This window comes from Blastococcus carthaginiensis, from assembly GCF_030731085.1.
GTDB classification, from domain to species: domain Bacteria; phylum Actinomycetota; class Actinomycetes; order Mycobacteriales; family Geodermatophilaceae; genus Blastococcus; species Blastococcus carthaginiensis.
In genome coordinates this window covers 1-54539 of sequence record NZ_JASNFN010000006.1, presented here as the reverse complement: position 1 = coordinate 54539, position 54539 = coordinate 1, and the positions used below count along the sequence as shown (strand labels likewise).

The following is a 54539-nucleotide window of genomic DNA, read 5'->3' as shown; positions in this document are numbered from 1 at the left end:
GCGCCCGGGACGGCGAGGTCGGCGCCGAGGACGCGGTTCTCGCCGTCGGCCGCCGCGGTGAAGTCGGCGAACAGCCGCCAGCTGCCCGGCGCCAGTGCCAGGGGTGCGCGCCAGACGCCGTCCTCACCGAGCTCCGGGTGCACGTGCTGGTAGCCGGTGAGGTCGCGGCGCACCGCGACCAGGTGCAGGTCGACGTCGTGGTCGGTCTCGTACGCCCTGACCGGGGAGCCGTCGGGCCCCAGGACGCGGAAGGCCACCTCGGTGGAGGGGCCGGCCGGGGCGGTGCCGTCGGCGAGGGCGAGCGTGTAGCCGTCCTCGCTCACCTGGAGGCCGCCCGGCGCCTCCGCGGGCGCCGGGGCGGCGGCGTGGCCGCCGTCCCCGTGCCCGGCTCCGGCGGCGTGCCCGGCCCCGGCGGGGGCCTCGACCGGGCCGATCGGGCCGACCGCGGAGCCCACGCCGACCGCGGCCCCGAAGACGGCGACCAGGCCGACGGCGAATGCGGCGATCTTCGCGGGGGTGTTCATGGCGCCGGCCGCATCAGCGGCCGCTCACCTCGTATCCGGCCTCCTCGACGGCAGCGCGGACGGCGGCGTCGTCGACCGGGCTCTCGCTGCTCACGGTGAGCCCGCCGGTGGCGAGGTCGACCTCGACATCGGTCACGCCGGGCACCTGCGAGACCTCCTCGGTCACCGCGTTCACGCAGTGGCCGCAGGTCATGCCGGTGACGGTGTAGCTGGCGGTGGTGCTCATGGGAGTTCCTCTCGGGATCGGGTGCTCAGGAACGGACGAGACGGGCGATCGCGTCGGTGGCCTCGCGGACCTTCTCCTCGGCCTCGCGGCCACCGGCCCGGGCGGCGTCGACCACGCAGTGGCTCAGGTGCTCCTCGAGCAGCCCGAGCGAGACCGCCTGCAGCGCCTTCGTCATCGCCGAGACCTGGGTGAGGATGTCGATGCAGTACTTCTCGTCCTCCACCATGCGCTGCAGCCCGCGGGCCTGCCCCTCGATCCGCCGCAGCCGCTTGAGGTAGTCCTCCTTGCGGTGGATGTAGCCGTGCGCGTGGTCGTGGCCGGTGCAGGCACCGTCGGTGGTCTCCACGTCGTCCCTCCCTGCCGGCGTCGCGCCCTGCGCCGCCGAGACGAACCATACCCCCCTAGGGTTCCTTGTCAATCCCGGCCGGGCCGCTCCCGCAGCCGGGCGAGGTCGGCGCGGGCCGCGGCGAGCTCGTCCTGCAGGCCGACGATGACCTCCGCCGAGGCGACCGGGTGGCCGTCGTCGAGCAGCACCCGCATGCGGGCGGCCAGCGCCAGCTGCCGGCGGGAGTAGCGCCGGTGGCCGCCGGGGGAGCGGTGCGGGGAGAGGATCCCGGAGCTGTCCAGGCTGCGCAGGAACGCGGCCTGGACGCCGAGCAGGTCGGCGGCCTGGCTCATCGTGAGCGCCGGGTACTCCGGGTCGTCCAGGCGGCGCAGCGGGCCCTGCCCCTCGGTGGTCATCTCGGCGCGCTCCTGTCGTGGTGGATGGGGCCGGAACGGTGCAAGGGCCGGGCCCTGGACGGGCCCGGCCCCTGCGGTGCTGTGACCGGTTCGGCCGCGGTCAGTGCTCGACCGCCTCGGCCTCCTGCTGGGACCCGCCCTCGATGGTGCGGGCCTCGACCGCGGCGGGTGCGTCGGCGGGGGTCACGGTGATCCGGCGCGCCTTCGCCTTCTCCGCCACCGGGATGCTGATGGTCAGCACCCCGTCGTGGTAGCCGGCCTCGAGCCGGTCGGTGTCGAGGCTGCGCCCCAGCACCAGCTGGCGTGTGTAGCTGCCGAACGGCCGCTCGGCGACCGTCCACTCCGCGTTCTCCAGCTGGGGGACCGAGCGCTCGGCGCTCACGGTCGGGGTGTTGCCCTCGACCGAGAGGTCGATCGACCCGGGGTCCACACCGGGCAGGTCGAAGTGGGCGACGAAGTTGTCGCCGACGCGGTAGGCGTCCATCGGCATGCCCGAGAGCGGGCGGGCGGTGGCGGCGCCGCCGCGACCGGTCAGCTGGTCCAGCGCGCGGAAGGCGGCGGACGTGGCGGCGAACGGGGTCGTAAGCGGTCAGCATCATGGCTGGAGCCTCCTGTGACGGTCGTGCTGGTGTTCGCTGCCCGGGGATGAACCTCTAGTGGCGACTGGAGATTACCTCGGTCATGCACCCGTGTAGACGTACGCCGACCGCAGGTGTTCCCGGCCGGCCCCGAGAGGTCGGGTGCGTGAACACCTCGCCGACGGGGCACGACCGCACCGTGGAGGAGACCAACGCCGCGCCGCGCCCCCCCGACCACGATGCGCCGTCCGCCGAGCCCTCCGTGTCGCACACGGTCGAGGGGGACACGGTGCGGGTGGTCGTCGGGGGAGAGCTGACCGAGTCCGCCCGCCGCCCCCTGGTGCGCACCCTCACCGACCTGCTGCTCGCCGAGCACGCCCTGCAGCGGGTGGAGCTGGACCTGCGCGACGTCGGGTTCATGAACTCCGCCGGGCTGGCAGTGCTGGTGCAGCTGCAGAAGCTCGGCGTGCCCCGGGGCATCGAGACCGTGCTCGTCGACCCGCCGCTCTCGGTGTCCCGCCCGCTGCAGCTCACCGGGCTGTGGCACCGCTTCACCGTGGTGGCCGGCGACGGCCGGGTGGTCGCCGAGCCGTCGGGCGGCGGTGGCCCGGCTCCCCGGGATCCCCGACACACCTGAACCGGCACCGGAGCGCTCCCGGGCGGCGCGGCTCCTAGCCTGACCGGGTGCCAGCCAGCGATCCGCACGCCCACGCCCACGGTCCCGACCCCGACGCGCCCCCGCCGAGCCCCGAGGCGCTGACCCGCCGACGACGGGCGGTGTGGCTGATGCTGCTGCTCCTCGTCCCCGTGGGGCTGGCCACCGTGATCGGGCTGTTCGTCCTGTGGCCCAGCGGTGAGCCCACCCGGGCCCAGGCGGCGGCCACGCAGGCGCTGCCCCCGGGCACTACCTACCCCGACGGCCGCGTCGCCTCGCTCGACCCGTACGACTGCGGGGTCGAGGGCCGCCCGGCGACCTGCGCGACCGCCGTCGTCGAGGTGCTCGACGGCGACGGCGCGGGCGAGTTCGTCGAGCTCGACCTCGACGCCGTGGTGGTGGCCAACGGGGTCGAGGAGGGCGACACCCTCGTCCTGACCCGGGACGCCGGGGCCGAGGGCGGCGTCACCTACGGGTTCTTCGACTTCGCGCGGGACCTCCCGATGGTGACCCTGGCGATCGTCTTCGCCGTCGCCGTGGGCCTGGTCGCACGGCTGCGCGGGCTGGCCTCCCTGCTCGGGCTGGCGTTCGCCTTCTTCGTGCTCCTGCAGTTCGTGCTGCCCGGGCTGCTCGAGGAGGGCTCACCGGTGCTGGTCACCCTCGTCGGCTCGGCGGCGATCATGTTCGTCGTCCTCTACCTCGCGCACGGGTTCTCCGCGCGGACGACGACGGCGCTGGTCGGCACCCTGTTCGGGCTGGCGCTGGTCGCCGTCATGGGGGCGCTCGCCGTGCAGACCGCGCGGCTGACCGGGCTGACCAGCGAGGAGACCGTGCAGCTCCAGACCTTCGATCCGACGCTCGCCTTCTCCGGCCTCGTCCTGGCCGGCATGGTCGTCGCCGGGCTGGGCGTGCTCAACGACGTCACCATCACCCAGGCCTCGGCGATCTGGCAGCTGCACGAGGTGGACCCGTCGATGACCTGGCGGGAGCTCTACACCCGCGGTATGACCGTCGGCCGGGACCACATCGCCTCGACGGTGTACACGATCGTCTTCGCCTACTCCGGTGCCGCGCTGCCGCTGCTGCTGCTGTTCGAGCTCTACGCCCAGCCGTGGAACGTCGTGCTCACCTCGTCCGCGCTGGCCGAGGAGGTCATCCGCACGCTGGTCGGCGCGATCGCGCTCGTGCTCGCCGTCCCGGTGACGACGGCGGCCGGCGCCTTCTTCGCCAAGGCCGCGGACACCCAGGCCGGCGCGGCCACCGAGCGCGGGCTGACCGCGGTGCGCGCCAGGTTCGCCCGATGAGCCAGGCTGTGCGCGTGACCGACCTGCTCGCCGCCGCCCGGGCGGCCTCCGGCTTCATGCCCGACGACGAGGGCCGGGCCCTCTACGAGGCCGCCCGCGACGTCCCCGTCCCGGGCCCGCTGCTGGAGGTGGGCAGCTGGATGGGCAAGTCGGCGCTCTACCTGGCCGCCGCCGCGCGGGAGACCGGTCGCCGGGTGGTCACCGTCGACCACCACCGCGGCTCCGAGGAGCACCAGCCCGGCTGGGAGTACCACGACCCGTCGCTGGTCGACCCCGCCGTCGGGCGGATCGACACGCTGCCGCGGTTCCGGCGCACCATCGCCGAGGCGGGCGCCGAGGACGTCGTCGTCGCCGTCGTCGCCCGGTCGGAGACCCTGGCCCCGCTGTGGAGCACGCCCCTGGCGCTGCTGTTCCTCGACGGCAGCCACACCGAGGAGTCCGCGCGGCGCGACCAGGACGCCTGGGTGGCCAAGCTGGCCGTGGGCGGGACGCTGGCGATCCACGACGTCTTTCCCGACCCGGCCGACGGCGGGCAGGCGCCCTACGGCGTGTACCGGCGGGTGCTGGCGAGCGGGGAGTTCGAGGAGCTGCCGGACACCGGGTCGCTGCGGCTGCTGCGCCGCACCACCTGAGGGGCCGCCCCGCCGAGCCGTCGTCCCGTCGGTACCGAGGTGGAGGATGGGCCGGTGCTCCCACCCGACGCCCTCTCCCGAGCCCGGCTGGAGGCGCTGGCGCAGATCGAGGCGCTGACCCGCGAGTTCGACGTGATCGTCGCGGCGTCACAGGCGTCCAACGCCGACGACGAGCACGACCCGGAGGGCGCCACCATCGCGTTCGAGCGCCAGCAGGTGGCCGCGCTGCTGGAGCAGGCGCGCCGCCGGCTGGCCGACGTCGACGCCGCGGTGATCGCCGTGGAGAACGGCACCTACGGCCGCTGTGAGAGCTGCGGCCGGCCGATCGCGTCGGAGCGGCTCGCCGCCCGCCCCACCGCCCGCACCTGCATCGACTGCGCCCGCTGACGCGCCGGGTCACCCCTGGCCGGGCGCTCCCGACTGCGTCCAGTCGTCGAGCTCGACCTCGTCGTCGGGGAGCTCGCGCCGCAGGTCGCGCAGCAATCGCGGGCCCTCCGCGGCGAAGCGGGCGCGGGCGTCGGGGTCGCGCCAGCCGTCGTCCCAGTGGAAGTGCTCCTGGAAGAGCTGGTTCCAGGTGGTCAAGCGGGCCGTGAGCGCCTCGGAGAGACCGAGGGTGGCGGGGTGCGTGGGACCGACAGTCCACAGCGGCCACGCGGCCCCGTAGTCCGTCATCAACCGCACGTGCCGCCGCGCCTGCCGGTTCTCCACGGCCCGCACGGTAGGCGGACGGCACCCCGCCCGCGCGCGGTCAGCTCACGTACCGCCGGGCGGTGGAGTTCCGCTGGGCCTCCTCCAGCGCGGCGAACCGCGCCTCGGCGTGCGGCGGCAGCACCCGCCGCTCGCGCAGCACCCACGGCAGGCCGCGGACGGCGCGCGCGACGCCCAGCGCGGTGACCCGGTCGCGCGGCACGGTGCGCAGCAGGTGCAGCGTGCGCCGCACCGCCGGTCGCAACGGGCGCCGGAGCCAGGTGGTCCACAGGGTGTTGCGGATGCCGTCGGCCCGCCGTTTGTGCGGGTCGCGCGCGGTGCTGGCCCGGTGGTGGAGGGTCAGCTGGTCGAGGTAGCAGAGCTCCCAGCCGCGGGCGGCGAGGTCCCCGGCCATGAGCTCCTCCTCGCCGCCGAGCCAGAGCCGCTCGGAGAAGCCGCCGACCTCGTCGAAGGCGTCCCGACGCAGTACGGAGGCGCCGGCCAGGAAGCTGCCCAGCGCCGGGCCGGGCAGCCAGTCGGCGCCGACGACGGGGGAGTCGCGCAGCTCGGCGACGATCGGGTCCTCGGTGCCCCCGGGCTCCACCAGGATCCGGGCGGTCACGATCGCCAGCCGCGGGTGGGCGTCGAGGACGTCGGCGGCGGCGCGCAGCGAGCCCGGCTCCCACCAGGTGTCGTCGTCGCAGAAGGCGACGTAGGGGGTGTCGAGCCGGGCCACGCCCAGGTTGCGGCCGACCGCGCCGAGGTTCTCGGGGCTGGCGATCAGCTCGACCTGGGGGAAGCGCTCGCGCACGGCGTCGGCGGTGCCGTCGGTTGAGCCGTTGTCCACGACGACGACGTGCGGCTGCTCGGGCAGGGCCACGAGGCGCTGCAGGGCGACCAGCAGCTCGTCGCGCCGCTGGTGGGTGATGACGACGACGGCGACGCGGGGGTCGGGCCCGACCGACCGGTTTCCGGTGGAGGACGCGGAGGAGGTGCCGGTCGTGCTCACGGCGCATCCCCGGCCAGCATGCGCAGACCCGCCCGCACCGACGGCGGCACCGGCTCGCGCCGGCGCAGCGCGGCCGGGGCGTCGGGCAGCGCCGTCACGAGCCCCTCGACGCCCGGGCGGCCGGCGCGGACGGCCCGCCCCGCCGTCCGGACGACGTCCCGCGCCGGGAGCCGCATGGCCGCGGTGAGCAACCGGCTCCGCCAGAGGCCGGCCTGCCGGCGTCCGGGTGCGTCGCGGCGGGGGGAGGGGTGGTGGTGCACGGTCACCTCGTCGACGTAGGCCAGGCCCCACCCGGCGGCGGCCAGGTCCAGCGCCAGCCGTTCCTCCTCGCCGGGGAACCGGATCACCTCGTCGAAGCCGCCGACGGCCTCGAACGCCTCGGTGCGCACGAGTGCGGCGCAGGCGACGAAGCCCAGCAGCGAGGGTCCGGGCAGGTCGGCGGCGGTGCCCAGCGGGCTCCCGGCCATCTCCTCGCACACCGGGTCGAGCCGCTCCTCCGAGCCGACCAGGATGCGGGCGTTGAGCAGAGCCAGCCGGGGGTGGGCCCGCATGACCACCACCGCGCGGGCCAGGTCGCCCGGTGCCCACCACGAGTCGTCGTCGGCGAAGGCGACGAACGGGGTGCGGGCGTGGGCGGCCCCCAGCGTCCGGCCGTGCGCGCCCTCGTTGCGGTCCAGCGGCAGCAGGGTCACCTCGGGGTGGGCGTGCCGCACGGCCTCCACGGTGCCGTCGGTGGAGGCGTTGTCGACGAGCACCACCGGCGCCTCGTGGCGGGGCAGCGTGGCGAGCAGGTCGTCGCGGCGGTTGCGGCTGGCGACGACCACGGTGACGTCGGGGCAGGGCGGCCCGGATCGTCCGGTGGTGGGGGGAGGGGCGCTCACGGGTGCAGCCTGCCCGCACCTCCGGCCAGCCAGTCAACCGGGGCAGTGGCATCGGCCATGCCCGCGGCCGGAAGGGCCCACGGGTCGGCGAACAGCCCGCTCGCGGGGGAGGCGCCGCACAACGCATCGGCGGCCAGCAGCACGGCCGCCGCCGTCCAGGTGGTGCGTTCGACCGGCCACCGCGCGTCGTCGGGGTAGACGAAGCCCGTCCAGTAGGAGCCGTCCCCGTCCCGCAGGTGCTGCATGGCCGCGACCTGCTCCAGGGCGGCGTCCCGCCGGCCCGCGACGACGAGCGCGAGCGCCAGCTCGCAGGTCTCCGCCCCGGTGACCCACGGCCGGTCGGCGACGCAGCGGATGCCCAGCCCGGGGACGACGAAGCGGTCCCAGCCGGCGGCCAGGCGGTCGCGGGCCGCCACGCCGGTGACCGCGCCGCCGAGCACCGGGTAGTACCAGTCCATCGAGTAGCGGGACCGGTCGGCGAACGCCTCGGGCCGCCCGCGCAGCGCCGTCCCGAGGTCGGCGACGGCCAGCTCCCAGTCCGGCTGCGCCTCGCCGGCCAGCTCGGCCAGCGCCAGGCCGCAGCGCAGCGCCTGGAACAGGCTGGCGTTGCCGGTGAGCAGCGCGAGGTCGTCGGGGGTGCCGTCGGGCCGCAGCGCCCAGGAGACCGCGCCGCCGGGCAGCTGCATGCGGGTGACCAGGTCCAGCCCGGCGCGCACCGCGGGCCACAGGCCGGTGACCAGCTCCTCGTCCCCGGAGACCAGCCAGGAGTGCCAGAGGCCGACGGCCAGGTACCCGGCGTGGTTGCTCTCCGCGCCGGGCGCGGTCTCGGCCCCGCCGCGGTACTCGGCCGCCCAGCTGCCGTCGGCCCGCTGCCGCCCGGCGAGCCAGCGGTAGGCGGCCGCAGCGCGGGCGTGCTCACCGCCGAGGTCCAGCGCCATCGCAGCCTCGACCGAGTCCCACGGGTCGAGCTGGCCTCCGGCGGACCACGGGAGGGCGCCGTCTCGGTGCTGCTCGCCGGCGATCCAGGCGACGGTCTGCCGCACCTGGTCGGCGTCGAGCACCCCGGGCAGCTCCGGCAGCAGGACGGCGCCCCGCTCAGCGGGCCGCAGCGGACCGCTCCCGGTCGAGCCCGGCCGCGGCGACGGCGACCTCGGCGGGCTTGTCGGCGTAGACCACGAAGCTCTTGCCGATGAGCGGGTCGAGCACCCGCTCGACGGTGCGGGTCAGCCAGGGGCGCTCCGTGAGGTCCCAGACCAGCAGCCGGTGGTAGGCGCGCACCGCGGCGGAGTCCTCGTCGACCCCGACGGCGCACTTGAGCCACCAGTACGGGGCGTGCAGGGCGTGCGCGTGGTGGCTCGCCCCGGGCACCAGGCCGGCCGTGGACAGCCGGGCGCGCAGCACGTCCGCGCGGTAGATGCGGATGTGCCCGCCCTCGTTGGCGTGGTAGGCGTCCGACAGCGCCCAGCAGATCCGCTCGGGGCCGAAGCGCGGGACGGTCACCGCGACGCGACCGCCCGGCTTGAGCACGCGGGCGATCTCGGTCATCGCGGTCGCGTCGTCGGGGATGTGCTCGAGCACCTCGGAGGCCATCACCCGGTCGACGCTCGCGTCGGGGAACGGCAGGTGCAGCAGGTCGCCGCGCACCACCTCGTACCGGGCACCGGCCGGGGCCTCGCCGGCCTCGGCGATTGCGCCGAGCCAGCGCTTCGTCGTCGCGACCTCGTGCTGCCCCCAGTCGACGGCGACGACGCGCGCGCCCCGCCGGTAGGCCTCGAACGCGTGCCGCCCCTCGCCGCAGCCCAGGTCGAGGACGGTCATCCCCGGCCGCAGGTCGAGCCGGTCGTAGTCGACGGTCAGCACGGGTGTCCCCTCCGGTCCAGCGTCTCGGCGTACCAGCCGGCGGTGCGCTCGGCCGTGGCCCGCCAGGTGTAGGTGTCCAGGACCCGCCGGCGGCCGGCGCGCCCCAGCTGCTCGGCGAGCGAGGGGGAGTCGAGGACCAGCTGCAGGGCGGCGGTGAGCTCGCCGACGTCGCCGGCCCGCACCCGCAGCCCCGCCTTGGTGCCGACGACCTCGGGCAGGGCGCCGGCATCGGTGGTGACCAGCGGGGTCGCGCACGCCATGGCTTCGACGGCGGGCAGCGAGAACCCCTCGTAGAGGGAGGGGATCGCGACCAGCGAGGCCCGCCGGAAGAGCCGGATCAGCTCGTCCTCGGGCACGGGGCCGGTGAAGCGGACGGCGTCGCGCAGGCCGAGCCGGTCCAGCGCCGCCTCGGCGGGGCCGCCGGGCCGGGTGCTGCCGACGACGGTGAGCCGCACGAGCCGTTCGGTGCGCAGCTTGGCCAGCGCCTCCAGCAGGTGCACCAGGCCCTTGAGCGGGACGTCGGCGCTGGTGACCGCGAGGATCGAGTCGGTCTCGCGCGGCTGCCCGGCCGGTGGTGGGGAGAACCTCTCGGGGTCGATGCCCACCGGGATGACGGTCATCCGGTCCGGCGCCAGGCCCATGTGCGCGGCGATGTCGCGGCGGGAGTTCTCCGAGACGGTGGTGACGGCGTCGAGCTGCTGGACGACCCGCTCCTGCATCCGGGTGAAGGCGTACCACCGGCGCAGGGTCAGCGTGCGGCGCAGGGTGGGGGCCGCGGCCAGCTCCAGGTCGCGGTCGATGGCGATCGGGTGATGCACGGTGGCGACGGTGGGCACGCCGGCCCGCACCAGCCGCAGCAGGCCGTAGCCCAGCGACTGGTTGTCGTGCACGACGTCGAACTCCGCGCGGCGGGGCAGCAGGTGGCGGGCGGCGCGCAGGGTGAACGTGAGCGGCTCGGGGAAGCCGGCGGTGCACATCGTGGCCCACTCGGCGACGTCGACCCAGTCGCGGATCTCCGACGGGCGCGGGGTGCGGAAGGGGTCGGGCTCCCGGTAGAGATCCAGGCTCGGCACGCGGGTGAGCGGCACGCCGTCGTCGAGCTCGGGGTAGGGCTGGCCGCTGAGCACCTCGACGCGGTGCCCGAGCTCGCGCAGCTCCCGGGACAGGGCCCGCACGTAGATGCCCTGGCCCCCGCTGTGCGGCTTGCTGCGGTAGGACAGCAGTGCGATGCGCAACGACCGTCCCATGGAACGGACTGTAACGACCGCGCACCGCCGCTCGGCTACCAGCCGGTAGGTCCACCACCCGGCCGGACGACCGCGCGGCTGGCAGACTTCCCCCGATGATCCGTCACGTCGTGCTCTTCACCTGGTCCCCCGACGCCGACGCCGAGCGGCGGGCGCAGACCGTCGAGGCGCTGCGCGGGCTGCGGCGCTCCGTCGGCGGGATGACGTCGCTGGTCGTCGCCGACGACGCCGACCTGGTCGACGGCAACGCCGACACCGTGCTGATCGCCGAGTTCCCCGACGTCGAGGCGTTCCACCGCTACGCGCAGGACCCCGTGCACCTGGCGGTCATCGCCGAGCACGTGCGGCCCATCCTGGCCGCGCGCAGCGCCATCCAGCACCGGGTGTGAGGGCCTTGCCGGGTCCGCGGCGGCTAGCGTCGGGGGCATGACCTCCGCACGCCGTCTCCTCGTGGCCGGGTCGGCCGCGGCCCTGCTGCTCACCGGCTGCGGCGACGGGGACGCCTCGGACCGCACCGCCGCGGCAGCCTCGTCGGCCGCGGCGGCGTCCTCCGCACAGGCGTCGAAGGCGCCCGACCTCGCCTCGGGGCTGCTGCCCGCCACCGCCTTCGGCCCGGACGCGACCGTGCTGGCCCTCTCCCCGGACCAGCTGCGCGCCGGTTCGGGCATCGTCGCCGGCGGGCCGGACATGCAGATCACCCCGGAGAGCTGCCGGGCCGCCGTCGACGGCACCCAGCCCGCTCTGGACGCGTTCGAGGACGTCGCCGCGCAGAGCGCCACGACGGGGTCGACGACGACGGTGCAGATGCTGGTGCGGGGCGGCCCCATCGAGGACGCCGTCGCGCAGCTGGCCGACGCCGCCGAGCGGTGCCCCGAGGCGCGCCTGACCGCCCCGCAGATCGGGGAGGCGACGATCACCTTCGAGGAGCTCCCGGTGGCCGACCTGGGCGACGGTGCCGCCCTCCTGCGGTACACGACCACGATCGCCGCGCCCGACGGGTCGCAGGTGACGGTGCCGACGCTGGTCGCGGCGGTGGAGGACGACGACCGGCTGCTCCTCCTGCTGTCGGTCGACACGAGCCTCGGCGGGGCCGCGCCGGCCGACCCGGCGGCCTTCGCGGAGCTGCTCGAGCAGGCCTACGAGACCCAGGCGGACGCGCTGGACTGACCCGGCCCGCCGGCCCGCCGCTACGGCCCGGCGTCCGGCGCGGTGCCGGTACCCCGGTCCGGAGAGGTGGCGGGCGCAGGGTGGTGCCTCGTGGACGGCCGCACAGGTCCCCGTGGGCAGCGGCGTCCACAGCGCCGGCCGCCGTCCACAGACCTGTTCGAGCGGCCCCACGGCGGCCGCGGCGCGAGCAGGGTCGCCGCATGGACCTCCCCACCGCGCAGCATCCCGCCGACCAGCTGGAGATCCGGCTCTCCGACCCGGGGGAGGTGGCCGCCGCGCTGCCGCAGCTGCTGGGGTTCCACCCCGCCGAGTCGGTGGTCCTGATCGGCCTCGGCGGGCCGTCCGGCGGGCGGGTCGGGCTGACCGTCCGGGGCGACCTGCCCCCGGACGGTGACGCTGCGCGGACGGCGCGGCTGCTGGTGCGCAGCCTGCACAGCGACCGGCCCGCCGCGGCGCTGGCCGTGGTGGTGTCCGACGAGGCCGACGACCCCGCTCCGGACGGCTCGGTGGCCGATCTGCTGCCGCACCGGGCGCTGGTGCACGAGCTGGTGCTGGCCCTGGCCGCGGCCGGCATCGCCCCGCGGGACGTGCTGCTCGTCCGGCGCGGGCGCTGGTGGTCCTACGACTGCCCGCACGCCTGCTGCGCACCGGGGGCGGGGACGCCGCTACCCGGTGGGGTGAGCGCGCTGGCGGCCGCCGCCGTCTGCACGGGGCAGGTGGTCGCGGCCGACCGGGCCGAGCTCGCCGAGCGGCTCGACGCCCCAACCGGGTCGGGGCCGGGCATGCAGGCCGCCTGCCTCCGCGCCGCCGCCGGCCGTGCGGCCCGGCTCCAGGAGGTGGGCCGGCCGGCGCTGGTGGAGGAGTCGTGGGCCGCGGTGCGGCGGGCGGTCGCCCGGTACCGGCCGGGCGCGGCCGGCCAGGGCCCGCTGGACGACGACGAGCTCGCCGCGCTGGGCTGGGCGCTGCGCGACGTGCGGGTGCGCGACCGCGCCCTGCAGCTCGCGCTCGGCCCCGACGCCGCAGCGGCGGAGGTGCTCTGGACAGAATGCACGCGGCGGGTGCCGGCGCCGCTCGACGCGGCGCCGGCCACCCTGCTCGCGGTCAGCGCGTGGCTGCGCGGCGACGGGGCGATGGCCGGCATCGCCCTGGACCGCGCCCTGGACGGCGACCCGGAGCACACCCTCGCGCTCCTGCTGAGGCGGGCCCTGGACGCCTGCCTGCCGCCCGCGGGCCTGCGGGACCTGATCGGGCGCGCGGCCGAGCCCGATCCGCAGGCGTGACCGCCGGGTGGAGCTCAGAGCAGCTCCGGCCGCCGCCACTCCTGGCCCAGCACGTGCTCGGCCAGGAAGGCCAGCACGGTCTCGTACCAGACGCGGCTGTTCCCCGGCGTCAGCACCCAGTGGTTCTCGTCGGGGAAGTAGAGGAACTTCGACGGCACGCCGCGCTTCTGCAGGCCGTACCAGAGCGCCAGGGCCTCACCGATCGGCACCCGGTAGTCCTTGTCGCCGTGGATGACCAGCGCCGGGGTGCGGATCTGGTCCACGTAGCGGTGCGGGGAGTTCTGCTCGTACCGGCGGGGCTCGGTGAAGGGGTCGCCCCACTCCTTCTCCCAGTAGTACGCGGCGTCGGTGGTGCCGGTGAACTGCTCCAGGTTCCACAGGCTGGCGTGGGTGACGATCGCCCGGAACCGGTCGGTCTGCGTGGCCACCCAGTTGGCCATGTAGCCGCCGAACGAGCCGCCCATCGCCGCTGTCCGCGCCTCGTCGATCTCCGGCCGCTGCTCGGCCGCGTCCACCGCCGCCATCAGGTCGGTGTAGGGGGCGTCGCCCCACTCGCCCCAGCCGCGGCGCACGAACTCCTGGCCGAAGCCCTGCGACAGCGCCGGGTTGGGCAGCAGCACCGCGTAGCCCTGGGCCGCCAGCACCCACGGGCACCAGCGCCACGACCACGAGTTCCAGCTCATCAGCGGCCCGCCGTGGATCCAGAGCACCAGCGGGGCGGGCGACTCCGCCGACGCGCCCTCCGGGAGGACCAGCCACGACTGCACCCGTGCGCCGTCGGCGGCGGTGGCGTCGAGCTCGTGCAGCGTCCCGGGCAGCCGGTCGACGGCCACGGGGGTGGGCAGGGGAGCGGGGTCCTGCATCGGGGTCGCCGGGTCCAGGCGGACCGGCAGGGACGGGGAGTCGACCGCCGACCGCAGGGCGTAGAGGGCGCTGCCATCGCGGGCGACCTGCAGGTCGCTGTAGGCGCCGTCGGCGGTGAGCCGCAGCGGCTCCCCGCCGTCGAGCGGCACGCGGAAGAGCGCGTGGCGGCCGTCGTCGTCGGCGAGGAAGTAGACGGCGGTGCCGTCGGCGGAGAACTGCGGGGCGCTGGGCCAGCGGTCGAAGCCGGGGGTCAGGTCGCGGGCGGTGCCGTCGGCGACGTCGACCACGAGCAGGGTGTAGTCCGGCGGGTCGGCGTAGGAGGACATCGCCTCCCGCACGCACACCAGCCGGCTGCCGTCGGGGGAGAAGGCGGCCCCGTGGACGTCGGCCAGCGGGTCGTCGACGAGCACCCGGGTCTCCCCGGACCCGGTGTCGACCAGCACCAGCCGGGTGCGCCGCCCGGCGGGGCCGTCGGGCACCTCCTCGGCCCGGACGAGCAGCGTCCCGTCGGGGGAGAGGTCGACGTCGTCGCCGGAGCCGTTCGGCGGTGCCGCGTCCGGGGTCAGGTCGCGCAGCTCCAGCGGCTGCTCCGCGCCGGGCTGCTCGTCGGCCGGCAGCTGCCCGGCCCAGAACAGGTGCGGCACCGCCGGCCCGAGGTCGTGGTCCCAGTACCGCACCGGGTAGGCCTCGTGCAGGATCGCCGACACCCCGGCCTCGGCCCGTGCCTTGCGCCGCTCCTCGTCCGCGTCCGGTGCCGACCCTCCGGCGATCGTGGCGGAGACGACCACGACGTCACCGCTGCCCGCGGCGACGGCGAAACCGGCGATGCCGCCCGGCCGGGCCAGCACTGGTCGCGCCTCGCCGCCGTCGGCGGGCAGGCGCCACAGCGCCGGCCTGGGTTCGGACGCCGGCTCCGCGCCGGGGTCGGGCCGGGCCGAGGTGAACAGCAGCGAGCCGTCCGGCGCCCAGGCCGGCGCCGACTCGCCGGGCGCGCTGCGGGTGAGCCGCCGGGCGGGCCGCACCCCCTGCGGGTCGATCTCCCACAGCGCCGTCTGCCACTTCTTGCCCTCGCGGTCGAGCGTCTGCAGCGGCACCGCGAGCCGAGTCCCGTCCGGCGAGAGGGCCAGGCCGCCGATCCGCGGGAGCGCGACGAAGTCGGCGAGGCGGTGGAAGGGCGTGGGAACCGGGTCGTCGGGGGCAGGAGCGGACGTGCTCACCGGGGCCTCTTCTCAGGCGGCAGCGGGGGACCGCCTCACCGTAGTGAGCCGGTGCCCGCCCCGCCGGGCGTCAGCGGACGTCCCAGGCCCGCAGGAACTCGTCGGGACCCGCCGGGTCACCACGACGTCGTCAGAGGAGCGGTGCGGCCTCGAGCGGGGTCAGCTCCTCGTCGGTGGCGCTGACGAACATGTGCTGGGCCACGCCCATCGGCAGCACGTACCCGTCGAGGCCCACCGAGCCCTCGACCAGCTGCGCGGTCATCGTCACGCCCGGGCGCACCCCGTGGTCGGCCAGCGAGCGCAGCAGCTCGGCGTTCTCCTGCAGCTGCTCGCTGATCCGGCGGATCACCACCGGGCGGCCCTCCGCCGTGGCGGTGGCGGACAGCAGCGTCAGCGAGTCCAGGACCGCGGAGGTCTCGCCCCCCAGCTGCTCGTCGCCGCGCAGGGCCTCCAGCCCGGGGATCGGGTTGCCGAAGGGCGACACCGTGGGGTTGCCGAGCAGCGACAGCAGGCGGCGCTCGACCGCCTCGCTCATCACGTGCTCCCACCGGCAGGCCTCCTCGTGGACGTCGGCGTAGTCCAGGCCGATGACGTCGACGAGCAGGCACTCGGCGAGCCGGTGCTTGCGCATGACCGCGGTGGCGAGCTGGCGCCCCTCCTCGGACAGCTGCAGGTGCCGGTCGCCCTCGACGGTGAGCAGCCCGTCGCGCTCCATACGGGCGACCGTCTGGCTGACCGTCGGGCCGCTCTGGTGCAGCCGCTCGGCGATGCGGGCCCGGAGCGGGACGATGCCCTCTTCCTCCAGCTCGAAGATCGTCCGGAGGTACATCTCGGTGGTGTCGATGAGGTCGTTCACAGGTCTCCTCCGTGTCGGGGGCCAGTCTACGGGGCCGGAGGCCCGGCACCGGGCCACCGGCGGGGTGGCTTCGCCGGCGCCCCGGGCACCCCGGCCCCGGGTCGCGCCCGCCCCGCGCCGCCGCGCCCGGCCGGGCGCGCCGGGAGGGGAGGTGCCCGTGAGCGACTCGGTCGCGATCGTCTGGGACGACGCGCTGCTCGGCTACACGATGGGCGGCGACCACCCGCTGCACCCGGTGCGGCTCGACCTGACGATGCGCCTCGCCGACGGCCTCGGCCTGCTGGCCTCCGACCGGCTCCAGGTGCTGAAGCCCGAGCCGGCCGGTGAGGACCTGCTCACCCTGGTGCACGACCCGGTCTACCTGGAGGCGGTGCGCCAGGCGCCGGCCGACCCGGGCGTCGGGTACGGCCTGGGCACCGCGGACAACCCGATCTTCCCGGAGATGTACGAGGCCGCCGCCCTGATCACCGGCGGCAGCGTGCTCGCCGCCCAGCAGGTGCACAGCGGTGCGGCGCAGCACGCCGTCAACATCTCCGGCGGCCTGCACCACGCGATGCGCGGATCGGCCTCGGGCTTCTGCGTCTTCAACGACGCCGCCGTCGCCATCGCCTGGCTGCTCGGCCAGGGGTACGAGCGGATCGCCTACGTCGACCTCGACGTCCACCACGGTGACGGCGTCCAGACGGCCTTCTACGACGACCCCCGGGTGCTCACGGTCAGCATCCACCAGACGCCGCTCACGCTGTTCCCGGGCACGGGCTTCCCGGAGGAGACCGGCGATCCCGACAAGGCGCTCGGCAGCGCGGTCAACCTCGCCCTGCCCAACGGCACCGACGACTCCTCCTGGCTGCGGGCGTTCACCGCCGTCGTCCCGAGCGTGCTCACGGCCTTCCAGCCGCAGATCATCGTGACCCAGTGCGGCTGCGACGCCCACCACGAGGACCCGCTGGCCGACCTCGCGCTCACCGTCGACGGGCAGCGCGCCAGTTACAAGGCCATGCACGAGCTGGCCCACGAGATCTGCGACGGGCGCTGGATCGCGCTGGGTGGCGGCGGGTACGGCCTGGTGCGCTGCGTGCCCCGGGCGTGGACCCACCTGATCGCCGAGGCCGGCGGCGTGAAGCTGGACCCCGCCACCGAGATCCCCGAGTCGTGGCGGGAGGACGTGCTGCGCCGCGGCCTGCGCGCCCGGCCCCCGACGCACATGACCGAGGGCGGGTACACCGGCTTCTCCCGCTGGGACGCCTTCACCGAGTCCCGCGTCGACCGGGCGATCATGCGCACCCGCCGCGCCAGCTTCCCGTACTTCGGCCTCGACCCGGACGACCCCCGTGACTGACGAAGGATCCCTCTCCCCACCACTGCTCGCAGGCTCGCAGCGGGCCCCTGGAGAGGGGCCGCCCGAGGAGCAGGAGAACCCCACCCCGCCGCCGGGCTGGGAGGCCGACATCGTCGCCGCCGACGGCGGCACGGTGCACCTGCGCCCGATCTGCCCCGAGGACGCCGAGGGCCTCAACGGCCTGATGGAGCGCAGCAGCGACCAGACCCGCTACTACCGGTTCTTCGGGCCGATGAAGCGGCTCTCCGAGCGCGACCTGCACCGGTTCACCCACGTCGACCACGACTCCCGCGTCGCCTTCGTGGTGCTGCTGGGCGACCAGGTCATCGCCGTCGGCCGCTACGACCGCTACCCCGGCACCGACGACGCCGAGGTGGCCTTCCTCGTCGAGGACGCCCACCAGGGGCGGGGGCTGGGCTCGGTGCTGCTCGAGCACCTCGCCGCGGCGGCCCGCGAGCGGGGCATCAAGCGCTTCGTCGCCGAGGTGCTCGCGCAGAACAGCAAGATGGTGCGCGTCTTCCGCGACGCCGGCTACAAGGCCGAGCGCAGCTACGAGGACGGCGTCGTCCACCTGACCTTCCCCATCGAGCAGACCGAGGACGCCCTCGCCGTCGCCTACGAGCGGGAGCAGCGCAGCGAGTCGCGGTCCATCGCCCGGCTGCTGACGCCGTCGTCGGTCGCCGTGGTCGGGGCCAGCAACGACGACGGCAAGATCGGCAACGCGGTGCTCCGGCACCTGCTGGACTACGGCTTCGCCGGGCCGGTCTACCCGGTGAACCCCGGCGCGCGGCACGTCCGGGGCGTGCCCGCCTACGCCGACATCGAGTCGATCCCCGACGACCTGGACCTGGCGATCCTGGCGGTGCCCGCCGGTGAGGTCGCCGGCGTGGTGGAGGCCTGCCGCCGCAAGCGGGTGCGTGGGCTGGTGGTCATCTCCGGTGGTTTCGGCGAGACCGGACCCGAAGGCCGTGAGCGCGAACGGCAGCTGGTCGCCGCGGCCCGGGCCTCCGGCATGCGCGTCGTCGGCCCCAACTGCCTGGGCGTGGTGAACACCGACCCGGAGGTGCGGCTCAACGCCAGCCTCGCGCCGATGGTCCCCGGACGCGGCCGGGTGGGCTTCTTCGCCCAGTCCGGGTCGCTGGGCGTCGCCCTCCTCGAGAGCGCGCGGAGCCGCAACCTCGGGCTGTCGTCCTTCGTGTCGGCCGGCAACCGCGCCGACGTGAGCGGCAACGACCTCCTGCAGTACTGGGCCACCGATCCCGGCACCGAGGTCGTGCTGCTGCACCTGGAGAGCTTCGGCAACCCGCGCAAGTTCGCCCGCCTGGCGCGCACCGTCGGGCGCACCAAGCCGGTGGTGGCGGTGAAGAGCGGCCGGCACGTGCAGGTCACCCGCGGGCTCGCCGGCACGTCGGTGGCGGTGCCGGAGCAGTCGGTGGCGGCGCTGTTCGCCTCGGCCGGCGTGATCCGCGTGGAGACCGTCGCGCAGATGTTCGACGTCGGCACCCTGCTGGCGCACCAGCCGCTGCCGGCGGGGAGGCGCGTGGCCGTCGTGGGCAACTCCACGGCGATCGGGTGGCTCGTCGCGGACGCCGTCCTGGAAGAGGCCCTGGAGCTCGCGCGCGAGGAACCCGTGGACATCGGGGCAGCGGGCACGCCGGAGGACTTCAGCGCCGCGTTGCAGGCAGCGGTGGACGACGACGGCGTCGACGCCGTCGTCGCCGTCTTCCTCCCGCCGCTCATGGCCGGCTCGGCGGAGTTCGGGCCGGCGCTGCGCGCGGTGGCGCGCACATCGGGCAAGCCGATCGTGGCGAGCTTCCTCTCGACCGAGGGGGTCCCGGAGGAACTCGCCGTGCTCGACGAGAACGGGGTGCCCGGCCGCGGCTCGGTGCCGTCCTACTCCACGCCGGAGCGGGCGGTGATCGCGCTGGCCAAGGCCGTCCAGTACGCGGAGTGGCGGCGGCGGCCGGTCGGCGACGTGCCGGAGCTGCCCGACGTCGACGAGGCCGCCGCCGAGCGCATCGTGCGGGCCGCGCTCGCGGGGGCGCCGGCCGGCCGGGAGCTCACCGACGACGAGCTGATCGGACTGCTGGCCGCCTACGGCATCCCGCTGCTGGGCACCCGCAGGGTCACCGACGCGGAGGCGGCGGTCGCGGCCGCGGAGGCGGTCGGGTACCCGGTCGTGCTCAAGTCCACCGCGCCGTGGTTGCGGCACCGGTCCGACCTCGGTGGCGTGCGCCTGGACCTGCCCGATGCCGAGGCGGTGCGCAGCGCCTTCACCGCCATCCCCTCCGGCGATCCGGTGATCGTGCAGGAGATGGCCGCACCCGGCGTGGCCACCGTCGTCGAGATCGTTGACGACCCGTCGTTCGGCGCGCTGGTGAGCTTCGGGCTCGGCGGCGTGGCCACCGACCTGCTGGGCGACCGCGCCTACCGCACCCTGCCGCTGACCGACCTGGACGCCGCGGAGCTGGTGCGCTCGCCGCGGGCCTTCCCGCTGCTGGACGGCTACCGCGGCTCCGAGCCGGTCGACCTCGCCGCGCTGGAGGACCTGCTGCTGCGGGTGGCCCGGCTGGCCGACGACCTGCCGGAGGTCCTGCGGCTGACGCTGGAGCCGGTGATCGTGGGCCCCGCCAACGCCTGGCACGGCGGCCGCTCGCTGGTCGTCGCCGGCGGCACCGGGCTGGTCGGCCCGCCCACCGCCCGCGTCGACCCCGGCCCGCGGAGGATGCGCTCGCCGGTGTGAACCGTCCCGGCCGCGACGATCAGGTGCCCTGATCCCAGAGCGTCCTCCCTCGCCGCACACCGTGAGGGAGGACGCTCGACGATCAGGTGAGCTGATCATCGATGCGCAGCCGACCCGGTGATGACGCAGCGAGGGCCGGCCACCCGCAGGTGACCGGCCCTCGCTGTGCCCGTGCCTACGCCAGGTAGTCGCGCAGGGCGTCGGCGCGCTGCGGGTCGCGCAGCTTGGCCATCGTCTCGCGCTCGATCTGCCGCACGCGCTCGCGGGAGAGGCCGAACTGCTTGCCGATCTGCTCGAGCGTCCGGGGCTGGCCGCCGTCCAGGCCGAAGCGCAGCACGACGACGTCCCGCTCGCGGTCCTCCAGCGTGGAGAGGACGTTGCGCACGTCGCCCTTCATCATCTGGAAGGCGACGGCGTCCTCGGCGACGGCGGCGTCGGCGTCCTCGATGAAGTCACCGAGCCGCGACTCCTCGTCGGCGCCGACGGTCTGGTCGAGGCTGACCAGGTCGCGGCTGTACTCCAGCAGCTCGGTGATCCGCTCCTCGGGCAGGTCGAGCTCGAGGCCCAGCTCCTCGGCGGTGGGCTCGCGCTCGAGCTCCTGGTGCATGCGCCGGCGGGTGCGGACCACCTTGTTGACCTGCTCGGCGAGGTGGACGGGCAGCCGGATGGTGCGCCCGGAGTCGGCCATCGCCCGGGTGATCGCCTGCCGGATCCACCAGGTGGCGTAGGTCGAGAACTTGAAGCCCTTGGTGTAGTCGAACTTCTCCACGGCGCGGATCAGGCCGACGTTGCCCTCCTGGATGAGGTCCAGGAACGTCATGCCGTGGCCGGTGTAGCGCTTGGCCACCGAGACGACGAGCCGCAGGTTGGCCTCCAGCAGGTGGGCCTTGGCGGCCTTGCCGTCGGTGGCGAGGATCTTGTAGTCGCGCTTGCGGGCGGGCGTGAGGCCCTCCTGCTCGCCGAGCAGCCGCTCGGCGTAGAGACCGGCCTCGATCCGCTTGGCCAGCTCCACCTCCTGCTCCGCGGTGAGCAGAGCGGTCTTGCCGATGGTGTTGAGGTAGACGCGCACGAGGTCGGTGGAGACCAGGCCGCTGGTGTCGGGCTCCCGCCGGGGGGCGCGCACGTCCAGGGTGTCGGTGGGGGAGGACTGCAGCAGCGTCACGATGGGTCTTCGTCCTTGCCTTGGTTTCGGATGCACCCGCCGGCGTCGATGGGCGGCGGTGCGATCCAGGCGTGGAGCGGGGGCCACGGTTCCGGGGTCACCGGCCGGTCCCGCTCTTCTCTGTCCGGTGTGGTACGCCCTGCACAACGGCCACTGAGGGGTCCGGTGTTCCGCGATCCGGTCGTTCACAGCAAACCGACAGGGAGTGTCTTCGGTCACCCGCGGATACCCGCCGCCGTGGAGTCCCAGACATGTCATTCGCATGACGACGGCGGCGGTTCAGACCTCCAGCAGCAGGGTCATCGGCCCCTCGTTGACCGACGACACCCGCATGCTCGCGCCGAAGACGCCGGTGGCCACCGTGGCACCCCGACGTCGCAGCTCCGCGACCACCGCCTCCACCAGCGGCTCGGCGAGCTCGCCCGGGGCGGCGTCCTGCCACGACGGCCGTCGGCCCTTGCGCGTGTCGGCGTAGAGGGTGAACTGGCTGACGACGAGCACCGGGAGACCGAGGTCGGACGCCGAGACGGCCCCGTCGGGCCCGGTGAAGATGCGCAGCTCGTGGATCTTGCGCGCCATCGCCCGCGCGCAGTCGGCGTCGTCGTCCCGGCCCACTCCGACCAGTGACAGCAGTCCCGGACCGATCTCGCCGACGACGGCACCCTCGACCGTTACAGCCGCTGCAACCACCCGGCTCACCACCGCTCTCACCGGGGCATCCTCCCCGACGGCGCCGGCGGCGGCGCGGGCCGCCCGGCTCACAGGCACCTGCCCGCTCGACGCCCAGCCGCACCACAGCCGGCGGGCCGAGGCTGCTGCCGGGTCGGTCACGACGGACCGATCCGGACCGAGGAGGGGAACGTGCGGAAGAAACTGATCATCGCCACGACCGCCGGGGCGCTCGCGCTGGGCGGAGGGCTGGCGGTCGCCGTCCCGGCGCTGGCCGACGAGGAGGCCTCGACCACCCGCCAGGACCGGATCCGGGACGCCCTGTCGGGGCTGGTGGACGATGGCTCTCTCACGGGGGAGCAGGCCGACGAGGTCGCCGCGACCCTGGCCGAGAGCGGGCTCGGCGGAGGCCGTGGTCACGGCCCTGCGGCCCGACCGCACCTCGCCGCGGCCGCGACGGCGCTCGACCTGACGGAGGACGAGCTGCGGGAGGCGCTGGCCACCGAAGGCACCTCACTGGCCGACGTCGCCGAGCAGCAGGGCGTGGCCGTCGAGGTGCTCGGCGATGCGCTCGTGGCGGCGCAGGAGGAGCGCATCGCCCAGGCCGTCGAGGACGGTGACCTCACGCAGGAGGAGGCCGACGAGCGCCTCGCCGACCTGGAGGAGCGGGTGAGCGCGCGGGTGGCCGACGAGGACGCGGGCGCCGGCGGGCGCGGAGGACGGCACCGGGACTGATCCGCGCGCAGGACGGCGGTGTCGCGCCCGCGCGCGGCACCGCCGTCCTCGTGCCCCGCCCGCAGCCCTGTGGATGCGCAGGGCGGTGAGCCTGCTCAGGCGGAGGGCTCCGGCAGCACGCGTCCCGGCGGCCGAGCCGTCGTCACGGGCGGTGCGTGCCGAGCGGTGGCACCGGTTCCAGGCAACCCCACACCACCTTGCGGCCCGCGTGCACGCCCCAGCCGTGCGCCGGGCACAGGGCCGCCACCAGGTTCAGGCCCATGCCGCCGGCAGAGGGGTCCCGGCCGATGGGTGGGGAGGGCGGACGATCGGCCGCGGCGTCGCTGACCTGGAGCAGCCAGCCCCCGGCGGTGCCGGTGACGGTCACCTGCACCGGTGGGGACCCGTGCCGCAGCCCGTTCGAGACGAGCTCTTCGAAGACCAGCAGGAGCCGGTCGAGATCGTCGTCGCAGGGACCGCTCACCGCCGCCGAGCCGACCACCGCGGTGCGCAGCTGCGCCCGTCCGGCGCTGATCTCGGCGGCCGTGGCTGGCTCCCCGTGGTACAGGGACGGCATCCCTGCGTCGGGCGCCGGCGGTGGCCGGTACGCCCAGAACTGCTGTGTCATGTACCTCTCCCGGGATGCCGGACGACCGGCATGCGAGAGGTCCTCGTCCCCGGGAGAGCGGCAGTGCGCACCCGTCGAGCAACCGGACCCGTGCTGTCTGACTCCGTCCGCCGCCCGGTACCCAGCCGCCGGTGCGGTAAGCAGGTGGCCCCGCGCGAAGGTGCCCCCGGCGTCGACAGGCGTGGCGTCGGCCGCCAGCCCAGGCGCCGACCCGCGTCGAACGGTGCGTCCAGCAGCGGCGTACCCCCAGCGGTGCCCCCACCGGGTACCGCGGCCGAGGTCACCGCCCCCGGTGTCGACGGAGACCGGAGGCCGAGCCGTGGCCCGCGACCAGAACGCGACCCCCGTCGACGCCGCCGAGGCCCTGGAACGCCTGGGCCGGCTCTCCCTGCACGACCTGTCGATGGACGGCCTGCTCCAGACGGTCGCCGACCTCACCAGGACGGTGATGCCCGGGAACCCCGAGGCGTCGGTCCTCCTGCTGGTCCGGGACCGGCCCGCCACGGTGGTGCACACCGGCGAGCTCGTCCTGGACCTCGACGAGACCCAGTACGACCGCGGCCGGCGGGCTCAGCTCCCGCCGGTGGCGCGCAGGACCAGGACGGCGAGGTCGTCGGCCGGGTGGCCGGACTGGAACTCCAGGGCCGAGGCCTCCACCCGCCCCGCGATGTCCGCGGCGCCGGCCCCCCGGGACGCAGCGAGCAGCGAGCGCAGCCGTTCCTCACCGAAGAACTCGAGGTCGCCCGTACGGGCCCGGTACCGCGCCTCGGTGACCCCGTCGCTGTAGAGGACCAGGACGTCACCGGCTGCCAGGCTCGCTCCGGCGACCGGCAGGTCGACCTCGGGGAAGCTGCCCAGCAGCGTCCCGGGGGTGCCCACCTCCTCCACGGCCCCGGTGCCGCTGCGGAGCACCAGGGGCAGCGGGTGGCCGGCCGAGGCCGTGCGCAGGTCGATCCGGTCCCCGGTCCGCCGGGCGAGGACGCAGGCGGCGGTGCACGTCCCGTTCGGGGTGCCCTGCCGCAGCAGGACGGCGTTGGCCGTGCGCAGGACCTCCGCCGGATCGGACGTGCGCACGGCGGCGGCCCGGATGCCGTAGCGGACGGCGGCGGTGAGCGAGGCGGCGACCGGCCCGGTGCCCTGGACGTCACCGATGACCAGCAGCCAGGAGGAGTCGTCGAGCTCGACGAGGTCGTAGAAGTCCCCGCCGACGGTGGAGGCCGTCCCGCCGGGCCGGTACGCGGCTGCCAGCTCCGCCCCTGCCGGTTGCGGCAGGACGGGCGGCAGGAGGCTGGTCTGCAGGTCCTCGGCCAGCCGACGGTGGCGTTCCTCGGAGGCGGCCAGCGCCTCGGCGAGCCGGCGCTCGGTGGTCACGTCGGCCACGACCACGCACAGCCCGATGACCTGGCCGTCGTGCCGGACGGGGAAGAAGCTGGTGCTCCAGTGGTGGACCTGCCCCGGCCGGCTGCCGACGGCGCCGGTCATGAGGACGTCCCGCCGCGGGCGGCCGGACCGCATCACCTCCCGGTACAGGACCTCCGCCTCGCCGCCGACCCCGGGATGCAGCTCGGCGGGCGTCCGGCCGAGCAGCTCGGCGGCCGGCAGACCGTTCATCTCCTCGAGCACCGGGTTGACCCGGACGTGCCGGACCTCCTCGTCGAACAGCCCGATGCCGAGCGGCGCGCTGTCGATGACGGCGTCCAGCTGGGCGGCGATCACCTGGAGCCGGCTGGGTTCTCGTCCGGGAGCTTCAGGCACAGGGAGGACTGTAGGCAGCCGGTTCCGCTCCTGCGCGGTCCGCGCCGAGCGGGCTGCACGGGCACGCCGACCGGGACGTCCGGAACCGGACCCTCGCGGTGGGGGGCGCGGCAGCGGGTGGGCGCCCCAGCCGCCGCGAGGCGGCTCTGCGATGACCGGCCGTCACAGGACCGACATGTTCCCGTCCGGTCCGGATCGCATGCCGTTCCCGGCGCCGGGTAGCGCCGAGGAGGACCGGTCCTTGGACGACGGACACCTACTGGACGGAGTGACGCGGTGAAGGCGCTGACATGGCAGGGGACGGGCAAGGTCTCGGTGGAGACGGTGCCTGACCCGGTGATCCAGGAGCCGACCGATGCGGTCGTGCGGATGACGTCGACGGCGATCTGCGGCTCGGATCTGCACCTCTACGACGTCCTCGGGATGTACCTGGACAAGGGGGACGTCATCGGCCACGAGCCGATGGGGATCGTCGAGGAGGTCGGCTCCGAGGTCACCCACGTCAAGCCCGGTGACCGGGTGGTCATCCCGTTCAACATCTCCTGCGGGCACTGCTGGATGTGCACCCACGGCTTCATGGCGCAGTGCGAGACGACGCAGGTGCGCGAACAGGACAAGGGCGCGGCCCTGTTCGGCTACACGAAGCTGTACGGCCAGGTGCCAGGCGGGCAGGCCGAGTACCTGCGCGTGCCGCAGGCGCAGTTCGGGCCCATCAAGGTGCCGCAGGAGCACGCCGACGAGCGGTGGCTGTTCCTGTCCGACATCCTGCCGACGGCCTGGCAGTCGGTGAAGTACGCCGACGTCGGTGAGGGTGACAGCTGCGCGGTGATCGGACTCGGCCCGGTCGGCCAGTTCGCCACGCGGGTCGCCAAGCACCTCGGCGCCGAGCAGGTGATCGGCGTGGACAACGTGCCCGAGCGGCTGGAGATGGCCCGGCGGCACGGCATCACCGTGCTCGACAGCAACGAGATCGACGACGTCCCGGCGGCGATCCGCGAACTGACCCGCGGGCGCGGCGTCGACGGCGTCGTCGATGCGGTCGGGATGGAGGCCCACGGCACCCCGTTCCAAGAGGTCGCCCAGCGGGCCGCCGGCCTGCTGCCGGACGGGCTGGCCCGCAAGGCCGTCGAGACCTTCGGCGTGGACCGGATGGCGGCGATGCGGACGGCCTTCGACTCCGTCCGCCGCGCCGGCACGGTGTCGCTCATCGGCGTGTACGGCGGCGAGGCCGACCCGATGCCGATGATGCAGTTGTTCGACAGGGGCGTCACCATGCGCATGGGGCAGGCGCACGTGAAGCGCTGGATCGACGACATCATGCCGGCGCTGCAGGACGACGCCGATCCGCTGGGGACCGAGGACCTCACCACCCACAAGATGGCGCTCGACGAGGCCCCGCACGGTTACGAGATCTTCAAGAACAAGGAAGACGGCTGCATCAAGGTCGTCCTCAAGCCGTGAGTCGGGGCGTCGATCTCGACGGTGCCGCGGTCGTCGTCACCGGGGCGTCCAGCGGCATCGGCCGGGCCGCCGCGCAGCGGTTCGCCGGGCGGGGTGCGAACGTCGTCCTGGCTGCGCGCGGCGGCCCGTCGCTGGACGCGGCGGCGGCGGAGTGCCGGGCGGCCGGGGCGCGGGCCGTGGCCGTGCCCACCGACGTCGCCGACAGCGAGGCGGTGGAGGCGCTGGCCCGTCGGGCGGTCACGGCGTTCGGCCGCATCGACGTGTGGGTCAACGCGGCGGCCGTCATGGCCTACGGCGCGATCGGGGAGGTCCCCGTCGACGTGCAGCGCCGCATCATCGAGGTCAACCTCCTCGGCACGATGCAGGGCGCACGGGCCGCGCTCCCGGTGCTGAAGCGGCAGGGCCGCGGCGTGATCATCAACATCGCTTCGCTGTACGCGAAGATGACCTCGCCCTACGTCAGCGCCTACGCGACGAGCAAGTTCGGGATCGTGGGCTTCTCCGAGGTGCTGCGCCAGGAGCTGAAGCAGGACCGAGGCATCCACGTGTGCACGATCCTGCCCGGCTCGATCGACACGCCGATCTTCCGGCATGCCGCGAACTACACGGGGCGGACGATCAAGCCGGTGCCACCGGTCTCCTCGCCGACGCGGGTCGCCCGGGCCGTCGTCCGGTGCGCCGAGCACCCGCGGCGGGAGGTGACGGTCGGGCAGCTGCACCACCTCGGGTCGTGGGGGCACGCGCTGCTGCCGCGCACCTACAGCGAACTGGCACCGCTGGCCATGCGGTTCGTGGCCCTCGGCAAGCAGCCGGCACCGGCCGACGACGGGAACGTGTTCACACCGCAGCCCGATCTCGACGCCGTGCGCGGCGGCTGGCCGAACAGGGCCGCCCGCGCAGCCGTGGGCGTCGGTGCCGTCGTCGCGGCGGCCGGCGCCCTGGGCGCGCTGCGCCGGGCCGTCGAGCGCGCACCGTGATGCTGCATGTCCTCGGGAGGCCGTGGTCCCGGCGGTGAGGGGTTCAGCTCCCGAGAGGCGGGAGTGACCTCCTCCTGACCGGTCCTGCGACCCGAGTGGTGCGACAGGACAGGCGGATCGGCCCCGACGTCACCACGGCACCAGGCCGTCCACCGACTTTGTCGGCCAGGTGACGTTCGCCGGTACGGGCGACCGGGAGAGGGCAGGGCAGACGCGGCGCTGACGCGCGCCCGGAACCGCAACCTCCGTCCGTCCTTGCCATCGCCGGGACGGACTCGACGACGAGCGAGGACGAGATGAACGAATCCGCAACGCACCGACCTGGCACGCTCGCCCCTGAGCCGGTGGGGCGCCGGCTGCTCCGCGGGGCCATCGGCGGCATCGTCGCCGGCATCCCCTTCGCGGTGATCACGATGTGGTTCGCCGCCACGACCGGTGGCGGCTGGCTGGCGCCGCTCAAGCTCATCTCCACGATCGTGCTGGGCGCCGACGCCCTCCAGGCCGGCACCGCTCAGCCGTGGGTCGGCGTCGCCGTCCACATGGTGCTCTCCGCCCTCCTGGGCATCGCCTTCGCGCTCATCGCCCCGGCGCTGCGCACCAACGGCACCGCCGCGTTGGTCGGGACCGTCTACGGCGCACTCATCTACGTGGTCAACTTCGTGATCATCGCGAACACGATCCTGCCGCAGTTCCAGATGCCCAACCAGCCGTTCGAGCTGGTCATGCACATCGTCTTCGGAACCCTGCTGAGCTTCTTCTTCTACAGCTCGGGCGTGCGCCGCGACGAGCCCTTCCTCGCCACCGGCCGACGGTGAGGTTCGCCGCATCCGGAGGGAGGCGGCGAGCAAGGCACCGGCCTCCGACGGAAGTCCTGCCCTACGCGCTGCGGGCCGTCGGGGGCCGGTCGTCCGACGAGGACCGGGTGACCCGGACCGAGACAGCCGATCGGCCTCGCGCTGGCCCGGCGGCAGCGCCGGCGCACGTAACGATCAGACTCGACCCGGGCCGGCCTGTGGCACCGGCCGGGACACATCCGGTCGGGTCGAGAGACGCCGCATGCAGCAACTCCGCTGTTGTGCTGGCGTGCGATTCGTTGACCCATCTTTCGGCGGGGCGCCATCGCCGCCATACCTACACCTGCTGCCCGTCGACGGACGCGCAGCCACCCGCACGTTCCACGATGCAGTGGACGGTCGCCTCGCAGCCCGCAGCGGCCGGTTGTCCGCGTGGAGCGGTGGGCGGGTCGGGACTGCTGCGACGATCGGTCAGCCGGTCAGGCCGCCGAGCCGCAGGAGCAGGTCCCGCACGTCCGTGGCAGCCACGCGGTCGCGGGTGACGGATGGGCCGGAGCGGACCAGGACGGGGCCGTCCCGAGGATCGTCGGGCAGCCGTCCGTGCGAGCCGCGGACCGGTGACGGGTCCAGCGGCACCACGTTCGTGGTGTAGCGGAAGCCGGGCTTCTTCGGGCCAGGGCGAGGCCGGCGCGGGCCTTGGATCGGACGCCACCAACCAATCCCGCGGCCGCCGACCGTCCCGCATGCGAGAGGAACTTGCGGTTGTGTTACAGCTCACAGCGACCGGCTTTCGGCTTGCGACCGGGTGGGCAGTCGCGGACCCGGCTGTCAGACGTGCAGCCGTGTGGACGTGGGCCGTCGTCTCTCCGCGACCGTCCACCGAACAGGGGACGGTGCCGATCATGAAGAGGACAGCGAAGAGCAGGTTGGGCGCCGCCGCGGCGCTCGGGCTGCTCGGAACGGCCAGCGGCCTGGGCGCGACGGGGGCGGCAGCCGCGCCTGCATCACCGGCCGGCGAATTCGACCTCCCCGAGGGCTACCAGATCGAGCAGGTCGTCGGCGGGCTGCAGCTGCCCAGCTCGATCACCTGGGACGACGAAGGGCGCATGTACGTGGGCGAGGCCGGCAGCGGTCTCTTCCCCGAGCAGCTCGCGCCCATCCGGATCCTCGAGGTCGCGAACGGGCAGGCGACGCCGGTCATCGAGCTCGACGAGGCGATCGAGCCTGCGCTGGTCGGCCTGAAGTGGCACGACGGCGCCTTCTACTTCACCCACCGCGCCGATGACCTCACCGGGGCGGTGTCGCGGGCCACGCCCGACGGTGAGGTGGAGCTGTTGTTCCAGGGGATCCTGGACAGCCAGGCCGAGCACCAGATCAACGACATCGACGTGGGGCCCGACGGCCGAATGTACGTGTCGGTGGGGCCGGCCGGCAACGCCGGGGTGATGGGTCCCTCTGTCGCCCCCTGGGTCATGCGCAGCCCGGGCGTGCACACCACGCCGTGCGAGGACATCGTGCTGACCGGGCACAACTTCCAGACCCCGAACTTCCTGACCGAGGACCCGGACGACATGGTGCTCACCGGGGCCTACGTGCCGTTCGGCACCGCGACCGAGCCCGGGCAGGTGATCGAGGGCGTGGAGAAGTGCGGCGGGTCGATCCTGACCTTCGATCCGGACAACGCCGAGGAGACCATCGAGACCCACGCGTGGGGCTTCCGCAACCTGCTCGGCCTCACCTGGAACGAGGACGGCGAAATGTTCGCCGCCGAGAACGGCTACGACATCCGCGGGTCCCGCCCGGTGCAGGGCGAGATCGATGCGTCGCTGCGGGTCGAGCCCGGCCGCTGGTACGGGATACCGGAGTACTCCGCCAGCCGTGAACCGCTGACGGATCCCAAGTTCGAGCCACCGGACCAGTTCCAGGTGCCGGTGTTCCTCGGCACCGACGAGGAGCTGGGGAAGATCCTCGGATCGGTCATCGATGTGGAGGCCAGCGGCCTTACCCCGCCCGACCCCGAGTGGGTTCTCGGACGGCACGAGTTCAACTCGTCCCCGTCGATGATCGACATCGCACCCGAGGGCTTCGGGGAGTTCGCCGGACAGATGTTCGTCGCCGAGTGGGGAGACCTGGCTCCGCCGACCAACCCGCTGCGCGAGGGGAACATCGGGCGCCAAGTTGTGGCGGTCGACACCGAGACCGGCGAGATCACCCCGTTCGTGAAGGGTGATCCCATCGCACGCCCGTTCGACGTGCAGTTCGGCCCGGACGGCGCGATGTACATCGTCGACTACGGCATCGTGAACATCGACATGGAGATGAAGCCGCCGTACGCCTACCAGCCGGGCACCGGTGGCATCTGGAAGGTGACCCGGATGCCGGTCGGCGGCGTCGACGCCGGCGGCGGCAGCACCGCCGGTGTCGAGTCGATGGGTTTGTTCCTCCTCGGCGGCACGGCTCTGGCCGGTGCCGCCGTCGCGGGCACCATGGCCATCCGCCGCCGCAGCGCTCAGGAGGCCTGAGCTCGGGCACTCGGACGGCGGCCCCTCGCGGTCCCCGTGGCCGTTGGCGCAGCCTCGCGTCAACGGCCACGGGGAGTGCTCACCGCCGGTGCCTCACCTGGGCCGCGAGCCCGGAGGCGGGCTACGTCACGGGGACCACCATCGTCGACGGGGCGTGTCCCTCTACCCGAGGTTCGCCTGATCCCGCCGTTCAGTGCCGGCGCGTGACCCCGAGCAGGTCTGCCACGAAACCGAGGCTCGCCGGCACGGGGCAACCGGTCGCGTCGAGGATGTGGTTCATCATCTCGAAGTTCGCGCACACGCCGACTGCGGCGGCGGTCTTCCGCGGGCCGGCGGCACGGATCAGTGCGTCGCGGCTCTCCTCGAGCCGCTGGCCGGTCACCATGGCGGTCGCGAGATCGCGAAGTTCTGCCCCCCAGGGAAGACCGGGGTCGATGCCGGTGTCGGTGACCGCGCGGAGATCCACGGACGTCCCGGTCGTCTTCTGCACACTCGCACGGAGCATGTTGGCGTGGGCGATCAGCTAGTAGAAGCAGTCGTTGAGCAGCGAGACGCGCGCGGCCAGCAGCTCCATCTGCGCACGGGACAGCACGTCCTGGTACGCCAGATCCGCCATCCGCTCGGTGCTCAGGTAGAGCTGGGCGTGGAGCTGGTCCCGAGCCTCCTCCTCGGCGGGTACCGCGGACAGGGCGTACCGGGCGCCGTCCTCGGGATGGGTGGGCACGAAGGCGTTCCGCCACCGGACCTGACCGTTGCGCTCCCCTGTGGGCTCTCCCGGCTCAGGGTCGGGGAGGGCCTCCTCCGCGGATCCGACCCCGCGGACATAGGCGTCCACTGCCGCCAGCCGGCTGACGACGCCCACGACCTCGACGTACTCCTCGATCGCCATGCCCTGGCCACGCAGGTCGGAGACCCATTCCCGGGTGACGAGGTCTGCGGCGGCCGACACGGACTGCGCCACCTCGGTCAGCAGGGCGGGAAGTCCCGCGTCCGCATCGCTGAACGTGCGTGCGGCCCGCGCCTCCCGGGCGACGGCCACGCGTTCCGGTCCTGACAGCCATGTGCCAGGCGCCGCCAGTCGCGCCCATTCGCGGCGCAGCTCAGCGCGGACCCCGTCCGGTAGCGGCAGCACGGCGTCGGTCAACTCGAAGGCCACGTGCGACACGCTTGCGCATCGGTTCCGTCCGCGCCGACCGAGTCGACGCCCAGTGCCGGGCCGCTCCGGCAGCTCAGGAGACGCCGCGTTCGCTCTCAGCAGGCGCAGCCAGACCTCGCTGAGCGTGGGGAAGGCGGGCACGGCGTGCCACAGGGTGTCGATCGGCACCTGGCCGACGATCGTGATGGTCGCTGCGTGCTGCAGCTCCCCGACGCCCGGGCCGACGAAGGTCGCGCTGACCAGCAGCCGGCGGTCGGCGTCGATGACCAGCTGCGCGGTGCCGTCGACGTCCTTGCCGGCCAGGGCGCCCGCGGCTGTGGCGCCGATGTCGTAGCGGGCGGTCCGCACGTCGATTCCCGCCTCGCGGGCCGGCCCCTCGGTCGTGCCGACGGCGGCCACCTGGGGATCGGTGAAGGTCACGCGGGGCACGGCCACGTGGTCGGCCCAGGCCTGCCGGGCGCGTCCGGCGATGTTGTCGCCGACGAGCCGGGCCTGGTACTTGTCCTGGTGAGTCAGCAGCGCCCGGCCGTTCACGTCCCCGGCGGCGTACAGCCAGCCGCCGTCCACGCCTGGACTCATCTCGAGCGACACGTTCATCCCGCTGGATGTCGTGGTGACCCACACCGCCGAGGACAGGGTCTACGTCGACGTCCCCACGCTGGTCATCGGCAAGCTTCCCTGGAACCAGAGGCCGTCGGCCGCGGCGACCCGGTCCAGGTGCGGCCTACCGGCTCGCCGCGTCGAGAAGCTCTACCGCAGCCACGCGCCCTCGCAGTCCGCCACCGTCCAGCCGTAGCTCGTGCAGGGTCGCTAGGTCACCGGGTCCCCTCGCGCACCTGGACGTCGAGCCGCGCGTCATCGAAGCAGAGCAGCCCGCCGACGGCTTCGGCATCGTGCATGGGCTCGGGGTAGCTCCAGACGACGTCATCGTCGAATCGGTCGCCGTCCCGCAGTGTCCGGTACTGCGCGACGCCCTTGTACGGGCACCTCGTCGCGGTGTAGCTCGGGGCCAGCAGGTCGGTGCGAACGTCCTCGGCCGGCAGGTACCACCGGGGCGGCAGGCTGCTCTCCAGCAGCATGCGCGGCTGCGTCGAGTCGGCGACGACGGTGTCCCCCCAGCGCACGACCACGTGACGGGAGCTGCGTAGCACGTCGATCCGGTGATAGGGGTCGCGCGGATGGACGAAGACCTCCTCGTCCTCCTCGAACCAGGCGTCCATCGCGTCCCAGTCGAACGCGACGAGACCGGCCACGCCCGCTAGCGACGACGGCGGCTGCTCGTAGGAGTAGGCGCCGTCCTCCGCCGTCCGCTCGCCCACCGACACCGTCCAGTGCGAGGCCTCGCCGAGGCCGGGGGCGTTCACCTTCGTGTCGCTGGTCGTGAACAGGTCGGCCCGGACGTCCTCGCGGGGGAAGAGGTAGATCGGTGTCTGGCCCGACAGGTGGAGCAGGCGCACGCCGGTGCTGTTGGCGACGGTCTCCTCGCCCAGGCGCACGCGGACCCGGCGCGGGGAGGGCTCGAGGTAGAGGACGTGCTCGGGCGGCGCCGGGTCGAAGTTGAAGGTTCCGGACGGCGTGGAGCCGAAGGGTGCGCTGCCGATCGTCAAGGCCATGTGGTCCCGCTACCCGCCGACGGACGTCGTCACCCGGGCAGGCGGGAGATCAGTCGCCGTCCACCGTCTCCAGCATGCCCGTGGCCTGCCCGACCTCGATGAGGTGACCGTCCGGGTCACGCACGTACGCGCGGATCTCCTGGCCGTGGTCCTTCGGCTCGGTGAGGAACTCGACGCCTTTCGCCGTCCAGTTCCGGTACACCGCGGCGATGTCGGCGACACGGACGTTGAGGAAGGCGCTGGTCCGCCGGGGGTCCTGCGGCAGAACGAGGCTCACGTCGGGCTTGTCGTCGGTCGGACCACCGGCCTCGTTGAGGATCAGCCAGCTGTTGGCCGCACGGAGCATCACCGGATCGCGCTCGTGCACCACCTGCGCGCCGAAGACGTCGCGGTACCACTCCCGCGAGCGGTCCTGATCGCCGACCACCAGGAAGTGGGTCAGCACGAAGCCTTCCCTTGGCGCGGGCAGTTCGTCTCGTGCGGGCATGTCCCGTGCGGGCATGTCGACCTCCTCGACGTACGGGCCCCGGACAGGGCCGTCCGGTCGGCCCTTCCCCGCAACTGGCATCCGCATGCGGCCACGGACCACGGGGTCGCCGGGGCAGAGCGGCAGCGGTGGGACTTCTCCGCGGTGAGGATCGAGCGCTCGGGGGGGGCGTCGGGCGAGCCGTGCCTCCTTCCGGCGGGAGTCGGGACCTTCGAGGGCGCCAAAGGGAGGTTGAACGGCCGCCACGTCGGCACAGCATCCAACCTCCACCCGTCCTGCCGCAGTTCCCGATGCGCCGGACGTCCTGCGGCAGGGCGAGACCACGTCGGTCTGCCCCTGCAAGCATGCGGCGAGCTACGGGCACGTCGCCGTCGTCGACGGGCGGCGGTACGAGGATGCGGCGTACCGCTGTCGCGATCCACTGCTGGAGGCGCTGCCGGCTGCCGGGGACCGGTCGTCGGACGGTGATCGGGACGGAGCCTGAGGCCGCCCCCCGAGTCGAGGTCAGCCCAGCTGCTCGGCGAGGTCGGTCAGCCCGGTGGCGCGCAGTGACGGCGGCGTGAAGGAGGAGGGGTACGGGGTCCCGGCCCGGTCGATCCACGCGGTGGCCAGTCCGGCGCGGGCGGCGCCGTCGATGTCCCACGGATGGACGGCGACGAGCAGCATCTCGCCCGGGTCGGTGTCGCAGGTCCGGGCGGCGTACTCGTAGGCGCGGCGTGCCGGCTTCCAGGCGCCGGCATCCTCCACGGAGAGCAGCGCGTCGAACTGGTCGCGGATGCCGGCGCCGGTGAACAGCTGCTCCGACACGGACGTGGAGCCGTTGGTCAGGGTGACCAGCCGCCGCCCCGACGTCCGGAGGGCCCGGACGCCGTCCGGGACGTCGGGGTGGACGCCCAGTTCGGTGAAGCCGCTCATGACGTGGTCGACGGCGGCGTCGGTGTCCCGGTCGAGGTCCACGTTGTGCAGCACCGTGCGCAGGGCCGCGGCCCCGAGTTCGGCGAAGGGGCGGGACGCGCCGGCGGCGGTGAGGGCGAACCCGTCACGCAGCAGCGTGGCGAACCACAGCGTGGCCAGGTGGGGAGGTGCCCCGACGTCCTCGAACCGCTGAGACATCGGGCTCATGTCGGACAGGGTCTCGTTGACGTCGAAGACGATGACGGACGGCGAGAGGGTCAACGCAGGTTCCTCGGGCTCGGCGGTGTGGGGCATCACTCGGGTGCGCTGCTGGAGGCCACCAGCACGAGGACCCGGGGCAGGGTGGTCATGTAGGCGCCCAGGACGGCGGCCATGCCCGGGCGGGCGTCGCCGAGGCCGGCCTGCTCCAGCGCGGTGGGGTCGGCGACGACCTGCCAGGGCAGGTGCCGGGCGGCGTCGACCGCTCTGTGCTGCAGGTCGTCGGCGGCGGCACGGGTGGCAGGCACCTGAGGGCCCAGGTGGTCCCAGGCCGCCTCCAACAACCCTCGGTCGGCGAGGCTGCGCCAGATGCTGTTGACGACGGGCGTGTCGAGGGCGGCGCGGATCTGGCCGTAGAGCTCCGGCGCGGGTGCGTCGGCCGGCGAGGGAGCGGGGCTCTCTGGCCGCACCGGGCGGGCTTCGGGGACCTGACCGGGCGCGGGCGGTGCGTGGAGCTCCCCGTCGAGCGCGAGCCGGAGGCCGGCGGCCAGCAGGAGCATCCGGCTCAGCGGACCGGTGAACCCGGCCAGCGCACCGCGGACATCGGCGTGGGCCGGAGGGGTCGTGATCTCCCGCGCCGACGTCACGAGCTTCTGTGCCGACTGCGCGAACGACGGGTCCGGCAGCACTCCGGCGGCCTGCTCGTGGGCGAGCACGAGGTAGCCGGGGCAGAGCGCCAGCGACTTGAAGAGGCTGGGCACGAACGGCATGCCGTCCAGCAGGTGGGCGTAGACGGCGGCGACGGCGCCGGTCGCCTTCGACTCCTCCACCATCGGGTAGCCCACGAACCCGCCGGCGTCACCGCCCACCGGGATCTCCTTCGCGCGCAGGACCCGTTCCGATCAGCTCGTTGATGGCCGCCGCGATCACCTCGGGATGGTCCTCGGGGGTGAAGTGCTTGCCGCCGGGGATGGGCTGCAGCTCCGTGCCCAGGTCGTCCGCGAGGCGGCGGCCGTACTCGACCTTCTGGAACTGGTCGGCCTCGCCCCACACCACGCGGGCGGGGAGGCCGAGCGAGGGCAGCTGGTCGGCGACGGCGATCGTGTCCTCGACCCGCAGGGAGCTCACCTGGCGCATCAGGCTCCGGGCGGCGCCGTGGGTGACGTAGTGCTGCCAGTGCACACCGATGGATTCCAGCGCCCGCGCCCGGTCGTCGTGGCCGCGGTGGATCAGCTGGACCAGGGAGGGGTAGAGCGCGGTCTCGGGCAGGTACCGCAGCACCGGTGCGGCCCGCTGCATCGCCTTCACGCTGGGGATCGGCCAGGAGTCGTAGCAGACGGCGTTGGTCAGCACGATCCCGGAGAACCGGCCGGGCGCCCGGGCGGCGGCGATCTGCGCGACCCCGCCGCCGAGGTCGTGACCGACGAGAACCGGTGACTCCGCGCCGACCAGGTCCAGCCAGCGCAGCAGCCGGTCGGCCTGGGCCGACAGGCCGAGGTCGCGGCCCTCGCCGTCGGGGATGGAGCTGCCGTAGCCGGCCATCTCCAGCGCGAGGGACCGGCCGCTGACCAGCGGCATCACGTGGCGCCAGAGCCGGGGCGAGGTCGGGATGCCGTGGACCAGGACGACGTGCGCGCCCTCGCCGTGCTCCAGCCAGCGGATCGGCTCGCCGTCCAGCAGGTCCTCGTGCAGGTGCAGCCCCAGCCCGTTCACGACCGACCCGCCAGGCGACGGAGGGCGGCACGCGCCTCGGGCAGCGCCAGCGGGAGGGTGGCCAGCTGGGCCGCCGCGGCCACGGTGCACCAGGAGCACACCTTGCGGTGCTTGGTGACCTGCTCGGCGAACAGGTAGATACCGCCGCCGGCGTCCGCGGCGGTCTTCGCGGCCAGCGCCAGCGGCACCCACGGTGCCGTCCGGGCCCGGTCCCGGTCGCCCATCCCGGCGAGGGCCAGGGTCACGCCGGCACTGAGCAGGCCGAGCGCGGCATCCGGGGTCCTGAACTGCTGGTAGGCCTCGCCGGCGGCGTCGACCGCGTCGGCGTCGAGGAAGGGCAGGGGCAGCTCGGGCACCCGCCGCAGCAACCCGAACTGGTACAGGCCGACCACCCCGAGGGCGAAGCTCGCGAGGGAGGTGAGGCCCGCGATGCGGCGGCGCTGCTCGAGGAAGTCCCCGGCGCCGCGCCGGAGATCGTCGCTGACCCGTTCGGCCGCCGCCGAGCTCGACCGGCCGACCCCGCCCGGATCCGGTCGGACCGTGGCCGCCGGCGGGCCGGCGGGGTGTCTCCTCGCAGTGGTGCGCACGTCGGTGTCCTCCTGTGCTCGGCTGTACCGGGCCATGCCCCGTGCTGCGGTCGTGAACCGCGGTCGGCCGCCTTTCCCGACGGGGCAGATCCCTGGCTGCCGGACCGGCGGCTCGGAGGCCCGGAGCGGGTGGGACGTCGAGGTCGGTCTGCACCAGGTGGTTGGTGAACGGGTTCAGCGCGATGTGCACCGATGCCCCGGTGGCCTCTGCGTCGCTCCAGCCGGCGGCCAGGGTGGCCTGCCAGGTGGGGTCCTCGACGTCGCCGAAGCTTCCGGCCGATTCGCGGACCAGGGTGAGCAGCGCGTCCTCGGGGGGCTGAACAACCCACCGGCCGGGGCATCCGGAGGCCGGGCGGGCATGGAAGGGTCCGACCGAGTCGGGTCCGGATCAGGGAGGGGGTGCCGCGTGCGAGCGCTGGAGCGGATCGGCGGCAGCATCGACATCGGCGTCGACCGCTCCGTGGCGGGCTCGCCGTCCTTCCTGGCCGACACCGTGCCCTCCGGGCTCGCCGTCCACCTCCGCCCGCCGCAGTGAGCGACCACAGCCGTCCTCCGCCGGACCGGGCCATCGAGGTCGGGGCGGGACCATCGGGGACCCCGCGCCGGGCTCCCGGACGCTTCGTGTGGGGCCGCCTCGCCGGGCTGCTGGTCGTCGTCGCGACGGCGGTGGCCGTCGCGCTCGTGGTCGGGCTGCCTGACGTCGAGCGGCTGCGGGTCGAGGTCGCAGCGCTCGGGCCGGCGGCTCCCGCGGTGTTCGTCGTGGTCTATGCGCTGGCGACTCTCGCACCCCTGCCGAAGAACGTGCTCACCGCTGCGGCAGGTGTCCTCTTCGGCTTCGTCGGCGCAGTGCTCTTCGTCCTGCTGGCTGCCCTGCTGGGAGCCCTGGCCGCGTTCGCGCTGGGGCGGAAGCTGGGGCGCGATGCGGTCGAACGGCTGACCGGGACCCGGGTGGCCCGCGTCGACGCACTGCTGAGCCGGCACGGTTTCCTCGCGGTTCTCGGCGTGCGCCTGGTGCCCGCGCTGCCCTTCACCGCCATCAACTACGCGGCGGGGTTGACCGCCGTCGGCAGCCGCGACTACGTGGTCGGCACGGCGCTCGGAATCATCCCCGGGACGATCGCCTTCGCAGCCCTCGGCGCGTACGGGACCGCGCCGGGGTCGTGGCCGTTCGTCGTGGCCGTGCTGGTCCTCGTCGTGCTGAGCGTCGCCGGCGCGGCCGTGGTCCGCCGCCACCGCCGGGGGAGCCGGGAGGTGTGAGCCCTCGCAGCGCCGGACGGCGACCCGGCCCGCGCTCCGGGTGGCCGGTGGCCTGATCCGCTCCGCGGACAACCGTGACGACGTCCTGACCTCGGCCTGACAGGATCCGGGGTGTGGACCTGGGGCGATGGACCGAGCTGTTCCGCGCCGACGCCGGGAAGCTGTCCCCCCAAGAGATGCAGATCCGGGACGCGGCGTGGATCGCGCGGTGCGTCGGCCGAGGCGGAACGGCGCCCCTGGGTCCTCAGGACGTCGCCGCCCTGGCCAGCCGGATCTCGTCCGTCACGTTCCAGCGGGGTGAACGGGTGTTCGGCGACGGGAGCGGTGCGGGGCCGGGCGTCTGCATCGTCCGTTCCGGGCATGTCGAGCTCGGTGTCGTGACGCCGCGGGGCAAGGTGGTCGTCGGTGTGCTGCGTCCGGGGGACGTCGACGGCGACGTGCCGCTGCTGCTCGGCATCCCCGTGCCGTACGCGGCCCATGCGCTCGACGATGCCGTCTGCCTCATGCTGTCCGCGGAAGACTTCGAGTCGCTCCTCGACCGGCATCCCGGGGTGTCCCGGCGCTGGTTGTCCAGCATCGCTCAGCGCCTCGCCACCAGTCATGGACGGTTGATCTCCTTGCTGGGGCGTCCGCTTCCGGCCCAGCTGGCCGGCCTGCTGGTGGAGGAGGCGGAGGACGGCACCGTCCGGCTGCCGCAGCGCACCCTGGCGGCGATGCTGGGTGTGACCCGGCCTTCCCTCAACAAGGTGCTCAAGGACCTCGAGCGCCGGGGCTACGTGAGGGTCGGCTACGGCACCATCGAGCTCCTCGACGAACGTGGCCTGGTGGCGGTGCGTGACGGCTGAGGGGCGGCCCGCCGGTCCACACCGGTCGGACCGTGGTCAGGAGGGGTAGCGGGCTGACGTGGCGGATCATCGGCGTCGGCCCGGGATGCGCACCGTGCTGGCTCAGCCGGACTTCCGGCGGCTGTGGACGGCGCGCACCATCAGCCAGTGGGGTGACGTCTTCAGCTTCGTCGCCCTGGCCATCCTGATCTACCGGCTGACCGGCTCAGGGCTGGGCGTGGCCGGCGTCGTCGTCGCCGAGATCGTCCCGGTGCTGCTGCTCGCCCCGCTCGCAGGCGTCCTCGTCGACCGGCTGCCCCGCATCACCGTGATGGTGGCCGCCGACGTGTTCCGGGCCGCCCTCGCCGGCGTTCTCGCGGTCTGGCACGACGACCCGCTGGTCGTCTACGCGGTCGCCTTCGGCCTGTCGGCCGGTGCGGCCCTCTTCAACCCGGCCGCCAACAGCGTGCTGCCCTCGGTGGTGGCCGACCGGGAGATCGTCGCGGCCAACAGCGCTGTCTGGACCGCGGCTGTGCTGTCACAGGTCGTCCTCGCGCCGCTGGCCGGAGGCCTGGTCGCTCTGGTGGGTCCTGGTTGGGCATTCGGCGTCAACGCCGCGAGCTTCGTCGCCTCGGCGCTGGCGCTGCGCGGCCTGCGGCTGGTCGAGCCGCCGGGGGAGGTCGGTCGACGCCGGCTGCTCGCCGACGCCCGCGAGGGCCTGGCCCTGGTCGGGCGCGACCGGTTGCTGCGCGCCCTGGCCATCGGACAGCTGCTGGCCGCGCTGTCGGCCGGCGCGACCAGCGCACTGCTGGTCGTCCTGGCCGCCGAGCACCTGGGCGCGCCGGCCGACGCCTACGGGATCCTGGTCGGCGCGATCGGCGTGGGCGCCGCCCTCGGGCCCACCCTGCTGCTGCGGCTGATCCCCGACCCGCGCCGCCCGCTGTACGTGTTCGGTCCCTACGTGCTGCGCGGCCTGGTCGACCTGGTGCTCGCCTCGGTCCGTTCCCTGCCGGTCGCCGCCGCCACGCTCGCCGTGTACGGCATCGGGACCTCCACCGGCGCCGTCACGTTCAACAGCCTGCTGCAGTCGCACCTCACCGACCGCACCCGGGGACGGGTCTTCGCGCTGATGGACCTGCTCTGGCAGACCGGGCGCCTGGCGAGCCTCGGCGTCGGCGGGCTGCTCGCCGACACCCTCGGCATCCGCGCCGTCTACTACGTGGGCGGCGCCTTGTTGCTGCTCGCCGCCGCAGTCGGCTTCACCGCCAGCCGCAGCTTCACCACCGGACCGGATGCCCCAGCGTGAACATGGCGCCCCGTCCGACCGCCTGCAGGAGCCGAGGGCGACCACGGGCGCCGTGCCCCCGCGGGGGCCGCGCATCTACCCTGGTACCGCACCCGGCGTCGGCCGGCCTCGCACCCGTGGGCCCGTGCGGTCAGGGTGCGGGTCAGAGGCCGAGGTACCGGGTGACAGCCATCTCGACCTCGTCGAGTTCGTCGCGGTGGAGGAAGAAGGCGGGGTCTCCCTCGACGAAGCGCACGTCGATGCTGCGCATCTGGTCGACGAGGAACCGGGTCAGGACACCGCCCAACTCGATCTCGGGCCGGAAGACGGCCGGCTGCGCCTGTGTCGATGTCGGGACGACCGTGGCGACGCTCCAGGCCATGTCGGTCGGGCTCAGGACCAGTCCGTAGCGCCGGCCGCGTTGCTCGTGACCACGACGCGCTGCCCCGAGGTCGACGCGGTAGACAGCGCCGCGGATCACCAGGCGTCGGCCTCGCCGGACAGGTCCTCGTCCGCCAGCCGTTCGGCGTCGGCGCGTGCTCGTGCCAGCCATGCCTCGCGGTCCAGGAGGCGGAGCGCGCGGCGGATGACGTCGGAGGTGTGCTCGTCGGACCGCATCGCCGCGCGGATGATCCGCTCGTCCTCCTCGGTGGGGCGGAACCCGATGGTCTTGCTCACGCGGTGATGTTAGACAGTCGTTTGACAGTTGTGCAACGGTCAAGCGGGCGTCAAAGGCGGGGCGCCGACGTGTACCGATGCCCTCGTTCGGGTGGGCCGCCGCCGACGAGCTGTTGAGCCGTGATCCGCTCGCGCTGCTGCTCGGGATGCTGCTGGACCAGCGCATGCGTCAACGAAGCAGCGGGGCGGCCCGTCACCTCGGCGCACGCGCCGTCCGGTAGAGCCGTGCGGCCTCGCTACGACGGGGCACCGTAGCCAGGTGACCGGTGGGGTCAGCCCGCGAGCGGAAGTCGGACGACGAACCGGGCGCCGGGGTGGGCGTCCTCGAGGCCGACCTGCCCGCCGTGCTGCAGGACGACGTCGCGGACGATGGCCAGGCCCAGGCCGGTTCCGCCGGCATCGCGGCTGCGGGCGTCGTCGAGGCGGGTGAAGCGGTCGAACACCTGCTCCCGCTGGTCGGTCGGGATGCCCGGGCCGTCGTCGGTCACGGTCAGCACCGCCCGGTCGGTCGCGGTCAGCGCGACGGCCACGGTGGTGTGGGCGTGTCGGAGCGCGTTGTCGAGCAGGTTCTGCACGACGCGGGTGAGCGCGCCCCGGTCGCCGATGATCCTGGCGCCGGAGACTGCGGAGGTGTCGAGGCGCAGCGCGGTGTGCGCACGGACGCGATCGACCGTCTCCAGGACGATCTCGTCGAGGTCGACCGTGTCACGGACGAGCGGGACACGGGCGTCGATCCTGGCCAGGCGGAGGAGGTCGTCGACCAGCCGGGACAGTCGCTGGGCGTCCTCGGTCAGCGCCGGAAGCCGGCTGCGCCACGACGGGTCGTCGTGCAGTGCGGCGACCTCGAGCTGGGTGCGCAGGGAGGCCAGCGGGCTGCGGATCTCGTGGGCGGCGTCCGCGACGAACTCCCGCTGCCGTCGGGTGGCGGCCTCGGCCCGGCCGAGCAGCGCGTTGAAGGTGGTGGCCAGCCGGGCGAGTTCGTCTCCGCTGGCTGGGACGGCGAGCCGCCGGTCGAGTGCATCGCCGGAGATGTCGGCGGCCTGCCGGCGCAGCGCCTCCACCGGGCGTAGCGCCCGCCCCGCCAGCAGCCATGTCAGGACCGCGAGGATGACGACCACCGCTGGGGCGCCGACGGCGAGCGCGGAGATCAACTCCTCGACGCTCTCCTCGGCGTCGTCCAGCGGCAGACCGACCTGGACGAGCACGCGCTGCCCGTCCGTGGTCGACACCGGGAGGGTGAGCACGCGGTGGGGCTCGTCCTGCTCACCGGGCAGGGCGAGTCCGTCCTGGGTGACCAGCTCGAGGCCGGTGCCTGCCGGGGCCGTCAGCAGCGGCCGGCCGTCCGGCAGCTCCACGGACGAGGCCAGGACGGCTCGATCCTCGTCGAGGACGTGGACGACTTCGTCGTCAACGTCGACGGCGAGCAACGACTCCGCCGACCCGCCGGAGGTGATCGCCGCGGCCACGCGCTGGGCCCGGTCGAGCGCGGCCTGGTCGACGCCCGTCACCAGCGCCGACTCCAGCCGGAGGGTGAGCAGCACCGCAGAGCAGGTGATGGCCACGGCGATGACCACGACCGCGGCCGCGGTCAGCCGGGCGCGCAGGGAACGGCTCCGCACCCACCGGGTCAGGCCGCGCGGTCGTCGGGCGCTCATCCGCCGGCGGCATCGATGCGGTAGCCGACGCCACGCACGGTTTCGATGCTCCTCCGCCCGAACGGTGCGTCGATCTTGCGCCGGAGGTAGCCGACGTAGACCTCGACGATGTTCGGGTCGCCGGCGAAGTTCTCGTCCCACACCTCGGCCAGCAGCTCCGACTTCGTCACCGCGTCACCCGCCCGCCGCATCAGGTGCTCGAGCAGTGCGAACTCCCGGGCGGTCAACGACAGCTCGGTGTCCCCGCGCCGCACCCGGTGCGCGGCCGGGTCCAGGACCAGATCGTCCACGACCAGCTGCACCGGCCGCTCCGGGGCGCGCCGCCGCACCAGGGCACGCAGCCGGGCCACCAGGACGACGAACGGGAACGGCTTCGTCAGGTAGTCGTCAGCGCCCAGGTCGAGCGCGTCGGCGATGTCGTACTCGCCGTCCTTCGCCGTCAGCATCAGCACCGGCGTCCACACCTGGCGGGCTCGCAGCTCGCGGAGCACGTCGTACCCGGAGCGGCCCGGCAGCATGACGTCCAGGACGATGGCGCCGTAGCCGCCGTGCAGCGCCCGGTCCAGACCGGTCACGCCGTCGCCGGCGACATCCACGGAGAATCCTTCGGAGTGCAGTCCGCGGGCCACGGCGGCCGCCAGGTTCCGCTCGTCCTCGATCACCAGGACCCGCACCCGCCCACCTCCTTCGATCGTCAGTGTCCGTTCTGCCAGGCCGGTGCTGAGAAGCAGCTGAGAGCGACCGGCCTGTTCGGGGCTCTTTCTCAGCGTCCGCTCAGCGGGACCGGTCGACACTGGGATCGTGCCCCCGACGAGGGGTCGTCCCGAACCCCGGAGGAGACATGAAGAAGAGCACCCGATGGACCATCGGCGGCGCGGCGGCCCTGGTCGTGCTGGCCGGCGGAGGTGGCGTGGCCCTCGCCACCGCAGGAGACGACGAGGACGCCCGCCCGGACGTCGCCATCACCGGCGACGCCTTGGAGCAGGCCAGCGAGGCCGCCCTCGCGCATCTCGGCGAGGGACAGGTCACCGACACCGAGGTCGGCGACGAAGAGGGCTACTACGAGGTCGAGGTCACCCTCGACGACGGCGACCAGGTCGACGTCCACCTCGACGAGGACTTCACCGTGCTCGGCGACGAGCGCGACAGCGAGGAGCCCGGCGACGACGACTGATCGCCGCCGCACCGGAGCCACGCAGCAACCGACCCTGGAGGAGACGACGTGAACAGCAAGGTCAAGGGCGCCACCCTCGGCGCCGCGGCCCTCGCCGCGGTGGTCATCGGCGGGACGCAGATCGCACAGGCGGAGAACGACGCTCCTCCGCAGGCAGACGCCGTCGTCGGCGAGGACGGCACCGAGGTGCCCGAGGACGACGCCGGCGAGGAGGACGAGCAGGTCACCGGACCGGATCGCGACGAGGCCGGTGCCGCCGCTCTGGAGGCGGCCGGGCCCGGGACCGTCACCGAGGTCGAGGTCGCCGACGAGGGCGACACCGGCTACGAGGTCGAGATCCGGCTCGGCGACGGCACCTTCGTCGAGGTCGCGCTCGACGAGTCGTTCACCGTCGTCTCCGTCGAGAAGGACGACGACTGACCGCACCGAACCGCAGGGGGTGAGGCGGTAGACGCCGCCTCGCCCCGCCCCTGCTACGTGGGCGTCCGCTCATCGGGTGACACAGCGACCGTCGTCGCGGACCCGCCGTGCGGCACACTGCCCGGCGTGCCGACCATCCGCATCGCCCAGGACGCCGCCGCCGACGAGCTGCTGAGCCGCGATCCGCTCGCCCTGCTGCTCGGGATGCTGCTGGACCAGCACATGCATCAACGAAGCAATGGAGAGTCAGACCGCCGACGTGCTTGACTTTCACAACTCCGAAGGTACCTTCAGAGTTGTGAAATCCCCGACGCTGTTGCCGTTGTTGCGTTCACAAGTGCAGGGTGACCTGCTCGCCTTGCTGTTCCTCCACCCCCAGCAGGAGTTCAGCCTCACCGAGGTCGCCCGCCTCGGCGGCGTCACTCTCAGCAGCGTCCACCACGAGGTGACCCGCCTCCTGCAGGCCGGCCTGGTGCGCGACCGGCGCGTGGGCAACACCCGACTGGTCCGGGCGGACACGTCCAGCGTGCTCGCCGGCCCGCTGACCGACCTGCTGGCGGTCACCTACGGGCCGCGACCGGTGCTCTCCGACGCGCTGCGCGGTGTGCTGGGCGTCGAGCGGGCCTACATCTACGGGTCCTGGGCCGCGCGCTACTCCGGCGTGCCGGGCCCGGTGCCCAACGACATCGACCTGCTCGTCGTCGGTACGGCCGACGTCGACGACCTCGAGGACGCCGTCCGCCCCGCCGGCGAGCGGCTCCGCCGCGAGGTCAACATCCGCCGGGTCGCCCCCGACACCTGGGCACGGGTCGAACGCGGGGAGGACGCCTCCGCCTTCCTCGCCACGGTCACCGCCGCACCACTGGTCCCCCTCGATCTCGATGCCGCCGACCGGCGGCCATCCACGGCCGGAGCGGTCCGATGAGGTGGCAGCAAGGCCGGGACCGGATCGAGGAGATGCTCCACGGGACCCCGGCGACGCTGCAACGTGTCCAGCCGAGCCGTGAGCACGCCGACCGGCTGCTCCGCCAGGCCCGCGCCCACCTGGCAACTGCCGCGAAGGTGGCCGGCGACGACCCGGCCGGCGCCTACGGGCTGCTCTACGACGCCGCGCGCAAGGCGCTGACCGCCGTGCTGGAGAACCAGGGCCTGCGGCCCACATCCCGGGGCGGCCACCTGGCCGCCTATCACGCGGTCACCGCGCAACTGGACCCGCCGTTGGGCAGGGCGCTGCGGCCGTTCGACCGGCTGCGCCGCACCCGCAACGACGCCGAATATCCTGCGACCGACGCCGAGGAGCTCACAGCCGAGCAGGTCGCCGAGGACCTCCCGAAGGCCGCCGCAATCGCTGACCTGGCCATGCAGGTGCTCGATGAGATGAGCCCGTTCTGACCGCCCGCGAAGCTCTGTGCCAGTCGTACGTCCTCCGGTAGATCGCGCGGCAGGCTGATCAGCTCGCGAGTGAAGCGGCGGCGCCTGCTGGCGGGTGATCGCGACGGGATCCATATACGGCACCATCTCCGGTGTGCCGACCCTCCGCATCGCCCAGGACGAGGCCGCCGACGAGCTGCTGGGCCGCGACCCGCTCGCCCTTCTGATCGGGATGCTGCTGGACCAGCAGTTCCCGATGGAGCGCGCCTTTGGGGCCCCGCGGCTGCTGGCCGACCGGCTAGGCGTCGACACCCTCTCGGCCGAGCAGCTCGCGGCGATGGACCCCGAGGAGCTGGTGCGGGTCTTCCAGGGGCCGCCGGCGTTGCACCGCTACCCGGGGTCGATGGCCGGCCGGGCGCAGGAGGTGTGCCGGGCGCTCGTGGAGCGGTACGACGGCCGGGTCGAGGAGCTGTGGGCCGACGGCTGCGACGGCGCCACCCTGCTGAAGCGGCTCACCGGACTCCCCGGCTTCGGTGCGCAGAAGTCGAGGATCTTCCTCGCCCTGCTGGGCAAGCAGTACGGGGTCACCCCGTCCGGCTGGCGGGAGGCGGCCGGCGACTACGGGACCGACGGTTCCCGGCGCTCGGTCGCCGACATCACCGGCCCGGAGTCGCTGGCCGAGGTGCGGGCGTTCAAGCAGGAGGAGAAGCAGGCGGCGAAGGCGGCGAAGCAGGCTCCGGCGGGCTGACCGGGACACCTGCACCGGGCCCCGCGCGGTGGCACCATGGCAGTGGTCCGGGAGCCGGCGGGGTCGAACCCGCGGACACCGGCCAGCGGAGGGAAGGGTGCCCGTGGCCTCGAGCCAGCAGTTCCCGCGATCGCGCAAGCCCGAGCCGGTGCTCATCACCGAGGCTGCCCCGAGCCTGGCCGACCAGCAGGCCGCCCGGAAGCGGCGGTACGCCATCACGATGGCGATCCGTGGCGTCGCGCTCATCCTGGCCGCCGTCTTCTACAAGGTCGTCTGGTTGATGATCATCCTGGCGATCCTGGGCACGGTGCTGCCGTGGATCGCCGTCGTCATGGCCAACGACCGGCCGCCGAAGCCGAGGACCCGCCTGCAGGGCGTCGACGCGCGTCCCGACCGGGTCCTGGAGAACCCCGCCCGGCCGGGGCGGGTCATCGAAGGCTGAGCGCCCCGGTCGTCGCCCGCATGCGGTGACGCCCGATCGGCAGCATCAGCGGCCGGCCGGACGTCGGGTCGACCACGACCCGGCTGTCGAGCCCGAAGACCGTGCGCACGCACTCCTCGGTGAGCACCTCGGCCGGGTCCCCGGCGGCGTGCAGGCGACCGGCAGCCAGGGCGACGAGGTGGTCGGCGTAGCGGGCGGCCAAGTTGAGGTCGTGCAGGACCATGACGACGGTCGTGCCGCGGGCCCGGTTCAGGTCGGTCAGCAGGTCGAGCACCTCGATCTGGTGGCTGACGTCGAGGAACGTCGTCGGCTCGTCGAGCAGCAGCACGTCGGTCTGCTGGGCGAGCGCCATGGCGATCCAGACCCGCTGGCGCTGGCCCCCGGAGAGCTCGTCGACGGCGCGGTCGGCGAGCTCCGCGGTCTGCGTGGCCTCCAGGGCAGCCGCCACCGCCGCGTCGTCCTCGGGGCGCCAGCGCGTGAAGACGCCCTGGTGCGGGTGCCGGCCCCGGCCGACGAGGTCGGCGACCGTGATGCCCTCCGGGGCGATCGGTGACTGGGGGAGCAGTCCCAGCGTGCGCGCCAGCTCCTTGGCCGGCAGCCGGTGCACCGCCTTGCCGTCGAGCAGCACCCGGCCGCCCCGGGGGGCCAGCAGCCGCGACATCGACCGCAGCAGGGTGGACTTGCCGCAGGCGTTGGCGCCCACGATGGCGGTGATCCGCCCCGGTGGGACGACGAGGTCCAGCTCCTCGATCACCGTGCGCTCGCCGTAGCCGACGCTCAGCTGCTCCGCGGCGAGGATGTGGGTGGCGGTCACAGCGAGCCTCCGGCGCGGTTGGTGCGGACGATCAGGTAGATCAGGTACGGGGCCCCGAGGACCCCGGTGACGACGCCCACCGGGTACCGGGTGCCGAGGGCGAACTGGCCCACCAGGTCCGCGGCGAGGACCAGCAGTGCACCCACCAGCGCGGCCGGCACGAGCAGCGAGCCGTTGGGCCCGACGACCCGGGCCGCGATGGGGCCGGCGAGGAAGGACACGAAGGCGATCGGCCCGCAGGCCGCCGTCGCGAAGGCGATCAGGCCCACCGCCGCCAGGACGGCCACGATGCGGGTCCGCTCGACGCGGACACCCAGCGCGGACGCCGTGTCGTCGCCCAGCTGCATCGCGGCGAGCGGCCGGGTCTGCGCGAGCAGGACCGGCCCGAGCACCACCAGGGCGACCAGGGCGGGCAGGGTGGCCTCCCAGGTGCTGCCGTTGAGGCTGCCGGTCAGCCAGCGCAGCGCCTCGGCGAAGTCCCAGGCCCCGGCCTGGTCCAGCACGTAGGCGATGGAGCTCCGCGACATGGCGGCGATCCCGATGCCGATGAGGATCAGCCGGGTGCCGACGACGCCGTCCTTGAACGCCAGGAGGTACATCAGCAACGCCACCAGGAGGGCGGCGACGATCGCGGTGACGGAGACGGCCGTCCCGCTCCAGCCGAGGAGCACGATCGCGAACGCCGCCGCGGCGCTCGCCCCGCCGCTGATGCCGATCACGTCCGGGCTGGCCAGCGGGTTGCGCAGCATCGTCTGGAAGGTCACGCCGGCCAGGCCGAAGCTGAGCCCGGCCACGACCGCGAGCACCGCGCGCGGCAGCCGCAGCCGGCCGACCGTGAACGTCGCGCCGGGGACGTCCTGCCCCAGCACCACCCGCAGCACGTCACCGGGCGGGTAGAACGTCCGCCCGACCATCAGCGTCACGGCGAAGGTCGCGACGACCAGCACCGCGAGCACCACGACGACCAGGCGCCGGCGGGCGGCGCGGCGGAGCCGCTGCCGGGCGACGGCCTCGACCGACGCGGGCGCCGCGACGACGGCGGTCACAGCTCCCGGACCTTCTGGCGGCGGACGACCCAGATGAAGAACGGCGCGCCCACGAGCGCGGTGATGATGCCGACGTCGATCTCGGCCGGCCGGGCCACGATCCGCCCGAGCACGTCCGTGGCGGTGAGCAGGCAGGCGCCGGTGAGCGCCGAGAACGGCAGCAGCCAGCGGTGGTCGACCCCGATCAGCAGCCGGCACAGGTGGGGGACGACGAGCCCGACGAAGCCGATCGGCCCGGCGACCGCCGTGGCGGCACCGCAGAGCAGCACCGAACCGAGCGCCGCGACGCCCCGGGCCAGGGCCACCCGCTCCCCGAGCCCGGCGGCGAGCTCGTCGCCCAGCGCCAGGGAGTTGAGGCTGCGGGCGGAGAGCAGGCTGACGGCGAACCCCACCGCCAGGAACGGCAGCACCGTGCCGATGGCCGTGAAGGTGGCACCCCCGACGCCGCCGATCTCCCACGACTGCACGCTCTCGGCGATGTCGCCGCGCGGCAGGGCGACGGCGGTGACGAACGAGGTGAGCGCCGCGGCGGTTGCCGCGCCGGCGAGGGCGAGCTTCAGCGGGGTCGGCCCGCCGCGCCCGAGCGAGCCGACGGCGTAGACGAACACGGCCGCGAGCGCGGCGCCGGCGATCGCCACCCAGATGATGCTCGTGGCGGAGAACAGGCCGAACCACGCGATCCCGGCGACCACGGCCAGCGACGCGCCCATGTTGATCCCCAGGACTCCGGGGTCGGCGAGCGGGTTGCGGGTGACGCCCTGCATGACCGCGCCCGAGAGACCCAGCGCAGCACCCACGGCGACGGCGAGGAGCGTGCGGGGGATCCGCTTGGTGACGGCGGCCTGGCCGATGTTCTCGGTGGACCCGCCCAGTGCGGCGACGACGTCGGACCAGTCGACGTCCCGCGAGCCCACGGCGACCGAGGCGGCCATCAGGGCGACCAGCACCCCGAGGACCGCGAGCAGCCAGAGGACGCGCAGCGACCCCGGGCGCCGCGCGAGGGCGGCGTCCGGGGCCGGTGCGGGAGGTGCAGCGGTCACTGCCCCTTGTCAGCTGCCTCGGCGAGCATCGAGACGTAGTCCTCGAGGACCCAGGAGATCGCCAGCGGGGTCGGGTTGGCGGCAGTGCCCAGCGGGGTGTTGGGCAGCAGCACGAGGGCACCGTTCCGCACGGCCGGGATCTGGGAGAGCAGCGGGTCGGCGTTGAGCGCGTCCACCAGCTCCTGGTCGCCGTAGGTGACGATGACGTCGACGTCCTCGAATGCGTCGACCTGCTCGGCGCTCACCGTGCCCGAGAACTGCTCCGGGTCGGTCGACGCCTGCTGCACGCTGGGCGGGGTGCTCATCCCGAGGTCCTCGAAGAACGCCGCCCGGGTGTCGAACGGCGTGTAGAAGCTGACCTCGCTCAGGTCGGTGGTGTCCACGTGGGTCATGAACATGGCCGACGTGCCCTCGAGCTGCGGGTGCTCGGCGACGGTGTCGGCGATCTCCTGCTCGATGCTCGCGACGAGCTCCTCGCCCTCGGCCGCCATGCCCATGCCGGCGGCGTTGACCTCGATGACCTCGCGCCACGGGGTCGCCCACGGTGCCTCGGGGTAGGCCACGACCGGGGCGATCTCGCTCAGCGTGTCGTAGTCCTCCTGGGTCAGCCCCGAGTAGGCGGCCAGGATGACGTCGGGGTCGGTGTCGGCGACGGCCTCGAAGTCGATGCCGTCGGTCTCGTCGAACAGGACGGGGGTCTCGGCGTCGAGCGCCTCGAGCCGCTCCTCGACCCAGGGCAGCAGGCCGTTGCCGTCGTCGTCGCCGAAGTTGGCGGCGGCCATGCCGACCGGGACGACGCCGAGCGCCAGCGGCACCTCGTGGTTGGCCCAGTTGACGGTGGCGATCCGCTCGGGCCGCGACTCCAGGGTCGTCGTCCCGAGGGCGTGCTCGATGGTGACCGGGGCCGAGTCCGCAGCGGTCTCCGGCTGCTCGTCCGAGGCCGAGGCGGAGCAGGCGGCGAGCCCGGTGGTGAGGAACGCTGCCGCGGACAACGCGACCAGGCGTGAGGGGCGGTGCATGGGGTCCTTCCGGTCGTGCGGAGGTGATCAGCTCAGGTGAGGCTTGCCTAACCTAGGCGATGATCGACTCACGGCAGGTCACGATCGGGTAACGCCGCCTCGGCAGGCGTCGGGCGCCCGGGTCAGCGCGCTCCGGGGCGGCGGACCACCTCGGCCGCGCAGGCCAGCCCTGCGTCCAGCGCCTCCGCGGGGGAGCGGTGCGGGCCGGTCAGCCACGCGGCGAGCAGGCCGGCGGCGAACGCGTCCCCGGCCCCGGTCGTGTCCACGACCGTCGCCGGCCGGGCCGGCCGGTGCACGAGCTCGTCGCCCGCCGCCCACAGCGCACCCTCGGCTCCGAGGGTGACGACGGCGACCGGGTGCCGGGCGGCCAGGGCCCGGGCCGCCTCGGTGACGTCCGCGCAGCCGGTCAGCAGCCGGGCCTCGTCGGCGTTGGGCAGCACGAGCGTCGCAGCGGCGGTGTCCGTCAGCCACCGGTCCACCCCGTAGCCGCGCAGCGGGCCGGTCGAGGCCGGGTCGACCGAGACGGTGCACCCGGCCACCGCGGCCGCACGCAGCGCGGCCAGGCCGGCGTCGCGGGGCCCCGGGTCGAGAAGGGTGTAGCCGGACAGGTGCAGGTGGCCGCCCGGCGCGGGGGTGGGGACGTCGGCCGGGCGCAGCGCCAGGTTCGCGCCGCGGTCGGCGAGCATGCTGCGCTGCCCGTCGGGTTCGACCAGGCTGACGATCGTGCCGGTCGCCGCGCCCGGCACGGTGCGCACCGCCAGCTCCACCCCGGCCGCCGCCAGCTCGGCGGTCAGCCCCGCACCGGCGGCGTCGTCCCCGATGCAGCCGGCCAGCACCACCGGCGTCCCCAGGCGCGCCAGGTGCGCCGCCACGTTGGCGCCCGCGCCACCGCCGCGGCTGACGATGCGTGCCGGCCGGTCCGACCCCGGGGCCGGCTCCCCGGAGAGGACGGCGACGACGTCGGTGGCGACGTCGCCGACCACGACGACCGGAGGCGGCACGGTCGCGCTCAGGCCGCGAGAGCGGCCAGAGCCGCGGCGATCCGGCCGGCGAGCTCGGCGTTGCGCAGGACCAGCCGGACGTTCACCTCGAGCGTGGCGCCGTCGCTGGCCCGGTGCAGGTGGTCGAGCACGAAGGGGGTGACGTCCTTGCCGCGCACCCCGGCCGCGTCCGCCGCGGCGAGGGCGTCGGCGATGACCCGGTCGTGCAGCTCCCGGTCCAGCTGCTGGTCGGCCGGCAGCGGGTTGGCCACCACCACCGCCCCGGGCGCGAGCCCACGGCGGGCCGCGAACACCGCGGCGGCCTGCTGGGGGTCGGCGACCGACCAGTCGACCGTCGAGCCCGAGTCCGCGACGTAGAAGCCGGGGAAGGTGGTGGTGCCGTACCCGACCACGGTGACCGAGAGCGACTCGAGCCGTTCCAGCGTTGCCGGGACGTCGAGGATCGACTTCACGCCCGCGCAGACCACCACCAGCGAGGTGCGGGACAGCGCCGTCAGGTCGGCGGACTCGTCGAACGTCTCGACCGACTGGCGGTGCACCCCGCCCAGACCGCCGGTGGCGAACACGCTCACCCCGGCCGCCTCGGCGAGCAGCGCGGTGCTGGACACGGTCGTCGCACCGCTCATCCCGAGCGCAGCTGCGACGGGCAGATCGCGGACACCCAGCTTGGCCAGGTCGGGGTCCGCGCAGACGCGGTCGACCTGGGCGGCGGTCAGCCCGACGTGCGGGGTGCCGTCGAGCACGGCGATGGTGGCCGGGACGGCGCCGCCGGCCCGGACCGCGGCCTCGACGTCGTCCGCGGCCGCCCGGTTGTCGGGCCGGGGGAGCCCGTGGGCGAGCAGCGTGCTCTCCAGCGCGACGACCGGCCGGCCGCCGGCCAGGGCGTCGGCGACCTCGGGGGACAGGACCGGGCGGGGAGCGGGGGCTGCGGCAGGCACCCTGTCATCATGGTCGGCGGGTACGGGAGCACCGTGGTGCCCCCCGCCGCACCACTCGACCGTCGAGCAGGGAGCGCGTCATGAGCAGCAGCGACATCCTCGAGCGGCCGGACGTCCGCGACTCCGACACCGGCAACGCCAACGAGGTCTTCCACTACGTCAAGAAGAACAAGATCGCCGAGAGCGCCGTCATGGGCACCCTCGTCGAGGCGTTGTGCGGCGAGGTCTTCCCCGTGACCAAGAGCCCCAAGCCCGGCAGCCCGGTGTGCCCGGCCTGCAAGGAGGTCTACGCGCAGCTCCGCAAGGAGTAGTAGAAAACGGCTCGCGTAGCGGGTGGACCGGTCGCGGGGGCCCGGAGGGTCTCCCGACCCGGGACACGGGTACGGCTCAGCCTGGTCGTCCCGAGTGGGCCCCGGAGGGGTCCGCGTAGGGACGACGGACGCGCTCGGCCCGGGTGGGGACGGCACCTGGCCGCGGTGTCGTCCGGAGGACGACAATGTCATCGCGTCACCGCAGGCCCAGTCGGCGCGCCTCCTCCTCGAGCTTGGCCTGCCGCCGCTCCTGGCGCCGGCGCCCGTGGCGGCGCAGCGGTGCCGGCCAGCGCGCGTGGATGGTGGCGTTGAGCTCCGCGCCCAGCAGCACCGCCATCCCGAAGAAGAAGCAGAACAGCAGCGCGCCGATGGGTGCGGCCAGCGCGCCGTAGGGCAGGGCCACGGTCAGGATGTCGCTGACGTAGGCCCGCAGCAGCAGCGCGGCCACCAGGAAGAAGCCGAGGCTGAGCACCGCACCGGGCAGCTGTCGCCGCCAGGGCAGCCGGTGCGGCAGGACGACGTGGAAGAAGCTGGTGAGGGCGAGCAGCATCCCGATGACCACGATCGGCCAGTAGACGGCGTTGATCAGCATGGCCGTGGTGCCCCGCCAGTCCTGAGGCACGAGACCGACCAGCCGGCCGCGGCCCAGCACCAGCAGCGGCAGCGTCAGCACTGCCAGGAGCAGCCCGACGACGAAGAGCCAGAGCGCCTTCAGCCGGGTGCGGATCGGCCCGCGCACGTCCCGCTGGTCGTAGGCGATGACGATCGTGTTCATGAAGGTCGCCGTCGCCGACGACCCCGCCCACAGGGAGAGCAGGAAACCCACGCTGACCAGCTCCAGCCGGCCGGAGCCGAGGATGTCGGTCAGCGTCGGCCGCACCAGGCCGTCGACGACGTCGGCGGTGAGCACCTGCGCTGACGCGTCGAGCAGCTGCTCCTCGATCTGGGCGACGGCGTCCCCGCCGATGAGCGAGCCCAGGTAGCCCAGCGAGCCCAGCAGACCGATGAGCAGCGGTGGCACCGACAGGATCTGCCAGAACGCCGCCTCGGCGGACAGCCCGATGATGCGGTCCTGCCACGCCTTGGCCAGCGTGCGGCCGAGCACCTGCAGGGGGACCCGCAGCGCGGCCGGCCACCGGCGCAGCCGGGACGGTCGTGGCACGTCGGCCCGCGTCGCCCCCGGTGCGCCGGCACGTTCGTCGGGCTCGTCCGCACCGACCCCCGCGGGCGAGCCGCTGGGGAGGACGGCGCTCACCTGCCCAGTGTGCACGTCAGGGCACGCTCCGAGCGGTGGGGGGGGGGGGGCCGGCCCCCCCCCGGGGGGGGGGGGGCGCCCCCGCGGGGGGGCCGGGGGG

General features: G+C 74.1%; 64 protein-coding genes and 1 pseudogene (1 of these 65 running past the window's edge). 29 read left to right on the top strand and 36 right to left on the bottom strand.

What is annotated here, in order from left to right:
* The 5 genes from QOZ88_RS08380 to QOZ88_RS08360 all read right to left on the bottom strand — a co-directional run.
* Positions 1–524 carry the 5' portion of a hypothetical protein gene (locus tag QOZ88_RS08380; RefSeq protein ID WP_305999334.1) on the bottom strand. The gene continues 388 nt to the left of window position 1, outside the view, so the window shows 524 of its 912 coding nt (coding positions 1–524); the start codon lies at positions 522–524; the stop codon falls past the left edge of the window.
* A gap of 13 nt (positions 525–537) precedes the next feature.
* The gene (locus QOZ88_RS08375) at positions 538–750 is read right to left on the bottom strand and encodes a heavy-metal-associated domain-containing protein (protein ID WP_305999333.1); all 213 of its coding nucleotides are present in this window, start codon (positions 748–750) and stop codon (positions 538–540) included.
* A gap of 25 nt (positions 751–775) precedes the next feature.
* Positions 776–1096 carry a metal-sensitive transcriptional regulator gene (locus tag QOZ88_RS08370; protein WP_454970577.1) on the bottom strand — a complete coding sequence of 107 codons (321 nt, stop codon included), beginning with the start codon at positions 1094–1096 and terminating at the stop codon, positions 776–778.
* Positions 1097–1164: 68 nt separating this feature from the next.
* The gene (locus QOZ88_RS08365) at positions 1165–1491 is read right to left on the bottom strand and encodes a helix-turn-helix domain-containing protein (protein WP_305999332.1); all 327 of its coding nucleotides are present in this window, start codon (positions 1489–1491) and stop codon (positions 1165–1167) included.
* A gap of 100 nt (positions 1492–1591) precedes the next feature.
* On the bottom strand, positions 1592–1981 hold the full coding sequence (locus tag QOZ88_RS08360; RefSeq protein WP_305999331.1) for an Hsp20/alpha crystallin family protein: 390 nt from the start codon (positions 1979–1981) through the stop codon (positions 1592–1594).
* Between the two features lie 254 nt (positions 1982–2235).
* Here QOZ88_RS08360 and QOZ88_RS08355 point away from each other — a divergent pair, with 254 nt between their 5' ends.
* Genes QOZ88_RS08355 through QOZ88_RS08340 form a run of 4 tightly spaced genes read left to right on the top strand, consistent with a single transcriptional unit; the run spans position 2236 to position 5047 of the window.
* On the top strand, positions 2236–2706 hold the full coding sequence (locus tag QOZ88_RS08355; RefSeq protein WP_305999330.1) for an STAS domain-containing protein: 471 nt from the start codon (positions 2236–2238) through the stop codon (positions 2704–2706).
* Between the two features lie 47 nt (positions 2707–2753).
* Positions 2754–4028 (top strand): YibE/F family protein, encoded by a 1275-nt coding sequence (locus QOZ88_RS08350; protein WP_305999329.1) that lies wholly within the window; start codon positions 2754–2756, stop codon positions 4026–4028.
* 14 nt (positions 4029–4042) lie between these two features.
* Entirely contained in the window at positions 4043–4660 is a 618-nt protein-coding gene (locus tag QOZ88_RS08345; RefSeq protein WP_305999328.1) for a class I SAM-dependent methyltransferase, read from the top strand.
* Positions 4661–4714: 54 nt separating this feature from the next.
* Complete coding sequence (locus tag QOZ88_RS08340; protein WP_305999327.1) at positions 4715–5047, top strand: TraR/DksA family transcriptional regulator; 333 nt, start codon at positions 4715–4717, stop codon at positions 5045–5047.
* Between the two features lie 9 nt (positions 5048–5056).
* Here QOZ88_RS08340 and QOZ88_RS08335 read toward each other — a convergent pair whose 3' ends face one another.
* The 6 genes from QOZ88_RS08335 to QOZ88_RS08310 are packed head-to-tail and all read right to left on the bottom strand — an operon-like array spanning position 5057 to position 10344.
* Positions 5057–5368 carry a hypothetical protein gene (locus QOZ88_RS08335; protein WP_305999326.1) on the bottom strand — a complete coding sequence of 104 codons (312 nt, stop codon included), beginning with the start codon at positions 5366–5368 and terminating at the stop codon, positions 5057–5059.
* Positions 5369–5408: 40 nt separating this feature from the next.
* A complete protein-coding gene (locus QOZ88_RS08330; protein ID WP_305999325.1) occupies positions 5409–6356 on the bottom strand; it encodes a glycosyltransferase family 2 protein in 948 nt (315 codons plus the stop codon).
* On the bottom strand, positions 6353–7237 hold the full coding sequence (locus QOZ88_RS08325) for a glycosyltransferase family 2 protein (RefSeq protein ID WP_305999324.1): 885 nt from the start codon (positions 7235–7237) through the stop codon (positions 6353–6355). The genes QOZ88_RS08330 and QOZ88_RS08325 overlap by 4 nt, the downstream gene beginning before the upstream one ends.
* Positions 7234–8298: a prenyltransferase/squalene oxidase repeat-containing protein gene (locus tag QOZ88_RS08320; RefSeq protein WP_305999323.1), complete on the bottom strand. Its 1065-nt coding sequence runs from the start codon at positions 8296–8298 to the stop codon at positions 7234–7236. Before QOZ88_RS08320 ends, QOZ88_RS08325 begins: the two co-directional genes overlap by 4 nt.
* Before the next feature lie 34 nt (positions 8299–8332).
* A complete protein-coding gene (locus QOZ88_RS08315) occupies positions 8333–9097 on the bottom strand; it encodes a class I SAM-dependent methyltransferase (RefSeq protein ID WP_305999322.1) in 765 nt (254 codons plus the stop codon).
* On the bottom strand, positions 9091–10344 hold the full coding sequence (locus QOZ88_RS08310; protein ID WP_305999321.1) for a glycosyltransferase family 4 protein: 1254 nt from the start codon (positions 10342–10344) through the stop codon (positions 9091–9093). Before QOZ88_RS08310 ends, QOZ88_RS08315 begins: the two co-directional genes overlap by 7 nt.
* Positions 10345–10439: 95 nt before the next feature.
* Here QOZ88_RS08310 and QOZ88_RS08305 point away from each other — a divergent pair, with 95 nt between their 5' ends.
* The 3 genes from QOZ88_RS08305 (at position 10440) to QOZ88_RS08295 (ending at position 12791) form a co-directional block, all read left to right on the top strand.
* A complete protein-coding gene (locus QOZ88_RS08305) occupies positions 10440–10733 on the top strand; it encodes a Dabb family protein (RefSeq protein ID WP_236831993.1) in 294 nt (97 codons plus the stop codon).
* Positions 10734–10770: 37 nt separating this feature from the next.
* Positions 10771–11511: a hypothetical protein gene (locus tag QOZ88_RS08300; RefSeq protein WP_305999320.1), complete on the top strand. Its 741-nt coding sequence runs from the start codon at positions 10771–10773 to the stop codon at positions 11509–11511.
* Between the two features lie 200 nt (positions 11512–11711).
* Positions 11712–12791 carry a DUF4192 domain-containing protein gene (locus QOZ88_RS08295; RefSeq protein ID WP_305999319.1) on the top strand — a complete coding sequence of 360 codons (1080 nt, stop codon included), beginning with the start codon at positions 11712–11714 and terminating at the stop codon, positions 12789–12791.
* Positions 12792–12805: 14 nt separating this feature from the next.
* Here QOZ88_RS08295 and QOZ88_RS08290 read toward each other — a convergent pair whose 3' ends face one another.
* Together QOZ88_RS08290 and QOZ88_RS08285 are read right to left on the bottom strand one after the other, a co-directional pair.
* Entirely contained in the window at positions 12806–14872 is a 2067-nt protein-coding gene (locus tag QOZ88_RS08290) for a S9 family peptidase (protein WP_305999318.1), read from the bottom strand.
* 130 nt (positions 14873–15002) lie between these two features.
* A complete protein-coding gene (locus tag QOZ88_RS08285; protein WP_305999317.1) occupies positions 15003–15728 on the bottom strand; it encodes a metal-dependent transcriptional regulator in 726 nt (241 codons plus the stop codon).
* A gap of 157 nt (positions 15729–15885) precedes the next feature.
* Here QOZ88_RS08285 and QOZ88_RS08280 point away from each other — a divergent pair, with 157 nt between their 5' ends.
* Positions 15886–17067, top strand: a complete 1182-nt coding sequence (locus QOZ88_RS08280) for an acetoin utilization protein AcuC (RefSeq protein ID WP_305999316.1) — start codon at positions 15886–15888, stop codon at positions 17065–17067.
* Positions 17060–19810 (top strand): bifunctional acetate--CoA ligase family protein/GNAT family N-acetyltransferase, encoded by a 2751-nt coding sequence (locus QOZ88_RS08275; protein WP_305999315.1) that lies wholly within the window; start codon positions 17060–17062, stop codon positions 19808–19810. Before QOZ88_RS08280 ends, QOZ88_RS08275 begins: the two co-directional genes overlap by 8 nt.
* 175 nt (positions 19811–19985) lie before the next feature.
* Here the strand turns inward: QOZ88_RS08275 and sigB are convergent, their stop codons facing one another.
* Together sigB and dtd are read right to left on the bottom strand one after the other, a co-directional pair.
* A complete protein-coding gene (gene sigB, locus QOZ88_RS08270; RefSeq protein ID WP_305999314.1) occupies positions 19986–20972 on the bottom strand; it encodes an RNA polymerase sigma factor SigB in 987 nt (328 codons plus the stop codon).
* A gap of 279 nt (positions 20973–21251) precedes the next feature.
* Positions 21252–21803 carry a D-aminoacyl-tRNA deacylase gene (gene dtd, locus QOZ88_RS08265; protein ID WP_319946878.1) on the bottom strand — a complete coding sequence of 184 codons (552 nt, stop codon included), beginning with the start codon at positions 21801–21803 and terminating at the stop codon, positions 21252–21254.
* A 30-nt stretch (positions 21804–21833) separates the two neighbouring features.
* On the opposite strand from dtd, the gene QOZ88_RS08260 reads away from it, so the two are divergent.
* Entirely contained in the window at positions 21834–22376 is a 543-nt protein-coding gene (locus QOZ88_RS08260) for a hypothetical protein (RefSeq protein WP_305999313.1), read from the top strand.
* A 142-nt stretch (positions 22377–22518) separates the two neighbouring features.
* On the opposite strand, the gene QOZ88_RS08255 is transcribed toward QOZ88_RS08260, so the two are convergent.
* Both QOZ88_RS08255 and QOZ88_RS08250 read right to left on the bottom strand, forming a co-directional pair.
* On the bottom strand, positions 22519–22983 hold the full coding sequence (locus tag QOZ88_RS08255; RefSeq protein ID WP_305999312.1) for an ATP-binding protein: 465 nt from the start codon (positions 22981–22983) through the stop codon (positions 22519–22521).
* Between the two features lie 570 nt (positions 22984–23553).
* Positions 23554–24738: a PP2C family protein-serine/threonine phosphatase gene (locus QOZ88_RS08250; RefSeq protein ID WP_305999311.1), complete on the bottom strand. Its 1185-nt coding sequence runs from the start codon at positions 24736–24738 to the stop codon at positions 23554–23556.
* Between the two features lie 276 nt (positions 24739–25014).
* On the opposite strand from QOZ88_RS08250, the gene QOZ88_RS08245 reads away from it, so the two are divergent.
* The 4 genes from QOZ88_RS08245 (at position 25015) to QOZ88_RS08230 (ending at position 30492) form a co-directional block, all read left to right on the top strand.
* Positions 25015–26199, top strand: coding sequence for a zinc-dependent alcohol dehydrogenase (locus QOZ88_RS08245; RefSeq protein WP_305999310.1), 1185 nt, complete (start codon positions 25015–25017; stop codon positions 26197–26199).
* Positions 26196–27176: an SDR family oxidoreductase gene (locus tag QOZ88_RS08240; RefSeq protein WP_305999309.1), complete on the top strand. Its 981-nt coding sequence runs from the start codon at positions 26196–26198 to the stop codon at positions 27174–27176. The genes QOZ88_RS08245 and QOZ88_RS08240 overlap by 4 nt, the downstream gene beginning before the upstream one ends.
* 296 nt (positions 27177–27472) lie before the next feature.
* Positions 27473–27991, top strand: a complete 519-nt coding sequence (locus tag QOZ88_RS08235) for a hypothetical protein (protein ID WP_305999308.1) — start codon at positions 27473–27475, stop codon at positions 27989–27991.
* An 881-nt stretch (positions 27992–28872) separates the two neighbouring features.
* Entirely contained in the window at positions 28873–30492 is a 1620-nt protein-coding gene (locus QOZ88_RS08230; protein ID WP_305999307.1) for a PQQ-dependent sugar dehydrogenase, read from the top strand.
* Between the two features lie 190 nt (positions 30493–30682).
* Here QOZ88_RS08230 and QOZ88_RS08225 read toward each other — a convergent pair whose 3' ends face one another.
* Both QOZ88_RS08225 and QOZ88_RS08220 read right to left on the bottom strand, forming a co-directional pair.
* The gene (locus QOZ88_RS08225; RefSeq protein ID WP_305999306.1) at positions 30683–30982 is read right to left on the bottom strand and encodes a hypothetical protein; all 300 of its coding nucleotides are present in this window, start codon (positions 30980–30982) and stop codon (positions 30683–30685) included.
* A gap of 33 nt (positions 30983–31015) precedes the next feature.
* Positions 31016–32245 carry a hypothetical protein gene (locus QOZ88_RS08220; RefSeq protein WP_305999305.1) on the bottom strand — a complete coding sequence of 410 codons (1230 nt, stop codon included), beginning with the start codon at positions 32243–32245 and terminating at the stop codon, positions 31016–31018.
* Positions 32246–32261: 16 nt separating this feature from the next.
* Here QOZ88_RS08220 and QOZ88_RS08215 point away from each other — a divergent pair, with 16 nt between their 5' ends.
* On the top strand, positions 32262–32444 hold the full coding sequence (locus QOZ88_RS08215; RefSeq protein WP_305999304.1) for a hypothetical protein: 183 nt from the start codon (positions 32262–32264) through the stop codon (positions 32442–32444).
* Positions 32445–32463: 19 nt separating this feature from the next.
* Here the strand turns inward: QOZ88_RS08215 and QOZ88_RS08210 are convergent, their stop codons facing one another.
* Both QOZ88_RS08210 and QOZ88_RS08205 read right to left on the bottom strand, forming a co-directional pair.
* Complete coding sequence (locus tag QOZ88_RS08210; protein ID WP_305999303.1) at positions 32464–33261, bottom strand: DUF427 domain-containing protein; 798 nt, start codon at positions 33259–33261, stop codon at positions 32464–32466.
* Positions 33262–33310: 49 nt separating this feature from the next.
* A complete protein-coding gene (locus QOZ88_RS08205; protein ID WP_305999302.1) occupies positions 33311–33763 on the bottom strand; it encodes a VOC family protein in 453 nt (150 codons plus the stop codon).
* A 280-nt stretch (positions 33764–34043) separates the two neighbouring features.
* On the opposite strand from QOZ88_RS08205, the pseudogene QOZ88_RS23170 reads away from it, so the two are divergent.
* A pseudogene (locus QOZ88_RS23170) lies at positions 34044–34232 on the top strand (DUF427 domain-containing protein); the annotation flags it as partial.
* A gap of 20 nt (positions 34233–34252) precedes the next feature.
* On the opposite strand, the gene QOZ88_RS08200 reads toward QOZ88_RS23170, so the two are convergent.
* The 4 genes from QOZ88_RS08200 to QOZ88_RS08185 are packed head-to-tail and all read right to left on the bottom strand — an operon-like array spanning position 34253 to position 37161.
* Entirely contained in the window at positions 34253–34924 is a 672-nt protein-coding gene (locus tag QOZ88_RS08200) for a haloacid dehalogenase type II (protein WP_305999301.1), read from the bottom strand.
* Between the two features lie 32 nt (positions 34925–34956).
* Positions 34957–35730 carry a hypothetical protein gene (locus QOZ88_RS08195; protein WP_305999300.1) on the bottom strand — a complete coding sequence of 258 codons (774 nt, stop codon included), beginning with the start codon at positions 35728–35730 and terminating at the stop codon, positions 34957–34959.
* Positions 35720–36574, bottom strand: coding sequence for an alpha/beta fold hydrolase (locus QOZ88_RS08190; RefSeq protein WP_305999299.1), 855 nt, complete (start codon positions 36572–36574; stop codon positions 35720–35722). The genes QOZ88_RS08195 and QOZ88_RS08190 overlap by 11 nt, the downstream gene beginning before the upstream one ends.
* Positions 36571–37161, bottom strand: coding sequence for a vitamin K epoxide reductase family protein (locus QOZ88_RS08185; protein ID WP_305999298.1), 591 nt, complete (start codon positions 37159–37161; stop codon positions 36571–36573). Before QOZ88_RS08185 ends, QOZ88_RS08190 begins: the two co-directional genes overlap by 4 nt.
* A 406-nt stretch (positions 37162–37567) precedes the next feature.
* On the opposite strand from QOZ88_RS08185, the gene QOZ88_RS08180 reads away from it, so the two are divergent.
* From QOZ88_RS08180 to QOZ88_RS08165, 4 genes are all read left to right on the top strand, one after another.
* Positions 37568–37696, top strand: a complete 129-nt coding sequence (locus QOZ88_RS08180) for a hypothetical protein (protein WP_305999297.1) — start codon at positions 37568–37570, stop codon at positions 37694–37696.
* Positions 37697–37782: 86 nt separating this feature from the next.
* Positions 37783–38418 carry a TVP38/TMEM64 family protein gene (locus QOZ88_RS08175; RefSeq protein WP_305999296.1) on the top strand — a complete coding sequence of 212 codons (636 nt, stop codon included), beginning with the start codon at positions 37783–37785 and terminating at the stop codon, positions 38416–38418.
* A 113-nt stretch (positions 38419–38531) separates the two neighbouring features.
* Complete coding sequence (locus tag QOZ88_RS08170) at positions 38532–39263, top strand: Crp/Fnr family transcriptional regulator (protein ID WP_305999295.1); 732 nt, start codon at positions 38532–38534, stop codon at positions 39261–39263.
* A gap of 85 nt (positions 39264–39348) precedes the next feature.
* The gene (locus tag QOZ88_RS08165) at positions 39349–40548 is read left to right on the top strand and encodes an MFS transporter (RefSeq protein ID WP_305999294.1); all 1200 of its coding nucleotides are present in this window, start codon (positions 39349–39351) and stop codon (positions 40546–40548) included.
* Positions 40549–40690: 142 nt separating this feature from the next.
* On the opposite strand, the gene QOZ88_RS08160 is transcribed toward QOZ88_RS08165, so the two are convergent.
* Together QOZ88_RS08160 and QOZ88_RS08155 are read right to left on the bottom strand one after the other, a co-directional pair.
* Positions 40691–41008: a type II toxin-antitoxin system PemK/MazF family toxin gene (locus tag QOZ88_RS08160; protein WP_305999293.1), complete on the bottom strand. Its 318-nt coding sequence runs from the start codon at positions 41006–41008 to the stop codon at positions 40691–40693.
* Positions 41005–41205, bottom strand: coding sequence for a hypothetical protein (locus QOZ88_RS08155; RefSeq protein WP_305999292.1), 201 nt, complete (start codon positions 41203–41205; stop codon positions 41005–41007). The genes QOZ88_RS08160 and QOZ88_RS08155 overlap by 4 nt, the downstream gene beginning before the upstream one ends.
* 77 nt (positions 41206–41282) lie before the next feature.
* Here QOZ88_RS08155 and QOZ88_RS08150 point away from each other — a divergent pair, with 77 nt between their 5' ends.
* The gene (locus QOZ88_RS08150; protein WP_305999291.1) at positions 41283–41426 is read left to right on the top strand and encodes a hypothetical protein; all 144 of its coding nucleotides are present in this window, start codon (positions 41283–41285) and stop codon (positions 41424–41426) included.
* A gap of 51 nt (positions 41427–41477) precedes the next feature.
* Here QOZ88_RS08150 and QOZ88_RS08145 read toward each other — a convergent pair whose 3' ends face one another.
* Positions 41478–42860, bottom strand: coding sequence for a sensor histidine kinase (locus QOZ88_RS08145; protein WP_305999290.1), 1383 nt, complete (start codon positions 42858–42860; stop codon positions 41478–41480).
* A complete protein-coding gene (locus tag QOZ88_RS08140; protein WP_305999289.1) occupies positions 42857–43534 on the bottom strand; it encodes a response regulator transcription factor in 678 nt (225 codons plus the stop codon). The genes QOZ88_RS08145 and QOZ88_RS08140 overlap by 4 nt, the downstream gene beginning before the upstream one ends.
* A 167-nt stretch (positions 43535–43701) precedes the next feature.
* On the opposite strand from QOZ88_RS08140, the gene QOZ88_RS08135 reads away from it, so the two are divergent.
* From QOZ88_RS08135 to QOZ88_RS08105, 7 genes are all read left to right on the top strand, one after another.
* Complete coding sequence (locus QOZ88_RS08135) at positions 43702–44034, top strand: PepSY domain-containing protein (RefSeq protein ID WP_305999288.1); 333 nt, start codon at positions 43702–43704, stop codon at positions 44032–44034.
* 48 nt (positions 44035–44082) lie between these two features.
* Complete coding sequence (locus QOZ88_RS08130; RefSeq protein ID WP_305999287.1) at positions 44083–44454, top strand: PepSY domain-containing protein; 372 nt, start codon at positions 44083–44085, stop codon at positions 44452–44454.
* Positions 44455–44580: 126 nt separating this feature from the next.
* On the top strand, positions 44581–44721 hold the full coding sequence (locus QOZ88_RS08125) for a hypothetical protein (RefSeq protein WP_305999286.1): 141 nt from the start codon (positions 44581–44583) through the stop codon (positions 44719–44721).
* A 55-nt stretch (positions 44722–44776) separates the two neighbouring features.
* Positions 44777–45379 (top strand): winged helix-turn-helix domain-containing protein, encoded by a 603-nt coding sequence (locus QOZ88_RS08120; protein WP_305999285.1) that lies wholly within the window; start codon positions 44777–44779, stop codon positions 45377–45379.
* Positions 45376–45846, top strand: a complete 471-nt coding sequence (locus QOZ88_RS08115; protein WP_305999284.1) for a hypothetical protein — start codon at positions 45376–45378, stop codon at positions 45844–45846. The genes QOZ88_RS08120 and QOZ88_RS08115 overlap by 4 nt, the downstream gene beginning before the upstream one ends.
* 133 nt (positions 45847–45979) lie before the next feature.
* The gene (locus tag QOZ88_RS08110) at positions 45980–46573 is read left to right on the top strand and encodes an HhH-GPD-type base excision DNA repair protein (protein WP_305999283.1); all 594 of its coding nucleotides are present in this window, start codon (positions 45980–45982) and stop codon (positions 46571–46573) included.
* Between the two features lie 97 nt (positions 46574–46670).
* Positions 46671–47015 carry a DUF3099 domain-containing protein gene (locus tag QOZ88_RS08105; protein WP_305999282.1) on the top strand — a complete coding sequence of 115 codons (345 nt, stop codon included), beginning with the start codon at positions 46671–46673 and terminating at the stop codon, positions 47013–47015.
* On the opposite strand, the gene QOZ88_RS08100 is transcribed toward QOZ88_RS08105, so the two are convergent.
* The 6 genes from QOZ88_RS08100 to QOZ88_RS08075 all read right to left on the bottom strand — a co-directional run bounded on the left by QOZ88_RS08100 (position 47002) and on the right by QOZ88_RS08075 (position 52873).
* Positions 47002–47829 (bottom strand): ABC transporter ATP-binding protein, encoded by an 828-nt coding sequence (locus QOZ88_RS08100; RefSeq protein WP_305999281.1) that lies wholly within the window; start codon positions 47827–47829, stop codon positions 47002–47004. The genes QOZ88_RS08105 and QOZ88_RS08100 overlap by 14 nt on opposite strands.
* Positions 47826–48875 (bottom strand): FecCD family ABC transporter permease, encoded by a 1050-nt coding sequence (locus QOZ88_RS08095; protein ID WP_305999280.1) that lies wholly within the window; start codon positions 48873–48875, stop codon positions 47826–47828. Before QOZ88_RS08095 ends, QOZ88_RS08100 begins: the two co-directional genes overlap by 4 nt.
* Positions 48872–49915: a FecCD family ABC transporter permease gene (locus tag QOZ88_RS08090; protein WP_305999279.1), complete on the bottom strand. Its 1044-nt coding sequence runs from the start codon at positions 49913–49915 to the stop codon at positions 48872–48874. Before QOZ88_RS08090 ends, QOZ88_RS08095 begins: the two co-directional genes overlap by 4 nt.
* Positions 49912–50934, bottom strand: a complete 1023-nt coding sequence (locus QOZ88_RS08085) for an iron-siderophore ABC transporter substrate-binding protein (RefSeq protein ID WP_305999278.1) — start codon at positions 50932–50934, stop codon at positions 49912–49914. Before QOZ88_RS08085 ends, QOZ88_RS08090 begins: the two co-directional genes overlap by 4 nt.
* Before the next feature lie 122 nt (positions 50935–51056).
* Positions 51057–51935: a carbohydrate kinase family protein gene (locus tag QOZ88_RS08080; protein ID WP_305999277.1), complete on the bottom strand. Its 879-nt coding sequence runs from the start codon at positions 51933–51935 to the stop codon at positions 51057–51059.
* Positions 51936–51943: 8 nt separating this feature from the next.
* A complete protein-coding gene (locus tag QOZ88_RS08075) occupies positions 51944–52873 on the bottom strand; it encodes a pseudouridine-5'-phosphate glycosidase (RefSeq protein WP_305999276.1) in 930 nt (309 codons plus the stop codon).
* Between the two features lie 80 nt (positions 52874–52953).
* Between QOZ88_RS08075 and QOZ88_RS08070 the strand changes: the two genes are divergently transcribed.
* Complete coding sequence (locus tag QOZ88_RS08070; RefSeq protein ID WP_305999275.1) at positions 52954–53184, top strand: DUF3039 domain-containing protein; 231 nt, start codon at positions 52954–52956, stop codon at positions 53182–53184.
* Between the two features lie 196 nt (positions 53185–53380).
* On the opposite strand, the gene QOZ88_RS08065 is transcribed toward QOZ88_RS08070, so the two are convergent.
* Entirely contained in the window at positions 53381–54439 is a 1059-nt protein-coding gene (locus QOZ88_RS08065; protein ID WP_305999274.1) for a YihY/virulence factor BrkB family protein, read from the bottom strand.
* Positions 54440–54539 lie beyond the last annotated feature (100 nt).

Excerpts from the sequence above, each read along its gene's own strand:
- QOZ88_RS08375 (WP_305999333.1), bottom strand. The coding sequence starts at position 750 with ATGAGCACCACCGCCAGCTACACCGTCACCGGCATGACCTGCGGCCAC.
- QOZ88_RS08365 (WP_305999332.1), bottom strand. The coding sequence starts at position 1,491 with ATGACCACCGAGGGGCAGGGCCCGCTGCGCCGCCTGGACGACCCGGAG.
- QOZ88_RS08360 (WP_305999331.1), bottom strand. The coding sequence starts at position 1,981 with ATGCCGATGGACGCCTACCGCGTCGGCGACAACTTCGTCGCCCACTTC.
- QOZ88_RS08310 (WP_305999321.1), bottom strand. The coding sequence starts at position 10,344 with ATGGGACGGTCGTTGCGCATCGCACTGCTGTCCTACCGCAGCAAGCCG.
- QOZ88_RS08305 (WP_236831993.1), top strand. The coding sequence starts at position 10,440 with ATGATCCGTCACGTCGTGCTCTTCACCTGGTCCCCCGACGCCGACGCC.
- QOZ88_RS08300 (WP_305999320.1), top strand. The coding sequence starts at position 10,771 with ATGACCTCCGCACGCCGTCTCCTCGTGGCCGGGTCGGCCGCGGCCCTG.
- QOZ88_RS08295 (WP_305999319.1), top strand. The coding sequence starts at position 11,712 with ATGGACCTCCCCACCGCGCAGCATCCCGCCGACCAGCTGGAGATCCGG.
- QOZ88_RS08255 (WP_305999312.1), bottom strand. The coding sequence starts at position 22,983 with ATGACACAGCAGTTCTGGGCGTACCGGCCACCGCCGGCGCCCGACGCA.
- QOZ88_RS08235 (WP_305999308.1), top strand. The coding sequence starts at position 27,473 with ATGAACGAATCCGCAACGCACCGACCTGGCACGCTCGCCCCTGAGCCG.
- QOZ88_RS08230 (WP_305999307.1), top strand. The coding sequence starts at position 28,873 with ATGAAGAGGACAGCGAAGAGCAGGTTGGGCGCCGCCGCGGCGCTCGGG.
- QOZ88_RS08220 (WP_305999305.1), bottom strand. The coding sequence starts at position 32,245 with ATGAACGTGTCGCTCGAGATGAGTCCAGGCGTGGACGGCGGCTGGCTG.
- QOZ88_RS08210 (WP_305999303.1), bottom strand. The coding sequence starts at position 33,261 with ATGGCCTTGACGATCGGCAGCGCACCCTTCGGCTCCACGCCGTCCGGA.
- QOZ88_RS08205 (WP_305999302.1), bottom strand. The coding sequence starts at position 33,763 with ATGCCCGCACGGGACATGCCCGCACGAGACGAACTGCCCGCGCCAAGG.
- QOZ88_RS08165 (WP_305999294.1), top strand. The coding sequence starts at position 39,349 with ATGCGCACCGTGCTGGCTCAGCCGGACTTCCGGCGGCTGTGGACGGCG.
- QOZ88_RS08150 (WP_305999291.1), top strand. The coding sequence starts at position 41,283 with ATGCCCTCGTTCGGGTGGGCCGCCGCCGACGAGCTGTTGAGCCGTGAT.
- QOZ88_RS08145 (WP_305999290.1), bottom strand. The coding sequence starts at position 42,860 with ATGAGCGCCCGACGACCGCGCGGCCTGACCCGGTGGGTGCGGAGCCGT.
- QOZ88_RS08135 (WP_305999288.1), top strand. The coding sequence starts at position 43,702 with ATGAAGAAGAGCACCCGATGGACCATCGGCGGCGCGGCGGCCCTGGTC.
- QOZ88_RS08115 (WP_305999284.1), top strand. The coding sequence starts at position 45,376 with ATGAGGTGGCAGCAAGGCCGGGACCGGATCGAGGAGATGCTCCACGGG.
- QOZ88_RS08085 (WP_305999278.1), bottom strand. The coding sequence starts at position 50,934 with ATGCACCGCCCCTCACGCCTGGTCGCGTTGTCCGCGGCAGCGTTCCTC.
- QOZ88_RS08070 (WP_305999275.1), top strand. The coding sequence starts at position 52,954 with ATGAGCAGCAGCGACATCCTCGAGCGGCCGGACGTCCGCGACTCCGAC.